At 66.8% G+C, this 48,104-nt stretch carries 36 protein-coding genes; 7 read left to right on the top strand and 29 right to left on the bottom strand.

The annotated features are described in order from the left end of the window. Nucleotides 1–250 precede the first annotated feature (250 nt). From AC5P5R_RS20280 to gap, 3 genes are all read right to left on the bottom strand, one after another. Complete coding sequence (locus tag AC5P5R_RS20280; protein WP_100438380.1) at nucleotides 251–1,627, bottom strand: DUF3999 domain-containing protein; 1,377 nt, start codon at nucleotides 1,625–1,627, stop codon at nucleotides 251–253. Then, nucleotides 1,624–4,287, bottom strand: coding sequence for a DUF2339 domain-containing protein (locus AC5P5R_RS20275; RefSeq protein ID WP_076739758.1), 2,664 nt, complete (start codon nucleotides 4,285–4,287; stop codon nucleotides 1,624–1,626). Before AC5P5R_RS20275 ends, AC5P5R_RS20280 begins: the two co-directional genes overlap by 4 nt. Before the next feature lie 125 nt (nucleotides 4,288–4,412). Beyond that, entirely contained in the window at nucleotides 4,413–5,417 is a 1,005-nt protein-coding gene (gap, locus tag AC5P5R_RS20270) for a type I glyceraldehyde-3-phosphate dehydrogenase (protein ID WP_005414333.1), read from the bottom strand. A 191-nt stretch (nucleotides 5,418–5,608) separates the two neighbouring features. On the opposite strand from gap, the gene AC5P5R_RS20265 reads away from it, so the two are divergent. From AC5P5R_RS20265 to AC5P5R_RS20255, 3 genes are all read left to right on the top strand, one after another. After that, on the top strand, nucleotides 5,609–6,238 hold the full coding sequence (locus tag AC5P5R_RS20265) for an OmpW/AlkL family protein (RefSeq protein WP_005410839.1): 630 nt from the start codon (nucleotides 5,609–5,611) through the stop codon (nucleotides 6,236–6,238). A gap of 231 nt (nucleotides 6,239–6,469) precedes the next feature. Then, a complete protein-coding gene (locus tag AC5P5R_RS20260; RefSeq protein WP_005410840.1) occupies nucleotides 6,470–7,288 on the top strand; it encodes a S1/P1 nuclease in 819 nt (272 codons plus the stop codon). A gap of 11 nt (nucleotides 7,289–7,299) precedes the next feature. Further along, nucleotides 7,300–8,100, top strand: coding sequence for an MBL fold metallo-hydrolase (locus tag AC5P5R_RS20255; protein WP_076739759.1), 801 nt, complete (start codon nucleotides 7,300–7,302; stop codon nucleotides 8,098–8,100). A 55-nt stretch (nucleotides 8,101–8,155) separates the two neighbouring features. Here AC5P5R_RS20255 and AC5P5R_RS20250 read toward each other — a convergent pair whose 3' ends face one another. Genes AC5P5R_RS20250 through AC5P5R_RS20240 form a run of 3 tightly spaced genes read right to left on the bottom strand, consistent with a single transcriptional unit; the run spans nucleotide 8,156 to nucleotide 10,270 of the window. Then, entirely contained in the window at nucleotides 8,156–8,719 is a 564-nt protein-coding gene (locus tag AC5P5R_RS20250; protein WP_076739760.1) for a hypothetical protein, read from the bottom strand. Continuing rightward, nucleotides 8,716–9,912: a M56 family metallopeptidase gene (locus tag AC5P5R_RS20245; RefSeq protein ID WP_060381110.1), complete on the bottom strand. Its 1,197-nt coding sequence runs from the start codon at nucleotides 9,910–9,912 to the stop codon at nucleotides 8,716–8,718. Before AC5P5R_RS20245 ends, AC5P5R_RS20250 begins: the two co-directional genes overlap by 4 nt. Next, the gene (locus AC5P5R_RS20240) at nucleotides 9,905–10,270 is read right to left on the bottom strand and encodes a BlaI/MecI/CopY family transcriptional regulator (protein WP_049450457.1); all 366 of its coding nucleotides are present in this window, start codon (nucleotides 10,268–10,270) and stop codon (nucleotides 9,905–9,907) included. Before AC5P5R_RS20240 ends, AC5P5R_RS20245 begins: the two co-directional genes overlap by 8 nt. A gap of 118 nt (nucleotides 10,271–10,388) precedes the next feature. Between AC5P5R_RS20240 and AC5P5R_RS20235 the strand changes: the two genes are divergently transcribed. Beyond that, nucleotides 10,389–10,946: a flavin reductase family protein gene (locus tag AC5P5R_RS20235; RefSeq protein ID WP_060381111.1), complete on the top strand. Its 558-nt coding sequence runs from the start codon at nucleotides 10,389–10,391 to the stop codon at nucleotides 10,944–10,946. A 34-nt stretch (nucleotides 10,947–10,980) separates the two neighbouring features. Next, nucleotides 10,981–12,933, top strand: a complete 1,953-nt coding sequence (locus AC5P5R_RS20230) for an acetyl-CoA hydrolase/transferase C-terminal domain-containing protein (protein WP_099524249.1) — start codon at nucleotides 10,981–10,983, stop codon at nucleotides 12,931–12,933. Nucleotides 12,934–13,058: 125 nt separating this feature from the next. Here AC5P5R_RS20230 and tkt read toward each other — a convergent pair whose 3' ends face one another. The 13 genes from tkt to AC5P5R_RS20165 all read right to left on the bottom strand — a co-directional run bounded on the left by tkt (nucleotide 13,059) and on the right by AC5P5R_RS20165 (nucleotide 28,913). Continuing rightward, a complete protein-coding gene (gene tkt, locus AC5P5R_RS20225) occupies nucleotides 13,059–15,056 on the bottom strand; it encodes a transketolase (protein WP_005414341.1) in 1,998 nt (665 codons plus the stop codon). A gap of 215 nt (nucleotides 15,057–15,271) precedes the next feature. After that, nucleotides 15,272–16,591 (bottom strand): dicarboxylate/amino acid:cation symporter, encoded by a 1,320-nt coding sequence (locus AC5P5R_RS20220; protein WP_099524247.1) that lies wholly within the window; start codon nucleotides 16,589–16,591, stop codon nucleotides 15,272–15,274. Between the two features lie 57 nt (nucleotides 16,592–16,648). Continuing rightward, nucleotides 16,649–18,364: a BatD family protein gene (locus AC5P5R_RS20215; protein ID WP_100438382.1), complete on the bottom strand. Its 1,716-nt coding sequence runs from the start codon at nucleotides 18,362–18,364 to the stop codon at nucleotides 16,649–16,651. Next, nucleotides 18,361–20,205 (bottom strand): VWA domain-containing protein, encoded by a 1,845-nt coding sequence (locus AC5P5R_RS20210; RefSeq protein ID WP_100438383.1) that lies wholly within the window; start codon nucleotides 20,203–20,205, stop codon nucleotides 18,361–18,363. The genes AC5P5R_RS20215 and AC5P5R_RS20210 overlap by 4 nt, the downstream gene beginning before the upstream one ends. Then, a complete protein-coding gene (locus AC5P5R_RS20205) occupies nucleotides 20,202–21,206 on the bottom strand; it encodes a vWA domain-containing protein (protein ID WP_005410851.1) in 1,005 nt (334 codons plus the stop codon). The genes AC5P5R_RS20210 and AC5P5R_RS20205 overlap by 4 nt, the downstream gene beginning before the upstream one ends. Further along, complete coding sequence (locus AC5P5R_RS20200) at nucleotides 21,203–21,652, bottom strand: DUF4381 family protein (protein WP_076739771.1); 450 nt, start codon at nucleotides 21,650–21,652, stop codon at nucleotides 21,203–21,205. Before AC5P5R_RS20200 ends, AC5P5R_RS20205 begins: the two co-directional genes overlap by 4 nt. Then, the gene (locus tag AC5P5R_RS20195; RefSeq protein WP_099524241.1) at nucleotides 21,649–22,578 is read right to left on the bottom strand and encodes a DUF58 domain-containing protein; all 930 of its coding nucleotides are present in this window, start codon (nucleotides 22,576–22,578) and stop codon (nucleotides 21,649–21,651) included. The genes AC5P5R_RS20200 and AC5P5R_RS20195 overlap by 4 nt, the downstream gene beginning before the upstream one ends. Before the next feature lie 8 nt (nucleotides 22,579–22,586). Further along, on the bottom strand, nucleotides 22,587–23,612 hold the full coding sequence (locus tag AC5P5R_RS20190) for an AAA family ATPase (RefSeq protein WP_164281702.1): 1,026 nt from the start codon (nucleotides 23,610–23,612) through the stop codon (nucleotides 22,587–22,589). A 198-nt stretch (nucleotides 23,613–23,810) separates the two neighbouring features. Further along, nucleotides 23,811–25,778, bottom strand: coding sequence for a type IV pilus secretin PilQ (locus AC5P5R_RS20185; RefSeq protein ID WP_005410855.1), 1,968 nt, complete (start codon nucleotides 25,776–25,778; stop codon nucleotides 23,811–23,813). 21 nt (nucleotides 25,779–25,799) lie between these two features. Further along, nucleotides 25,800–26,303, bottom strand: coding sequence for a pilus assembly protein PilP (locus AC5P5R_RS20180; RefSeq protein ID WP_044571441.1), 504 nt, complete (start codon nucleotides 26,301–26,303; stop codon nucleotides 25,800–25,802). A 26-nt stretch (nucleotides 26,304–26,329) separates the two neighbouring features. Further along, nucleotides 26,330–26,986 carry a type IV pilus inner membrane component PilO gene (locus AC5P5R_RS20175; RefSeq protein WP_005410857.1) on the bottom strand — a complete coding sequence of 219 codons (657 nt, stop codon included), beginning with the start codon at nucleotides 26,984–26,986 and terminating at the stop codon, nucleotides 26,330–26,332. Then, nucleotides 26,983–27,855 carry a PilN domain-containing protein gene (locus tag AC5P5R_RS20170; RefSeq protein WP_049396146.1) on the bottom strand — a complete coding sequence of 291 codons (873 nt, stop codon included), beginning with the start codon at nucleotides 27,853–27,855 and terminating at the stop codon, nucleotides 26,983–26,985. The genes AC5P5R_RS20175 and AC5P5R_RS20170 overlap by 4 nt, the downstream gene beginning before the upstream one ends. After that, nucleotides 27,855–28,913 (bottom strand): pilus assembly protein PilM, encoded by a 1,059-nt coding sequence (locus tag AC5P5R_RS20165; protein ID WP_005410860.1) that lies wholly within the window; start codon nucleotides 28,911–28,913, stop codon nucleotides 27,855–27,857. The genes AC5P5R_RS20170 and AC5P5R_RS20165 overlap by 1 nt, the downstream gene beginning before the upstream one ends. 219 nt (nucleotides 28,914–29,132) lie before the next feature. Between AC5P5R_RS20165 and AC5P5R_RS20160 the strand changes: the two genes are divergently transcribed. Both AC5P5R_RS20160 and AC5P5R_RS20155 read left to right on the top strand, forming a co-directional pair. Continuing rightward, complete coding sequence (locus tag AC5P5R_RS20160) at nucleotides 29,133–31,556, top strand: penicillin-binding protein 1A (protein ID WP_005410861.1); 2,424 nt, start codon at nucleotides 29,133–29,135, stop codon at nucleotides 31,554–31,556. A 210-nt stretch (nucleotides 31,557–31,766) separates the two neighbouring features. Further along, complete coding sequence (locus tag AC5P5R_RS20155) at nucleotides 31,767–32,411, top strand: hypothetical protein (RefSeq protein ID WP_060380571.1); 645 nt, start codon at nucleotides 31,767–31,769, stop codon at nucleotides 32,409–32,411. Nucleotides 32,412–32,587: 176 nt separating this feature from the next. Here AC5P5R_RS20155 and AC5P5R_RS20150 read toward each other — a convergent pair whose 3' ends face one another. The 10 genes from AC5P5R_RS20150 to AC5P5R_RS20105 all read right to left on the bottom strand — a co-directional run bounded on the left by AC5P5R_RS20150 (nucleotide 32,588) and on the right by AC5P5R_RS20105 (nucleotide 47,793). Continuing rightward, complete coding sequence (locus AC5P5R_RS20150) at nucleotides 32,588–33,331, bottom strand: hypothetical protein (protein ID WP_060380572.1); 744 nt, start codon at nucleotides 33,329–33,331, stop codon at nucleotides 32,588–32,590. Between the two features lie 69 nt (nucleotides 33,332–33,400). Then, the gene (locus AC5P5R_RS20145; protein ID WP_111723034.1) at nucleotides 33,401–37,768 is read right to left on the bottom strand and encodes an ESPR-type extended signal peptide-containing protein; all 4,368 of its coding nucleotides are present in this window, start codon (nucleotides 37,766–37,768) and stop codon (nucleotides 33,401–33,403) included. Between the two features lie 68 nt (nucleotides 37,769–37,836). Next, nucleotides 37,837–38,544, bottom strand: a complete 708-nt coding sequence (locus AC5P5R_RS20140) for a pilus assembly protein (protein WP_111723035.1) — start codon at nucleotides 38,542–38,544, stop codon at nucleotides 37,837–37,839. 16 nt (nucleotides 38,545–38,560) lie between these two features. Then, complete coding sequence (locus AC5P5R_RS20135) at nucleotides 38,561–39,640, bottom strand: CblD like pilus biogenesis initiator family protein (protein ID WP_487251121.1); 1,080 nt, start codon at nucleotides 39,638–39,640, stop codon at nucleotides 38,561–38,563. Nucleotides 39,641–39,690: 50 nt separating this feature from the next. Continuing rightward, the gene (locus tag AC5P5R_RS20130) at nucleotides 39,691–42,417 is read right to left on the bottom strand and encodes a TcfC E-set like domain-containing protein (protein WP_111723036.1); all 2,727 of its coding nucleotides are present in this window, start codon (nucleotides 42,415–42,417) and stop codon (nucleotides 39,691–39,693) included. 50 nt (nucleotides 42,418–42,467) lie between these two features. Then, nucleotides 42,468–42,977: a CS1 type fimbrial major subunit gene (locus tag AC5P5R_RS20125; RefSeq protein ID WP_164281703.1), complete on the bottom strand. Its 510-nt coding sequence runs from the start codon at nucleotides 42,975–42,977 to the stop codon at nucleotides 42,468–42,470. A 518-nt stretch (nucleotides 42,978–43,495) separates the two neighbouring features. Then, nucleotides 43,496–44,584: a hypothetical protein gene (locus tag AC5P5R_RS20120; protein ID WP_495226434.1), complete on the bottom strand. Its 1,089-nt coding sequence runs from the start codon at nucleotides 44,582–44,584 to the stop codon at nucleotides 43,496–43,498. Nucleotides 44,585–44,949: 365 nt separating this feature from the next. Continuing rightward, a complete protein-coding gene (locus tag AC5P5R_RS20115) occupies nucleotides 44,950–46,227 on the bottom strand; it encodes a citrate synthase (RefSeq protein WP_005410870.1) in 1,278 nt (425 codons plus the stop codon). 296 nt (nucleotides 46,228–46,523) lie between these two features. Beyond that, nucleotides 46,524–46,766 (bottom strand): type B 50S ribosomal protein L31, encoded by a 243-nt coding sequence (locus AC5P5R_RS20110; protein WP_005410871.1) that lies wholly within the window; start codon nucleotides 46,764–46,766, stop codon nucleotides 46,524–46,526. An 88-nt stretch (nucleotides 46,767–46,854) separates the two neighbouring features. Next, the gene (locus AC5P5R_RS20105; RefSeq protein ID WP_005410872.1) at nucleotides 46,855–47,793 is read right to left on the bottom strand and encodes a nucleoside hydrolase; all 939 of its coding nucleotides are present in this window, start codon (nucleotides 47,791–47,793) and stop codon (nucleotides 46,855–46,857) included. Nucleotides 47,794–48,104: the final 311 nt, after the last annotated feature.

The raw sequence follows: 48,104 nt of genomic DNA, 5'->3' as shown, positions 1-48,104 counted from the left end.
TTGGTGCTTGAACTCATCGGTGTAGCTACGGCGGGTGATACGGGACATAAGGGACCTCCAAGTGCGATCAAAGTATCGCTTCTTGGCGTCCGCTGACGGGGGGCCAGATCAGTCAGCCGCATGGATGCGGCTGCCAAGCCTACAAGGACGTACTTGCGGCGTCCCCCGCGAACCCGCCCCGCCCGGCCAAGCGCTGCTTTTGCTTTGCACGCCCCCCCCACCCACGAGGGGCTGCGCCGTTCGCCGCAACCTACGCCGAAGGCGCCGGCTTCTGCCGAAGCAGGCTGACCGCCAGGCCGCCAACAACCAACACACCCAGCCCCAGCAACGCCCACAGCAACCACGCCTTCCAATCGTGCTGCGGCTTCAGCGCCGCGTCACCGGCCAGCGGCTCCGGGCTGCCCTCCAGGCGCGCCAGCGTCGGCTGCCACGACGGATCATTGCGCTGCCGCAGTTCCTCGATCAACACACCAATCGGCGCTTCCATGCGGCGCGCGGTCGCGCTGCCCACTGCCAATGCATACGGCGCTGCCCCCTGGCTCAGGAATACCAGTACTTCCGGCTGGTAGCCCAAGCGCAAGGTCGGCGCGGTCGCAGTTTCCGCCGGATTCGCCACCAGCCTCCAGTAGCGATCACGATGCACGCCCCCCAGCGGCTGGGCCGCTGATTGCTGGCGCTGGCCCTGCGCGCCCTGCTGCAGTTGGTACGCAATCCATGGCGCACTGCGGCGCTGCCATTCCGCACTCTCGTCATCGCGGCTGAACAACGTCCACTGCACCAGGCTGTTGTCGGTGCTGGCCACATCCGCGCGCGCTACCGGGAAACGGCCGTCGAGTTCGAAGGTGTATTCACCCTTGCCCTTCGAGGTCGGTTCCAGCGACAGCCACTCCCACGGCAGCGTGGCCGGCGCCGGCGGCAGCTCGGCCAGCACGCTGCGCAGCGTCGGCAGGCGCGCATCGCCCTGCGCCAGCACGCGCAGATAGCGCGCCTCGCCGTCCACCTGCAGGCGGCGCTGCAGCAGGCGCTTGCCAGCACGCTGCAGGTCGACCAGCGGGATGTCACGCCCGATCGGACGCCAGTGCTGCAGGTCGTCGCTGGCATCCAGCTGCACCTGCGACTGCAACGGCTGTCCGCTGTCAGCCCAGTCCAGCACCAGTGCCGCCAACGGTTGCTGGCCGAGCACGCTGGCATCGATCAGCCAACCACCCTGCCCGTTCGCTGCCGCACCGCCGCTCACGCGTGCTTCGACGCGACGGACACGGCCATCGGTATCGCGCTCGGTCAGCAACTGCAGATCGTTGCGCTGTGCTTCGGCCAGCGGCGGCAGCGCGAACCACGGCAGCTCACGCTGCACCGGCGGCTGTGCCAGCGGCTGGTCGGGCGCCAGCAGCGCCGATGGCAACGATTGGCCGGCGGCGTTGAACACCTGCAGGTCACCCAGGTCTGCGGCACCTGCACGGCGATAGATCGTCGGTTCCAGAACCACCCTGTACGCACCGGACTGTGCGCTGGACAGCGTCAACGGCCACTGCTCGGCGTACTGCGTGCGGTAGTCGGCGGCCTGCACCGCGACGGCGGCCAGCATGCCGAACATCGCCGGCAGCAGCGCCCTGCTCCACTTCCTCATTGTTTTTCCTCCACGGACGGCGCCGCGCTGGGCGGTGCCGGTGCCAGATAACCCACGACCGTGCACAGCAGGCCGTAGGCGATGAACGATGCGATGCCCAGCAGGTTGCCCAGATGCTGGCGATCGACGATGACCAGCTTGGCCAGCACCACGCCCATCAGCACGGCACCGACCATCCACAACACGCGCTGGCCACGGCGCGATCCCCACACCCAGGCAATCACGCCGAGCACGCTCCACAGCACGGTCAGGCTGGTCTGCGCCAGGCTGGAACGCATCATCGACGCACTCCACGACAGGCCGCCCCACTGATGCACGCCATGCAGCACCACGCTGGTCAGCGCGACGAACGTTGCCAGTGACAGCAGCGGCATGCGGATTCCCGACAGGGTCTTCGGCGCCTGATCGCTGTACAGCCAGCGTGCAAGCAGCAACAGGCTCAGCCACTGTCCGAGCTCGGCCGGATTCAATACCGGCAGCCAGAGCAGCGGCGCAGCATCGCCCGGCAGCAGCTGTCCGAACAGCCAGCCGATCGACAACAGGCCGAACAGCACGCACTGCAGCGGCTGGCGCACGCGATCGAACGCTGCACCCAGCGGCCAGCGCAGCGCATTCCAGCGCCACAGCGACAGCGCCGCCATCAGCAGCCACGGCACCGTCACCAGCAACGTGGTCCAGCCCTGTGCCAGCCCGGCCTCGCCACCGCCCCACAGGGCCAGCAGCGAAAGCAGAGACGGCCACAACAGCCACCACAGGAACTGCGCGATGCGCGCCACGCTGTCGCCCCCCTGGCGCAGGCAGAGCAGCGTGCGCACGCCCATCACCGCGAACACCGCCCAGGCCAGCGCACCGTAGCCGGCGAACGGCTGATGGTGCGCGTCGCTCTGCATCAGCGCCAGCGGGAAGCCCAACGCCAGCATGGCCAGCGCGGTCACGCCCAGTGCGCGTGCCGGCTGACGGCGCTGCATTTCGGCGGCCAGCCAGGCAGTGACGGCGGCCAGCACCAGCAACGCGTCCACTTCGGTGCGGTACGGGAAGAAGCGGGTGATCTCATGCACCATGCCGCCCAGCCACCACAGCAGGCCCCACAGGTAGTAGACCAGGGCGATCTCGTGGCGCGACCTGCGCTGGTAGCTCCAGGCCGACGCGAAGCCGGCCAGGGCCAGCAGCAGCGCCCCGATGGCAGTCGGATTGATCAGGAAGCGCAGGTCCTCATGCCAGTGATCGCCACCGGCCACGAAGGCGAACGCAGCGCCCATCTGCAGCAGCGCGCCGGACACCTGCGGCAGCCAGCGCTTCTGGCGCAGGCCCAACCAGGCCAGTCCGGCGCCTTCCAGCGCGAAGACCGCGCCGGTGGCCCGCGCCGACAAGGCCAGCGGCACCGCCAGCGTGGCAAAGCCCACCGCCAGCACCGCGTGCGACTGCGCCAGCACGGTGTACGACGCGCGCCTGATCAACGCCCACGCCAGCGCCGCGTAGATCGCGGCCAGGCCCAGTGCGCACAGCGCCAGCGTCATCGGCTGCTGGTACAGCATCCCCGCCTGCAACGAGAACGCGACCAACGGCGTACCGAACACCAGGCTGCCATCGACCAGGTCACGCTGCCCGGCGGGCTGCCGGCGTGCGTAGAGCAATGGGATCAGCAGGTAGAAGGCGAAGAACAGCAGCAGGAACGGCTCGGTGCTGCTGAACTTGTCAGGCGCGTACTGCAGCACGCCCCAGAACGTGCCGATACCGAAGGTGAAGGCGAAGCCCAGCAGGTTCAGCGCGCGCCACGGTCGGAACCAGGCAATGGCGAAGATACCGGCGTTGAGCACGGCGTAGTAGCTGAACAACCCCACGTGGTTGCCGCTGCCGGTGGACAGCCACAGCGGTGCCATGAAGCCGGCGAGGATGCCCAGCACCGCCAGCGTGCGCGAGTTCTGCACGACCGCCAGCACGCACAGCGCGGCCACCAGTGCAATGGAGCTGACGAAGGCGAAGCCCGGCGGAATCAGCTCGAAACGCTTGAAGGCCGCGAAGATGGTCAGCAGCAGCACGCCGATGGCACCGCCCTGCAAGGCCAGCGCAAACAGGCGCCGGCGCTCGCGCTGGTGCCAGCCGAACGCCAGCAGGCCCAGTGCACCGACGGTGACACCGGCCAGGCGCAGCTCGATCGGCAGCACCAGCCAGCCCTGGTCGCTGACGTACTTCAGCAGCGCAGCGACACCGGCCAGCAGCACCAGCATGCCGATCTTCACCGGCACGTTGCCCTCGGTGAACCAGCGCTTGACCGCGCCAATGCCGCGCTCGATGAAGTTCGGCAGCGCCGGTCCGGAAGGCAACGATGGCTGCATCGGCGCGGGTGGCACCGGCGGTGGTGCGATCGGGCGCGGCGCCTCCGTTGCCGCAGGCACCGCTTCGCGCACCGGCGTTGGCTGAGGCGGAGGCGGAGGCGGTGCAGCAGCCGCCACCGGCCGCAGGAACGGTGGATCGGCACTGGCCACAGGGGGGGCCGCAGGCCGTTCAGGCGCGTGCATGGTGGCGACCGGCGCGGCAGCCATGGCGCTTTCCAGCGCGGCGACGCGGCGGCGCAGGCCGGCAATCATCACCAGCGCCACCACCAGCAGCAGCGGGATGGCCAGCAGGACCAGTACGACCAGGGCAATCAGTGCTTCCATTGCGTGCTTCCATAGCGTTCCCGCGCCCCAGCGGCAGCGGTCGACCGGCCCATGCTACGACAGGGCCGGCCCCATAAACGACGAACCCCGGCCAGGCCGGGGTCCGTGTGCGATCTTCGCCGGCCTTACTTGGCGGCGATGACCTTGGCCATTTCCAGGCACTTGTTCGAGTAGCCCCACTCGTTGTCGTACCAGGTGACCAGCTTGACGAAGGTGCCGTCCAGGGCGATGCCAGCGTCGGCGTCGAACACCGAAGTGCAGGTTTCGCCGCGGAAATCGGTGGCCACCACCTTGTCTTCGGTGTAGCCCAGGATGCCCTTCAGCGGGCCTTCGCTCTGTGCCTTCACTTCCGCGCAGATCTCGGCGTAGGTGGCTTCCTTTTCCAGTTCGACGGTCAGGTCGACCACCGACACGTCCGAGGTCGGGACGCGGAAGCTCATGCCGGTCAGCTTCTTGTTCAGTTCCGGGATGACCACGCCGACGGCCTTGGCCGCACCGGTGGACGACGGGATGATGTTCTCCAGGATGCCACGGCCACCGCGCCAGTCCTTGTTGGACGGGCCATCGACGGTCTTCTGGGTGGCGGTTGCCGCATGCACGGTGGTCATCAGGCCGCGCTTGATGCCCCACTTGTCATTGATGACCTTGGCCAGCGGGGCCAGGCAGTTGGTGGTGCACGAGGCGTTGGAAATGATCGCCTGGCCGGCGTAGGTCTTGTCGTTCACGCCGTAGACGAACATCGGCGTGTCGTCCTTCGACGGCGCCGACATGATGACCTTCTTGGCGCCGGCATCGATGTGCTTCTGCGCGGTTTCCTTGGTCAGGAACAGGCCGGTGGCTTCCAGCACCACGTCGGCACCGACTTCATCCCACTTCAGGTTGGCCGGGTCGCGTTCCTGGGTCAGGCGGATCTTCTTGCCGTTGACCAGCAGGTCGTTGCCCTGCACCGCCACGTCGGCCTTGAAGCGGCCGTGCACGGAGTCGTACTTGAGCATGTACGCCAGGTAGTCCGGCTCCAGCAGATCGTTGATGGCCACGATTTCGATGTCGTCGCCGAAGTTCAGCACCGCCGAGCGCAGGACGTTACGCCCGATGCGACCGAAACCGTTGATACCAACCTTGATTGCCATTTCTCAAGCTCCTGCGGCCGCTACGGGTGCGGCGGGATGGATAGGGCCCACAAGTCTAGCAAACCGGGGCTGGCCACCGTGGGCCAGCGCCCGGGCCAGAGGGCCGGCGGACAGGATTTGATCCGGATCAAAGCGTTAGCACGGCGTGAGGCCGAGACTGTCGCCATCCACCCAGCAACGAGATCACCCCCATGCGCAAGACCTCCCCCCTGATCCTGGCCGGCCTGGCTGCCGCCCTGTCCCTCGCCGCCGCCCCGGCCATGGCCCAGTCAAAGGGCGACTGGACCGTCTCGGCCGGCGTCCACCAGGTGGCGCCGAAGTCGAACAACGGCTGGCTGGCCGGCCACACGCTGAAGGTCGACGTCGACAACGACGTCAAGCCGACCATCACCGGCGAGTACTTCATTGCCGACAACCTGGGCATCGAAGTGCTGGCCGCGCTGCCGTTCAAGCACGACATCAACATCAATGGCCTCGGCCGCGTCGGCAGCACCAAGCAGTTGCCGCCGGTGGTGACCCTGCAGTACCACTTCAACAGCAAGGGCAAGGTCTCGCCGTTCGTCGGCGCGGGCGTGAACTACACGACCTTCTTCAGCGAAGACACCACCGGTGCGCTGGCCGGCAGCAAGCTGAAGCTGCAGGATTCGTGGGGCCTGGCCGCGCATGCGGGCATCGACTTCGCGATCGGCGAGAAGGGCGCCCTGCGTGTGGACATGCGCTGGATCGACATCGACAGCAAGGTGAAGTTGAACGGCGAGAAGATCGGCACGGTCAACATCGATCCGCTGGTCTACGGCGCTTCGTACGTCTTCAAGTTCTAAGCGGTGTATTGGGCGCGGGGGCTTCGCTCCCGCTCCCCCGCCATACGCAAGACCCTCGCAGCATGTTGCCCCGGTGATTGCCGGGGCTTTTTTGTGCCTGGGACTGAAGCGGTTCCGGAGCCGGGGCGAGGCGGGGAGCAGAGCCGGGACACGCCGCCCCTCCCGCTGCGCTCCCGCTTCGGAACAGGAACGCGCCGCTCTTCAATCCACCTACCCCGCTAGAATGTGCACATGAAAGCCCTGCATTCCCTGTTCCTCGCCGCCGCCCTGGCGCCGGCCCTGCTGTCCGCTTCCGCCCCCGCCCATGCCTGGGGCGCACAAGGCCACCGCCTTGTCGCCGAAGTCGCCGACGCCCGTCTCAACCCCACTGCCCGCGCCGAAGTGGACCGCCTGCTGGCCACCGAACCGGACGCCACGCTGGCCAGCATCGCCCCCTGGGCCGACCAGTTGCGCGCCAAGGATCCGGGCCTGGGCCGTCGCTCGGCCGGCTGGCACTACGTCAACATCGCCGAAGACAATTGCCATTACGAAGCACCGAAGCACTGCAGGAACGGCAACTGCATCGTCGAAGCCCTGAAGGCGCAGAGCACCATCCTCGGCGACCGCAGCCTGACCGATGGCGAGCGCCTGCAGGCGCTGAAGTTCGTCGTGCACCTGGTCGGCGACATCCATCAGCCGATGCACGCCGGTTACGCGCACGACAAGGGCGGCAACGATTTCCAGCTGCAGTTCGGCAACCGCGGTACCAACCTGCACTCGCTGTGGGACAGCGGCATGCTCAACACCCGCAAGCTGGACGACGCGGGCTACCTGCCGCTGCTGCAGAGCCAGCGCGCGCCGAAGCTGGCGCGCCAGTCCAACCCGCAGCGCGACCCGCAGACGTGGGCCGAGGCCAGCTGCCGCATTTCCATGCAAGCTGGCGTTTATCCGGCCACGCGTAAAATCGGTGACGAATACACCGAGCGCTACCGGCCGCTGGCCGAAGCGCAGCTGCGGCTGGCCGGTGAAAACCTGGCGCAGTTGCTGAACCGCGTGCTCGGCGCGCGCTGAGGAGGGTTCCAATGTCGGTCCAGGTGCAGTCGTTCTTCCACCGTGACAGCAATACCTTCAGCTACCTGGTCAGCGACCCGGCCAGTAGCGAGGCAGCGCTGATCGACCCGGTCCTGGACTACGACCCGGATACCGACGCCAGCAGTGAAGCGCCGCTGCATGCCGCGTTGCAGGCCATCGAGCAACACGGCCTGCAGCTGCGCTGGCTGCTGGAAACCCATGCCCACGCTGACCATGTGTCGGCCGGGCGCCGCCTGAAGCAGCGCTTCCCGCAGGCCACGCTGGCCATCGGCGAAGGCATCCGCGCGGTACAGGCAACGTTTGCACCACGCTATGGCCTGCAGCTTCCTGCCGCAGATGAAATCTTCGATCACCTGTTCAGCGACGGCGAAACCTTCGCTCTGGGCGAACTGCGCTGCCAGGTGATCGCCGTGCCCGGCCATACCAGCGACAGCATCGCCTACCTGATCGACGATGCGCTGTTCACCGGCGACTCGCTGTTCATGCCCGATGGCGGCACCGCCCGCTGTGACTTCCCCGGTGGTGATGCCGCGCAGCTGTACCGCTCGATCCAGCGCCTGCTGGCCCTGCCCGATGCAACGCGCGTGTTCGTCTGCCACGACTACGGCCCGGGTGGACGCAGTTTCGCCAACGAAACCACCATCGGCGAACAGCGCGCGCACAACATCCACGTGCATGACGGCGTGGCCGAGGCGGAGTTCGTCAGCGTGCGACAGGCCCGCGATGCCACGCTGGAAGAACCGAAACTGATGCAGCCCGCAGTGAAGGCCAACATCCAGGGCGGGGCCTGATCGACGCCGCTGTATTGGCCGGGCATGGCCCGGCGCCACCCGGCATCACGCGCGATCATTTTCCCTGCGTGCGGACCGTCTGCCGGCCCTTCACGACCTCGAAGGTGAAGGCGTACTGCAGGGTGACGGCCACCGGTTCGACCCGCTCGGCACTGCGGCAGTCGCCGCGATCAGCCGGCACTTTGCCTGCCGCGAAGTCGCAGACTGCGGCGGACGAGTACTTCCACATGGCAACCGCCTCCTGCGCTGCCTGCAGCAAGGGCGCATTCTCCGGTGCCTCACCCGCACTGCATTCGCTGCGGTCGGTCAGCGGGATGCTGCGCTCAACGCTACCCTGCGCATCCACCACCACCTGCAGGCAGACCGTAGTCGGCGGCAGCGAGGTGCGTGGATCACGCTCGCCCACTACCGGGTCCGGTGCCGTATGCAGTTGTGGCATGCGGTAGCCTTCGCTGGCGGCCAGCGCGTAGGGCTGGATCTGGCCGGTCCCTCCCCCCGCATCGGGTCGCAGGCGCTGGTGACCCACATTCTCGCTGCGGGTATCGGCGGTGGTCAGGCGATCCTGGGTTGCACATCCCGCCAGCAGCACCGCCATCATCAGCAGCGGCGCTCGCTTCACTTCGTGTCCTCGGTGTCATCCATGGCGTAGGTAATCGGGACGCGCACGGCACCGGCCACCGGCTTGCCGTTCTTCACTGCGGGCCGATAGGTCCAGCTGCGCGCCGCAGCAATCGAGACAGCATCGAACACCCCCGGATTGGTGGCGCTGAGCACCTGGACGTCGGTGGGATGGCCTTGGGCATCCACTTCCACGCGCAGGTTCACCACGCCCACCTGGCGCTGCTCGACCGCAGATTTCGGATAGGACGGCGGCGGCATCTTGTCGACCTGGATCTCCCGATCCATGACGGCCCCTGCCGCGCCTCCCGCGCCTCCGCCCTGGCTGGCCCACGCCACCGCTCCCATCCCCAGGCACACCCCGACCACCAGTACCTGTCCCGACACCCACGGCAATGCCTTCCGCTTGGACTGCTTCAACATGGCGATGCGCTCCTTCAACACGGGTTGGCTGCGCCAATGGCAGACCGCGGGCGCAACCGGGTGGACCAGCTGCGCCTTCAGCAGCGTGCTGGCGTAGAGGCCGCGCAGCGCAGGCTGCGGGCCGATGGTGCGGGCATCGCAGGCCAGTTCCTGGTCGCGCAGGAAGCGGCGTGCGGCCCAGGGCAGCAGCGGGTGGAACCAGAACACCGCGCGCACCAGCAACAGCGCGCCGTTGGCCCAGTGGTCGCCATTGCGACGGTGGCTGCGCTCGTGCTGCACGATCAGGTGCTGTTCCTGTGCACTGAAGTGCTGGTCGAAGTCAGGGCCGACCACGATGCGCGGCCGCCACAGGCCAACCAGCGCTGGCAGGCCCGGGTCGGCGCTGGCCTGCCAGCTGCCATCGGTGCGCGGCGTCAGTGGACCCATGCGCCGTTCGAAACGGCGCTGCGCACGCAGGTCGCGCAGCAGGCAGAGGCCCATGCCCAGCGCCCATGCCAGCAGCAGGGGTGCCCATGGCAGCGACTGCCCGCTCAGTCCATCCACGGCACCCGGCAGCACTTTCAGCGGCAGCGTGGGTACCTGCTGCAACAACGCAACCTGCGGCAACGGCAGCATCAGTGCCAGCAGCAGCATCGGCAGCAGCCACCAGCTGCGGTATGCCAGACCAGCGCCCCCCAATCGCACCAGCAGCGGCCGCATCACCGCCAGCAGGACCGCGCCCACCGCCAACCACAGGCTGGCCTGCCACACTCCGTTGAGCAGCTCAGTCATGGTCCAGCTCCTGGATCAGTTTCTTCAGTTCGGTGATGTCCTGCGCGCTCAACTGGCCGCGCTCGCTGAAGTGCGCGACCAGCGGCGCCACGCGCCCTTCAAAGACACGACCGATGAAATCCTGGCTCTGTGCCGCCACCCACGCCTGGCGCTGCAGCAGCGGCCGGTACAGGTAGCGCCGGCCATCACGCTCGGCAGCAATCGCGCCCTTGGTCAGCAGACGATTGAGCAGGGTCTTGATGGTCGGTTCGGCCCAGTCGCGGTGGGCCAGTGCGGCGACCACTTCATCGGCGCTACGCGGTGCCTGCTGCCACAGCACCTCCATCACAACGGCTTCGGCTTCGCTGATCGGAGTCATGGTTTACGTCCGTAATCGATAAACCGATTACGCGCGTAATCGAATCGCCTGTCAAGCCCCTCGACTCCAGGTTCATCCTGGCTGCGCCAGCATCGATGCCTCCCGCCCCAGGCCCCGGATGAAGCCGCTGCCCAAGAAGGATTTCCCGGTCGAGCAGGCCCGCCGCTTCCTCGAACCTGGCCCGATCGTGCTGGTCAGTACCGCCTGGCGTGGCCAGCGCAACCTGATGACGATGGGCTGGCACATGGTGATGGGCTTCTCGCCGTCATTGGTCGCCACCTACCTGTGGGACGCGAACCACAGCCACGCGCTGGCCCGTGGCAGCGGCGAATGCGTGATCAACGTGCCCGGCGTGGAGCTGCTCGACACCGTGGTGGACATCGGCAACTGCAGCGGCCGCGAGGTCGACAAGTTCGCCCGTTTCGAGCTCGATGCGCTGCCCGCGCGCGAGGTCGGCGCGCCGCTGGTCGGCCAATGTCATTCGAGCTTCGAATGCCGACTCTACGACGACAGCCAGGTGCAATCGAGCAACCTGTTCATCTGGGAAATCGTTCGCGCCCACGTCGCGCCCCGGCCGAAACTGCCGCGCACGGTGCATTACCGCGGCGATGGCCAGTTCATGGTGTCCGGCGCCGAAGTCTCGCGTCGACGGCGGTTCAAGCCCGACATGCTGTAATGCCAGCACTCCCCCACACGCAGGACCGCCGCGCATGACCGAACACCTCACCGACCTGGACGCCGCCGTCGACTGGTTGTTTGCGCGCGTGGACGGGCCGCTGCGGATCGGGGCACCGCTGGCACTGGGCAAGCCGCATCGGCTGCTCAATGCCCTTTATGCACGCGTCGAGCACGATCCGTCGCGACCGCTGCAGCTGTATACCGCGCTGTCGCTGAACCCGCCGAAGGCGCGCGGCAACGGCCTGGAAGCGCGCTTCATGGCGCCGTTCGCGCAGCGCCATTTCGGCGACGATTTCCCGCGCCTGGCCTATGCCGATGCGATCGCGCGCGATGCGCTGCCGGCACATGTGCAGGTGGAAGAGTTCTACATGCAGTCCGGCGCCCTGCTCGGTTCGCGCCAGGCGCAATCCAGCTATACCAGCCTGAACTACACCCACGCCGCCGATGCGGTCGCGCAGCGCGCGCCGCAGGTGATCGTGCAGAAGGTGGCGATGCGACCGAACGATCGCCGGCTTTCGCTGTCGTGCAACAACGACATCACCCAGGACACGCTGGATGCGATGACCGCGCGCGGGCTGCCGCGCCCGTTGCTGATCGCCGAGATCGATCCGCAGCTGCCTTACATGGGCGGCTCGGCCACGGTCGATGTGTCGTTCTTCGATCTGGTGATCACCCCGCCGCCGCCGCACCCGGCGCTGTTCGGGCTGCCGCGGCAGCCGGTGGGCGATGCCGACTACGCCATCGGCCTGTACGCCAGCACGCTGGTGCGCGACGGCGGCACCCTGCAGATCGGCATCGGCACGCTGGCCGACGCGCTCAGCCATGCGCTGGTGCTGCGCCACACCGACAACGCGCGCTACCGCCGCGTGCTGCATGCGCTGGATCCACAGCTGGCCAGCCACCCGCTGGTGCAGGAGATCGGCGGACTGGATCCGTTCGAGGTGGGCCTGTACGGCTGCAGCGAGATGCTCAACGAAGGCTTCCGCCGGCTGGTGCAGACCGGGGTGATCAAGCGCAAGGTGCACGACGACCTGGCGCTGATGCAGCGCATCGAGAACGGCAGCACGCTGTCCATCGACCACGCCACCCTGGCCGCCGAGGGCGAGTACCTGCACGGCGCGTTCTACCTGGGCTCGCCGGAGTTCTACGAGTGGCTGCGCACGCTGCCGGAAGACGAATGCCGTGCGATCGGCATGCGCCGCATCAGCGAAATCAACCAGCTGTATGGCGGCAACGAGACGCTGGAGCGCCTGCAACGCCGCCATGCGCGCTTCTTCAACTCCTGCATGATGGCCACTGCACTGGGCGCGGCCGTGTCGGATGCGCTGGACGACGGACGTGTGGTGTCCGGCGTGGGTGGCCAGTACAACTTCGTGGCGATGGCACATGCCCTGCCGGAAGCGCGCAGCGTCTTGATGTTCCGCGCGGCGCGCGATGACAAGGGCCAGCGCGAATCCAACGTGCGCTGGAACTACGGGCACACCACCATCCCGCGCCACCTGCGCGACATCTACCTCAACGAATACGGCATCGCCGATCTGCGCGGCCTGACCGACGAGGACTGCGTGCATGCGATGACCGCGATCACCGAGGCCCCGTTCCAGGGTGGCCTGCTGCAGCAGGCACAGGCCTCGCGCAAGCTGTTGGCGGCGTCCCAGCCCGACCCGGAGCGCCAGCAGCGCAACACGCCACAGGCGCTGGCGGCGGCACTGGCCCCATTCCGCACCGACGGCAGCCTGCCGGACTATCCGCTGGGCAGCGACTTCAACGAGATCGAGCAGGTACTGGTGAAGGCGCTGGGTTGGCTGAAGGCCAACACGCAGACCCGCGGCGACAAGCTGCGCACGGTCTGGGCAGCTCTGCGGCAACCGGCCGGCGACGGCGATGCGGTGTACCTGCAGCGCATGGGTCTACAGGCCCCGAAGGATTTCGCCGAACGTCTGGACGCGCGCCTCCTGCGGCTGGCACTGGCGCGCACCGCCTGAGAAAAGGGGACGGAGGGGATTAAGTCGCATGTGCACAAACGACTTAATCCCCTCCGTCCCCTTTTTCCTGCGGCAAAGAAAAGGCCGGCGTGCGCCGGCCTTTTCTCATTACGTCGCGAAGCTGCTTACAGCGACTTGGCCGCTTCCACCACGTGGGCGGTGGTGATGCCGAAGTGCTTGTACAGCTGGTCGGCCGGGGCCGAGGCACCGAAGGTGTCGATACCGATCACGGCACCGTCCAGGCCGACGAACTGGCGCCAGAAACCGGTGACGCCGGCTTCCACCGCCACGCGCTTGCGCACGGCGTTCGGCAGCACCGATTCACGGTAGGCCGCATCCTGGCGCAGGAACACGTCGGTGGACGGCATCGAGACCACGCGGGTCTTGAGGCCGGCCGCGTCCAGCTGGGCCTTGGCTTCGGTGGCCAGCGAGACTTCCGAACCGGTGGCGATCAGGATCACGTCCGGGGTACCGTCGGCATCGGCCAGCACGTAGCCACCGCGCTCGATCTGGGCGATCTGCTCGGCGTTGCGCGGCTGGTGCGGCAGGTTCTGGCGGCTGAACACCAGGCAGCTCGGGCCGTCCTGGCGGGTGATCGCGGCCTTCCAGCTCACCGCCGACTCGACCGCATCGCACGGACGCCACACGTCGTTGTTCGGGATGTAGCGAAGCGAGGCCAGGTGCTCCACCGGCTGGTGGGTCGGACCGTCTTCGCCCAGGCCGATCGAGTCGTGGGTGTAGACGTGGATGGCGTGGGCCGGGATCAGCGCGCTCATGCGCACGCCGTTGCGGGCGTAGTCGCTGAACACCAGGAAGGTGGCGTCGAACGGAATGAAGCCACCGTGCAGGGCCAGGCCGTTGGCAATGGCGGTCATGCCGAACTCGCGCACGCCGTAGTACACGTAGTTGGCGTTGGCGTCGTCGCTGGCAACCGATTTGCTGCCCTTCCACAGGGTCAGGTTGGAGTGCGCCAGGTCAGCCGAGCCGCCGACGATTTCCGGCAGCAGCGGTGCATAGGCTTCGATGGCCAGCTGCGACGCCTTGCGCGAGGCAATCGTCGGGCCTTCGGCGGCCACCTGGGCGATGTAGGCATCGGCCTTGGCAACGAAGTCGGCCGGCAGTTCGCCATGCGAGCGGCGGGTCAGTTCGGCTGCTTCAGCCGGGTACTGGCTGGCGTACTTGTCGAACAGCTGTTCCCATTCGGCCTGGCGCAGCGTGCCGGCGCCGTTGGCGCGCCAGCCGTCGTAGATCGCCTGCGGGATCTCGAACGGGCCGTATTCCCAGCCCAGCTGCTTGCGGGTGGCTTCCAGTTCGTCCTTGCCCAGCGGTGCGCCGTGGCTGGATTCCTTGCCCGCCTTGTTCGGCGAACCAAAGCCAATGGTGGTGCGGCAGCAGATCAGGGTCGGCTTGTCGCTCTGCGACAGCGCGGCCTCGATGCCGGCCTTGATGCTCTCCGGGTCATGGCCATCGACATCGCGCACCACGTTCCAGCCATAGGCCTCGAAACGCTCCGGGGTGTTGTCGGTGAACCAGCCCTCGACGTTGCCGTCGATGGAGATGTGGTTGTTGTCCCAGAAGCAGACCAGCTTGTGCAGGCCCCAGGTACCGGCCAGCGAAGCGGCTTCATGCGACACGCCTTCCATCAGGCAGCCATCGCCCATGAACACCCAGGTGCGGTGGTCGACCACTTCCAGCTCCGGGCGGTTGAAGCGCTGTGCCAGCAGCTTCTCGGCCAGGGCGAAGCCCACGGCATTGGCGAAACCCTGGCCCAGCGGGCCGGTTGTGGTTTCCACGCCCGGGGTCTCGTGGCGCTCCGGGTGACCGGCGGTGTGGCTGCCCAGTTGGCGGAACAGCTTCAGCTGCTCGATCGGCAGGTCGTAACCGCTCAGGTGCAGCAGCGCGTACTGCAGCATCGAACCGTGGCCGTTGGACAGCACGAAACGGTCGCGGTTGAACCAGTGCGGGTTGCTCGGGTTATGGCGGAGATAGTCGTTCCAGAGGACTTCGGCGATGTCGGCCATGCCCATGGGCATGCCGGGGTGGCCGGACTTTGCGGTTTCAACCGCATCGGCGGCAAGGAAGCGGATGGCGTTGGCCAACTGGCGACGGGTAGGCTGCGTCATGGTTCTGTCGGAATCGGGAGGCGGCCGCGGACGTGCGGGCGGCCTATTGTCCCATAGTCGCCGGGCGGGGGGTCGGTTCACCTTGCCCGGTCGTGCCGGCCGCTGGCCGGCAACGTCGTCATCTCCCCCGGATTCCGCATGTGAAGCGGGGTCGGAGCCCATTCCTTGCGGAAAGGAATCCGACCCCGATCAGGTCGCCAGCAGTGGCGTTGGACTCAGTCCTGCTGCGGGCCCAGCGCCGGGCCGTCGTGCGATTCGCCCTTGGCCACCAGGGTGGTCAGGGCCAGGTCGCCGGTCACGTTCAGCGCGGTACGGCACATGTCCAGGAAGTGGTTCACGCCCAGGATCAGGCCAATGCCCAGCGGGTTCACGCCCACCATCGCACAGATCATCGCCACCACCGGCAGCGAGCCCGACGGCACGCCGGCGGTGCCGATGCCACCGAGGATGCAGACCGCCATCACCATGACCTGCTGGCCGATGCTCAGGTCCACGCCGAAGAACTGGGCCAGGAAGATCACCGTCACGCCCTCGAACAGCGCGGTGCCGTTCTGGTTGGCGGTGGCGCCCACGGTCAGCACGAAGCGCGACACGCGCTGCGGCAGGCCCATCTGGTCGGCCACGCGCAGCGCGGTCGGCAGGGTGGCGTTGCTGGAGGCGGTGGAGAACGCCATCACCGTCGCTTCCTGGGTATCGCGGAAGAACGACAGCGGCGAACGGCCGGACAGCCACACGGCGGTACCGTAGGTCACGATCATGTGCAGGCCGAGTGCCAGCACCACCACGCCCACGTAGGCACCGAGGCGGATGATCAGCTCGAAGCCGAACAGCGCGGCCAGGTTGAACATGAAGCAGGCCACCGCATATGGGGCCAGGCGGATGACCAGGTTGATCAGGGTCATCGAGATTTCGAACACGCCTTCAATGGCGCGGCGCAGCGGCGCGACCTTCTCATCGTCGGTCAGCACCATGCCGATGCCGAACATCAGCGCGAAGAACATCAGCGACAGGATCGCGCCGTTGTCGGACGCGGCCTGCAGCACGTTGCTCGGCACGATCGACAGCAGCATGTCCATGCCCTTCGGCGTGCCATGGATGCCGGCAACGATTTCCTTGCTGCGCTCGGCGTTCTCCGAGAGCATCATCGCGGCGACCTGCGGATCGACGCCGGCACCCGGCTTGAGCAGGTTGACCAGCACCAGGCCGATGCCCACGGCAATGCCGGACAGCAGCACGGTATACGCCAGGGTCTTCCAGCCGATGCGGCCAAGGGCGCGGATGTCGCCCATCTCCGACACGCCCATGATCAGCGCCGAGAAGATCAGCGGCACGATCAGCATGAAGATCAGGTTGAGGAACAGGCCCGACGCCGGGGTGGTGATGTAGTCCATTACCCACTTGGCACCGGCCTGCAGACCATCGACGCTGCCGCCCAGGGCGTGCACGATCAGTCCCAGGATCAGGCCGATCGCAAAGCCGATGCCCATCTTCCAATGCAGGGGCAACTTCTTCTTGTCGGCAGCAGCTGCTGTCATGCGCGGGTTTCCTCGAAAAATGAATGCACTCTAACAAAGCGCGCAAGCGGCGCCGGTTCAGGTTCGCCGCGTTGGATACAGCGGCGCCAGGCCAGTGTCAGCGGCGCCGGTAGCCGCCGACCAGTGCGGTCCGTCACGGAAGACCTCGCGCAGACGCGCGCGCAGCGATGCCAGGTCGCCCTGCCCGCCCCAGCGTGCCTGCTGCAGGTCCTGCAGCACCTGGCGCTGGCCAGGGTCATCCAACCGCGCGATGACCTGCTCGATGCGCTCAACCCCGGCCATCGCGCACAGCTGCGCTTCCACCTGATCGAAGCCTTCGCCATCCAGCGTGCGGCGCAGTTCGGTCAGGCCGGCACGTCCGCGCGCCACAGTCGGCACAGAGGGCTTGCCGGCTGCAGGCGTCGCCGCACGCGGTCGGCGGCCTCGCTGCCAGCCCCACAACAGGGTCAGCAGCCACAGCAGCGCCAGTCCGATGGCCGCGCCCATCCACGGCCACGGGCGTTCGGCCAGGCCGCTGGCGCGCGGATCGGTCGCGGCGATGCGGCTGTCCTGGCCATCGCCACCCGGCAGCGCAGCATCGGTGTCGATCGGCGGCAGCGGCGCAGGTGAAGCACTGCCACCGCCACTGCCGGCTGCGACAGCCAGTGTCAGGTCCGGCAGCTTCGCTTCCTGCGCCTTGCCTGCGCGCACATCCCACCACGGCAGGCGCGGCCCCGGCACCACCAGCGAGCCTGGCTGGCGCGGCACGATCGAGTAGCGGCGGGTGATCTTCAGCCGCGGCGTGCTGCCATTGAACGATTCTTCGTACTGCGCAGGTTCGGCGAATACCTGCGCATGGGTGCCCAGATCCGGCACCGGCAGGTCGGTGAACTGTGCGCGGGTTGCCCCTTCGGCAATCGCCTCGACCACCACAGTGGCGGCCTCACCGGTACGGGCGCTGGTCGGCGCACTGGTGTAGCGCAGCTGGAGGCTCTGCAGCGGAAGCCATGGCTGCGGCGCCTGTGCCGGTTGCGCCTGCACCTGCAGCGTGCGATCGGCGCCGGTGGCATTCATGCGGCCGTCGCCGCCGCCGAAGAAGTCGTCGAAGAAGCCACCGGCACTGCGCCCACTGAAGCGCGCACCGGCCAGCCGAAGTGCACCGCTGCGCTCGGGGATCAGCAGGAAGCGGCGCTCGACCACGTTGTAGCGGCGGCCGTTGACCTGCCGCACATCGGTGCGGTCATCGCCCACCCGCTGCAACGACGCACCTGCCGGGGTATCCAGCACCAGTTCGCCAGAGGCCAGCTGAGAAGCGAAGAACAGCCTCACCACCACGCCTACGCTCTGCTGCACGTACGGCGTTTCGTCATCGACAACGGTTTCGATGAATGCCACCGCATTGCTGTCGGGGCCGGCCACGGCAGCGGCATCCACCTGCAGGGTCAGCGGCGCGGTACGGACGCTGCCCACCTGCAGGCCCGGCACCACCAGTGCACCACTACGCCGTGGCGTCAGCGCCACGCCATACAGGTTGCGCTGCTGCATGCTGCCGTTGCTCCACTCCACCTGGCGGCTGCTGGTCTGCCCGCTGAGGTCGAAGTCGGTACGCAACGGTGTGAAGTCAGGGGCGCCCTGGTCGCTCTCGACATTGAGCGTGACCGTGTCGCCCATCGCGATGCGGTCGCGGTCCAGCCACGCGCGCGGCTGCGCCCAGGCCAGCAGCGGCAGCCACAGCAGCAGCGCCGCCAGTACCTGTCGGGGCCAATGCCCGTGCATGTTGATCGCCCGCGTCATCGCCCTTCCCTCTTCCTGCGTTCATTTTCCAGCTGGAACTTGGCCCGCAGCAATGCGCCCGGATCATCCGGCACGCGCCGCATCCACGCCTCCACCGCCTGTTGCTCCTCGCGTTGGCGCGGAGTAGCGCCGTCACTGCCTGGCACGGGTTTGCCATCCTGTTCGCCCTTGCCCTCACGTGCCTGCTGCATCGCCTGCTGCATGCGCTGGCGCTGCTGCTCATCAGCCTGGGCCTGCGCCTTGGCATCCTCCACCTGTGGTGGCGCCTGCTGTCCATCGCGGCCACGCTCACCGGGCTGAGGCGCCGACTGCGCGTCGTCGTCACCCGCCTGGGGCTGCCCCTGCTGGCCCTGCTGAGATGGTGGCTGACCCTGTCCTGGATCCTTCTGGCCCTGCTGCGGCTGCTGGCCCTGCGGGTTCCGCTGGCCCTGTGAATTGTTCTGCTGCTTCTGCTGCCCGTTCTGCTGCGGTTTCTGCTGGTCCTGGCCCCGCCCCCCCGACTGCTTGCGCCTGCGTGCGGCATCAACCACGGCACGGTTGGCGACCGCATCGGCCATGCCGGGATGCAGCGCCAGCGCGCGGTCGTAGGCGGCGATGGCTTCGTCGTAGCTGCCCTGGCGCGCCAGCGTGTTGGCCAGGTTGTACCAGCCCGCATCACTGTCGATGCCCTCGAACTGCTTGCGCGCAGTGGCGAAGTCGCCCGCACGATAGGCCTGCACGCCGTCAGCCAGGCGCTGGTGCTGCAACTGGTCGGCCCGCTTCCACAGCGTGCCCTGCGATGGCGGCGAAGCGGGCGCTGGAGCTGCCTGCGCCTGCACATCCCCCATCCAAGGCAGCAGGCCCACCGCCAGCACTGCGGCCAGCAGCGCGCGGCGGAGGAAGGCGAGCAGCGCCAGCAGCATCACCGGTGGCAGCAGCCAGAATCCTTCATCGCGCCATTGCCTGCCCTCGCCGGGCCGCTGCGCCGCAGTACCTTCGCGTGCATCAAGCACACCCAGTGCGCGCAGGTCACTGCCATCGGCGGTGATGCGCGCATAGCGACCGCCACCTGCCGTGGCCACCGCACGCAGGCGACCTTCGTCCAGCGCAGCCTGGCGGATCTGTCCGCTGTCGTCACGATACGCCGCACCCGCCGGTGTACCGAGCCCCAGCACCGACACCTGCAGGCCGAGCCCACGTGCCTGCGCGGCCGCCAATGCAGCTTCATCATCGGCTTGATCGGTGACCAGCAGGATCTGTCCCTGCGCTGCAGCGATCTGCCGCATCAGCCGCGTGGCCCAGTCGATGCCACGGTCGGCACGCTGGCCATCACGCGGCATCACATCCGGCGACAAGGCATCCAGATACAGCGCGACGTTGCTGCCGTCATCGGTCAGCGGCGCGACGGTGTAGGCATCTTCGGCGTACACCACCAGCCCCACCTGCCCACCCTTGCGTGCGCGCAGGAGCTCGCCGACCTTGGCCCTTGCCTGCAGCAGGCGCGACGGTGGCAGGTCGGTGGCAGTGATGCGGCTGGACAGATCCAGCACGATCAGCAGCGGTGCGCTGGGCTGGAACATCGGCTGTGCCTGCTGCCGCCAGCTCGGCCCCGCCATCGCCAGTGCTGCCAGCGTCCAACCCAGCAGCACTGCCAATGGCAGCCGCACGCGACGGCGAGCACCGGCCGCCAGCAGATGCGGCAACAGGTGCGCATCCACCGCCTGCCGCCACGCATCGCTGCGCCGCTGCCGGTACAGCGCCACGGCGAGAATCACCGGCAAGGCCAGCAAGGCCCACAGCCATTCCGGGCGCAGGAAGTGCAGTGCATTCCAGTCGGGAAGATGGGATGCCAACGCGATCATCGACGGCGCTCCGGCCACACCCATGCCAATGCCCCCAGCAGCAAGGCCAGGCCCAATGGCCACGCATAGCGCTCCTCGCGCGGGCGCAGGCTCGGCCCCTTCGCAGCGATCGGCTCCAGACGATCCAGTTCGGCGTAGATGCCGGCCAGCTGCGCGGTATCGCGTGCGCGGAAGAACTGGCCACCGGTCAGGCTGGCAATCTTCTTCAACGTGGCCTCGTCGACCGGGTCCTGGTCAGCGGAAATCGGAATACCGAGGAAGCGCATGCTGCCATCACCACCGAACGCGACGGTGTGGATGCGCACCCCTTCAGCCTGCGCGACTTCGGCCGCACGCAGCGGTTCCAGCACGCCGGCATTGCTGACGCCGTCGGTCAGCAGGATCAGTACACGTTGCCCTTCCGGCTGGCTGCGCAGGCGCTTCACCGCCAGGCCGATGGCATCACCGATGGCCGTCTCGCGCCCGGCCAGGCCGACCACGCTGTCGCGCAGCTGGTCGCGCACGCTGGCCAGGTCCGCAGTGAGTGGCGTGAGCGTATAAGCACGGTCCCCGAAGATCAGCAGGCCGATGCGATCGCCGGCACGACGATCCAGGAAATCGGCCAGCACGGCCTTGGCTGCGGTGAGGCGATCCACCGCCTGCCCCCCCAGCACCATGTCGCCCTCGCCCATGCTGCCGGACACGTCCATCGCCAGCATCATCTGCCGGCCCTGCTGCGGTGGCGTGATCGCTTCGCCCAGCTGTTGCGGGCGAGCCAGTGCGACGCACAGCGCGCACCAGCCCAGCCACAACAGCAGCGTACGCAGCCACGAAACATCAACGCGGCCGCCACCGGCCAGCGCTTCCAGTTCCGTCGCCGCATAGGGCACGCGCAGCGCAGCGCCGGGATCGGCACGACGCTTCCACCAGCGCATCAGCAGTGGCAGCGGCAACGCCAGCAGGGCCAGCGGCCACGCCAGCTGCAGGTCCGGCCATGGCCAGTAACTTGCCAGCAGGTTCATCGGCGGCGCTCCAGCAGCATCGCCAGGTAGCGCTCGCGCGCCCAGCTACGCACGGCCGCCACTTCGCTGGCGTCCACGCGGGGACGATAGGCACCTTCGGCCAGGAGGTTGCGGCGCGCATCCGGCAACGTGCCCTTCGGATCCACGCGCTGCCACCAGGCATCGTCACGCAGGGATTCACTGCCGGGCTGTGCCTGTCGCGCGGCGCGACGCAGCAGGCCGGCGATCGCCGCCAGTTCCGCGGTGGCATCGGCGGTGGTGGCCAGCTCCTGGTCGAACGCCTGCAACCAGCGTTGGCGACGACGGCGGCGCTGCCACCACAGCAGGGCCAGCGCCAGGATCACCAGCAACACCGCGCCACCGACCATCAGATAGCCGGGGGCCGGCGGCCACCACGACGGTGCCGGCGGCAACTGCACATCGCGCAGCGGAAGGTTGGCGCTCATGCCGGCACCTCGGTTACCGGTGGTGCCAACCAGGCGTCGCTGGGCGCATCGGTGGACAACACCTGCACGTCAACGCGGCGTGCGCCGAGCTGGCGGCGCAGCGCCTGCAGTGGTTCGACGAAGTGCGCCTGCCAGTGCGCCTGCACCTCGCTGCGACGCAGGTCGAGGCCAATGCGCTGCTGCGCGGTCTGGAACTGCAGGGCCGCCGAGGGCGGTTGCAGCTCGAGGGGATCGACCAGCAGCACCAGGCTGAGGTCATGGTGCTGGGCCAGCGCGCTCCAGCGCACGACGGGAATCCGCGCGGCCTGCTGCGGATCGGCCAGCACCAGCATGCGCGCCCCGGGGCGCAGCACGCGGGCGGCATGGTCCAGCGCGCGTTCCAGGCCGAGATCGTCGGCGGGCGGCTGTGCGTACCAGCGGGTGAGTGCGTCGAGCACGCGCAGTACACCACGCGGCCCACCCGCAGGTGTAATCGGCGCTTCGCGGTCACTGCCGCGCAGGGCACCCACGCGGTCACCGCGACGCTGCGCCGACCACGCGGCGACGGCGCCCGCGCGGGCCGCCTGCACCGACTTGAATCGCACGCGGGTGCCGAAATACAGCGCCGGCGACGTATCGGCCACGATCAGGCTGACCCGCTCGCGCTCGGCCTGGAACAGCTTGGTATGGGCACGGCCGGTCCGCGCGGTCACGCGCCAGTCGATATGCCGTGCATCATCACCGGCCACGTACTCGCGTGACTCGGCGTACTCCATGCCACGCCCACGCAGCGGCGACGGCGCCTGCCCGGCGTTGCCGGCACGGCCACGGCGTGGCGGCGGCGGCCGCTGTGCCAGCCGGCGCAGGGCCACCAGTTCGGGCAGGTGCGGGCGCAGTCCGTCGCCATCACTGACGGTGGATGCGGCTTCCAGGGATGGATCGGTCATGCGCGGGCTCAGGGTGCCGGCACCCGGGCCAGCAGCTCCTGCACCAGGCGTTCGCCATCCCAGCCTTCGGCGGTGGCTTCGTAGCTGGGCAGCACGCGATGGCGCAGCACGTCGGCGGCAACCGCACGCACATCGTCGGGGGTGACGAAGTCACGGCCGGCCAACCAGGCGCGTGCCCGGGCGCAGCGTTCCAACGCAATGGAACCACGCGGGCTTGCGCCCCAGGCGATGCGGCGCCCGAGGCCGGCGTCATAGCGCGACGGATCACGCGAGGCCAGCACAAGTTCGACCAGGTAGCGCTCCAGCGCCGGCGCCATGTGCAGGTCCAGCACTTCGCGGCGGGCGTCGAACACATCCTGCATCGGCAACTTCGCCGGTGCGGGTGCCGCTTCGCCCAGTGCGCCACGGGCACGCTCGCGGGCGAGCCGCAGGATCTCCGATTCGGCGGCCTGGTCCGGATAGCCGATGCGTACGTGCATCAGGAAACGGTCCAGCTGCGCTTCCGGCAGCGGGAAGGTACCTTCCTGCTCGATCGGGTTCTGCGTGGCCATCACCAGGAACAGCGGCGGCAACGCATAGGTGTGGCGGCCAACGGTGACCTGGCGCTCGCCCATCGCTTCCAGCAGTGCCGACTGCACCTTGGCTGGCGCGCGATTGATTTCATCGGCCAGCAGGATCGGGTGGAAGATCGGGCCGGGTACGAATTCGAGGCGCCCTTCCTGCGGGCGCCAGATCTCGGTGCCGGTCAGGTCGGCCGGCAGCAGGTCGGGGGTGAACTGCACGCGGGCGAAATCCGCCTCCAGGCGCGAGGCCAGTGCGCGGATGGCCGTGGTCTTGGCCAGTCCCGGGGCGCCCTCCACCAGCAGGTGCCCGTCGGCCAGCAATGCGATCAACAGGCGTTCGACCAAAGCCGCCTGGCCGACGATTTCGGCCGACAGCGCGTCGCGCAACTGGTTGAAGGCGCCATGCAGGCGGGAGGCGGCCGGCGCGGGCGGCGGCGAGACGGTTTCGGGCATCGGCGGTGGCAGGTTCATGGGGGCCTTTGACCGGCGCGGGACGGCACGGGTTCCCCACATCATCGCAGGGTGCCCTGCGATTGGCATCAAGAACGGCTGAACGGGCCTCTCCTCCACGCATGGCGTGGATCTACCGGATCATCCGCGGACTACGTCCGGCATGAACGAAGAAGGGCCGCACATGGCGGCCCTTGTTCGTGTCGCGGGTTCGCTGGCTCAGTTCTGCCTGGCCACGCGCAGCACCTTCGGGGTGACGAACACCAGCAGCTCGGCCTTGTCCTTGCTGCGGCCACGCTTCTTGAACAGGTTGCCCAGGAACGGTACATCGCCCAGGAACGGAACCTTGCTGATGCTGTTGCGGTCGGTGAACTCGTACACACCACCGATGACCACGGTCTGCCCGTCCTCGACCAGCACTGCGGTGTTCACTTCGCGGCGGTTGATCGACGGCACGGTGCCATAGCCTTCCAGCTGGATCAGCCGGTCCACTTCGTCCTTCTTCACCTGCATGTTGAGGAACACGCGGTTGTCGTTGGTGATGGTCGGGGTGACCTTCAGTTCCAGCACCACTTCCTTGAACTGCACGTTCGGCGTAGCGACACCGCCCGCACCGGCGCTGATGGTCACATAGCCGATTTCCTTACCCTGCTTGATCAGGGCCTCGCGCTGGTTGGTGGTGACCACGCGCGGGTTGGAGATCACTTCACCACGCGACTCCTCCTGCATGGCCGACAGCTCGACGTCCAGCAGGTAGCCGGCATTGAGGATCGACAGCGCAAGCGAGCCTGCCGGGTTGGTGGACGCCGCCGGCATGGCCCAGTTCAGGCCACGGGTGATTGCCGAGCCGACCGGCACCGGCGCCGGGCCCGTACTGCCACCGGCCAGCCAGTCGCGGTAGGCCTTGGCGTTGGTCGCATTGGCTTCGACCTGCGACTTGCGGGTTGCCTCGTTGGCTTCCAGATTGCCGCTGAAGTAGGCGTTGTCGCGGCTGCCACTGATGCCGAACCGCGCGCCCAGCTCACGCGCGAACGTATCGGTGGCGATCACGATGCGGCTTTCGATCAGCACCTGGTCGACCGGGCGGTCGATCACGTTGATCAGCTCACGCATGCGCGCGATCTTCTTCGGAATGTCGCTGATCATCAGCGTGTTGGTGCGCTCGTCGGCAACGATGCGGCCACGGCCGGACAGGAAGCCACTCTCCTCCTGCGACGACCCACCACCACCGCCACCTGCGCCACCACCGCCACCACCGCCGATGCCCTTGGCTTCGGTCAGGGCTTTGAAGATCTGGGTGGCGCTGTGGTAGTTGATCTGGACGTAATCGGTCACCAGGTCTTCGCGGTTCTCGATGGCGATGCGCGCGTCTTCCTTCTCCTGCTCGAACTTGGCCAGCTCGGCCTGCGGGCCGACCCAGATCACGCTGCCATCGCGTCGCTTGTCCAGGCCCTTGGCACGCAGCACGATGTCCAGTGCCTGGTCCCACGGCACGTTGACCAGGCGCAGGGTCACATTGCCCTGCACCGAGTCGGAGGCCACCACGTTGAGGTTGGACTCTTCGGCGATCAACTGCAGCACGGTGCGCACTGGCACGTCCTGGAAATTGAAGGTCACCGGCTTGCCGGTGAAGCCACGCTGGCCGACGGCCTTTGCGGCCTGGGTGACGCTGCCGGCGGTCACTGCACCGACGGCGGCCGGAGCCTGCCGCGCGCTGATCTCCACCACGTATTCGTTGCCGCTCTGGTAGGCCAGTGACTCCACCGCACCGCCGGTGCTCAGCACCAGCTGGGTGCCGGCGCCGGACGGCTTGGCGTCGATGCGCTGCACCGGCGTGGCGAAGTCGACGACGTTCAACGGCTTCTGCAGGTTGGCCGGCAGGCGGGCATTGCCCACGTCGACCACCACGCTGTTGCCCTGCGTGCGCAGGTCCGGGATCGCGCCCTGGCCGTCAAACTGCACGATCAGGCGGCCCGCGCCATCATCGCCGCGCTTGAAATCGATCTTGGCCACCGACAGGCCGGCCGGTGCCGCGGCCGGTGCGACGGTGGTGCCCACCGGCTTCTCCGCCGGTGCGGCGGCCAGCGCCGGAGCGCAGGCCAGCATCAGCGCGACTCCCAACGCGCTGACACGGTTCAAGGTAGAGCGCCGGTTGGGACGCAGCCCCTTGGCTTGGTGAAAGGTCATCGTGCTATCCCCAGTAAACGATCATTGATCTTCAAGCGAGAGCGTTGCCGGCCGTTCCAGCCAGCCACCCGCGCCATCCGGCACCAGTTCGATCAGCTCCACACGGTCTTCGAAGACCGCAGTGACCCGCCCGTCGCTCTGCCCCAGGTAACCGCCCGGGCGCACCCGGTAGGTCACCTTGTCCGGTCCCATCACCAGTGCGACGGTGCCGCCGCCGGTGCCGATGGTACCGACCATGTCCAGTGCGTCCAGCGGGAAGCCCTCCAGGGGCTCCTTGCGCCGGTTCGGATCCGGCCGCAATCCGCCATTCCCCTGCGGATTGGTCCAGGCATCGGTGAACGGATCACGCAGGCCCTGCGCGGAGTATTCGAAGGTCTCGAACTGCTGCATCACAGGCAACGGTTCCAGCGGCTGCGCCGGCCGGGCACGTTCGCCTTCCACCCACTTCTCGAGATTCGGCGCATCGCCCGGCGTGCTGGTCACGCCACGGCCGCAGGCGGCCAGCAGCAACACGGCAGCGGCCATCCCGCAGCGTGCAAAGAAGGAACGGATCACTTGCTGCCCTCCTTGCCGGCTTCAGCCTTCTGCTGTTCCTGCACCTCGGTTTCGTCGAGATACCGGTAGGTCTTGACCGTGCCGGACAATTCCAGCGCACCGGCACGCGAACCACCGCCAGCCTTGTCCGCCGGCTTCAGGTTGATGTCGTGCATGGTCAGGATCACCACGCGCGGCAGCGAGGCCACGCCACTGACGAACGCACCGAACTGGTGGTAGCTGCCCACCATCTTCAGCTTGATCGGCTTCTCGGCGTAGAACTCCTTGACCTGCTCCTGTTCCGGTTCGAACAGCTGGCTGGTCAGGCCGCTGGACAGCGCGGTCTGCGAAATGTCGATGATCAGGTCCGGCATTTCGGTCTTGCTGGGCAGCTGCCGCAGCATCTGCTGCAGCACCTGCTCCATCTGCGCCAGCTGCTGCTTCAGCGGCCCCAGGTTCACCGCGCGTTCCTGCTGCTTGGAGAACTCGGTGCGCAGATCGCTTTCCTTCGATTCCAGGCTGGCCAGTTCATCGCGCTTGCCGCTGATCAGCAGCATCCATGCAACGAACATGATTACCAGGGCCAGCAACGAACAGAAGACGATCTTGGCCTTCTGCGGCCAGTTGCCGATGTCGTTGAAATCCAGGTTCTTCAGATCGATTTTCTGGCTCATGCGCGGTCCCCCTGCAGCGGGGCGTAAGAGGCCTGCGGCGGCTGCGCCAGGCGGCTGCCCTCAGGCCTGGCGGCCGGGGCCGGTGCGGCGGGCTGGTTCGGCTTGGCCGGTGCAGGCGCCGGTGCGCTGGCGGGTGCTGCGGCCGGGGCCGCCGCCGGTTGGGCCGGGGCCGGTGCTGGTGCAGCAGCCGGGGCCGCCGCATCGGGGCCGGCGGCAAGCGGCGCCACGGCGGGCGTCGCAGCCGGGGCGGCCGCCACGCTGCCATCCGCGTTCAAACCGGCAGTGCCTGTCTCTTCACTCTGCGCCGGCAGCTTCACCGTGACCTTGAACATGTACGGCAGTGCCTTGATGTCCGATACCGGGCCGGCTGCAGTCTTGTCGCCGGCACTGGCCTGGATGATCGACAGCTCCGGGTTGGTCATCCAGCCGGAGGTTTCCAGGTTGCGCATGTAAGCCGACACGCGTGCATTGGACTGGGTGCGTCCCTCGAGGGTGAGCATGTCCCCCTCCTGCTGCAGGGCGGTCAGCACCACGCCGTCAGGAATCGTGCGCACCAACGCGTCGAACAGGTGGACCATCTGCGAGCGCTTGGCCTGCAGTTCCTCGATCACCTTCTTGCGGGCCAGCAGGCGGTCCTTCTGCGCATCGAGGCGGTCGATCTCCTTGTTCTGTTCCTTGACCTTCTCGATCTCGGCTTCCAGATAGGCATTGCGGTCCATCTGGCCGCTCACCTGGCGGTCGTAATAGAACCAGATCAGCAGCGACAGCAGCAGGCCACCGATCGCGGCCATGCCCAGCATTGCGTAGAACTCGCGCTGGCGTTGCTTGCGCCGCTCGGCGCGCCAGGGCAATAGATTGATGCGTGCCATCAGTCGAAGCTCCTCAGCGCCAGACCGGTGGCGATCATCAGCGCGGGGGCATCCTGGGCCAGCGCATGCGCGTTCACCTTCGGGCCCAACGTCATCTGTGCCAGCGGGTTGGCGACCACGGTCGGCACGCCCAGCTGCTCCTCGACCATTTCCGGCAGCCCGCCCAGCACGGCGCAGCCGCCGGCCAGCACGATGTGATCAACGCGGTTGAACTCACTGCCTGCATAGAAGAACTGCAGCAGGCGGCTGATCTGCTGGACCGTGGCTTCCTTGAACGGCTCCAGCACTTCCATCTCGTAGCTTTCCGGCAGCCCGCCCTGGCGCTTGGCCAGGCCGGCCTCCTCGTAGCTCAGGCCGTAACGGCGCATGATCTCGTCGGTCAGCTGCTTGCCACCGAACACCTGTTCGCGGCTGTACAGGCTGCGGCCGCCGCGCAGGACGTTGAGGGTGGTCATGGTGGCGCCGATATCGACCAGCGCGACCACGCCGTCGATGGACACCGGCAGCTCGCTGGCGACCAGGGCGTAGGCGTTCTCGACCGCGAAGGCCTCCACGTCCATCACCTTGGCCTGCAGACCACCCAGTTCCAGGGCCGACTGGCGCAGTTCCACGTTCTCCGAACGCGACGCGGCCAGCAGCACCTGGACCATCTCCGGGTTGTTCGGGATCGCCCCGATCACCTCGAAGTCCAGGTTCACTTCCTCGATCGGGTACGGAATGTAGTTGACCGCTTCCAGCTCGATCTGGGCTTCCATGTCGTTCTCGTCGAGCTCGGCCGGCATCGGGATCACCTTGGTGATCACCGCCGACCCGGCGACGGCGGCAGCGGCCAGCTTGGCCTTGCTGCCTGAACGGTTCATGGCACGGCGGATGGCCTCACCCACGGCCTCCACTTCCACGATGTTCTTCTCTACCACCGCATTCGGCGGAAGAGGTTCCACAGCGTAATGTTCCACACGGAAACGATTGCCGCTGCGGGACAGCTGCAAAAGCTTTACCGCAGTCGAACTGATGTCGACGCCTACAAGCGGCGACTGACTTTTTGGGATGAGCCCCACGGTTTCTCCCCTGCCGACGGGCACTTGGACGCAAGACCTGCGCCCGAGCATTAATAACGTATTCTTAGCAAATGGCAACGGCCCTGCTGTGAAGTTCCTCACGGATTCACGATGCAGCCCCTGACTGTTCCCCTTGCGCTCCCCGGTGCCGACCCCAGCCGCCACCTTGCGTAATCTATACTCTGCGACCACGAAATTCGCAATCGGAATCTGAACCCGATGACTCGACTCCGCCGCTGGCTGCGCTGGATCTTCCTGATTGTCCTGGTCCTGGCGCTGATCGGCGCGGCCGCCGTGGGCGGTCTGTACTACGCTGTGTCCTCCAAGCTTCCCGACGTGCAGACCCTGCGCGACGTGGAAATGCAGGAGCCGATGTACGTCTATGCTGCCGACGGCAAGCTGATGGCGGTGTTCGGCGAGACCCGGCGCACCCCGATCACCATGAAGGACGTGCCCGAGCGCCTGAAGCAGGCCTTCCTGGCCACCGAGGACGCCCGCTTCTACGAGCATGGCGGCGTGGACTACATGGGCATCGGCCGTGCGGTGTGGCTGCTGGCCACCACCAACGACAAGCGCGTGCCGGGTGGTTCCACCATCACCCAGCAGGTGGCCCGCCAGTTCTTCCTCAGCTCCGAGTACAGCTACACCCGCAAGCTGGCCGAGATCCTGCTGGCACGGAAGATCGAGTCCGAGCTGAGCAAGGACGAGATCTTCGAGCTGTACCTGAACAAGAGTTTCTTCGGCAACCGCGCCTACGGCGTGGCCGCCGCCGCCGAGTTCTACTACGGCAAGAAGCTGAACGAGCTGGACCTGGACGAGATGGCCTCGCTGGCCGGCATCCCCAAGTTCCCGTCCTCGGGCAATCCGATCTCCAATCCGGAGCGCGCCCGCCAGCGCCGCGACAACTACGTGCTGCAGCGCATGGCCGACCTGAAGTTCGTCAGCCAGGCCGAGGCCGACGCGGCCAAGGCCGTGCCGATGCACGCCACCGCCCATGAGCCGCCGGTGCAGGTCGACGCGCCGTACGTGGCCGAGCTGGTGCGCCAGGAAATGATCGCCCGCTTCGGCGGGGATGTGGTCAACAAGGGTTACCACGTCACCACCACCATCGACTCCACCCTGCAGACCGCCGCCAACCAGTCGGTGCGCGACGGCCTGCTGCTGTACGACCACCGCCACGGCTGGCACGGCGTGGAGAAGCAGGTGCAGGTGGGTGCCGGCGAAGACGCCGCCGCCCTGGCCGAGCACCTGCGCGGCATGTACGGCCAGGCCGGCCTGCTGCCGGCGATCGTCGCCAGCACCGGCGCCGATGGCAGCGCCACCGTGGTGCTGGCCAACCGCAGCGAGATCGTGCTGCCGGCCGGTGCCGCCAAGTGGACCAACAAGACCCCGGGCAAGCTGGTGCAGCGCGGTGACATCGTGCGCGTGCGTGCCGGTGCCAAGGAAGGTGAGTGGCTGCTGGACCAGATCCCGCGCGGCCAGTCCGCGCTGGTCTCGCTCGATGCCCACAACGGCGCCCTGAAGGCGCTGGTCGGTGGTTTCAGCTTCTCCGGCAACAAGTTCAACCGCGCCACCCAGGCCCGTCGCCAGCCGGGTTCGAGCTTCAAGCCCTTCATCTACGCCGCGGCCTTCGACAAGGGCTACAACCCGGCCTCGATCGTGCTCGACGCGCCCGTCGTGTTCCGCGACCGCCGCGGCAAGACCTGGGCCCCGCAGAACGACGGTGGCGGCTTCCGCGGCCCGATGCGCCTGCGTGAGGCGCTGGTGCAGTCGCGCAACCTGGTCTCGGTGCGCCTGCTCGATGGCATGGGCGTGGACTACGCGCGCAAGTACATCAGCGAGTTTGGTTTCGCCGAATCCGAACTGCCGCCGAACCTGTCGATGTCGCTGGGTACCGCCTCGCTGACCCCGCTGTCGGTGGCCCGTGGCTACGCGGTGTTCGCCAACGGCGGCTCGCGCGTGGACACCTGGCTGATCGACCAGGTCAATGACCGCGACGGCAACCTGGTGTTCAAGGAAAACCCGGCGCTGGCCTGCCGCGACTGCGCCGGCAGCAGCGACCAGCCGGTGAACCAGGTGGTGGACGGCTTCAACTTCGGCGCCCCGGCCCCGAAGGTGGACCCGGCCGCTGCGGCCAAGGCCGAAGCCAAGACCGAAACCCCGGCCGCGCCGGCCAACCCCGATGCCCGCACCGCTCCGCGTGCGATCGACGCCCGCACCGCCTACCAGCTGGTATCGATGATGCGCGACGTCGTCCAGCGCGGTACCGGCGTGCAGGCCAAGGTGCTCGGCCGCGAGGACGTGGGCGGCAAGACCGGCTCCACCAACGACCACCGCGACGCCTGGTTCTCCGGCTTCGGCGGCCCGTACGTGACCACCGTGTGGGTGGGCCGCGACGACTTCCGCTCGCTGGGCTACCGCGAGTACGGTGGCAAGGCGGCCCTGCCGATCTGGATCGACTACATGCGCACCGCGCTGAAGGACACCCCGATCGCGCAGAACGAGCCGCCCAGCGGCATGGTCCAGGCCACGCTCAACGGCGCGACCGAGTGGGTGAAGGTGGAAGACATGGATCGCCTGACCGACTACGACCTGAACCTCAATACGCCGCAGGCCGACGCCGCCGCGTTCGATATCTTCTAAGAGGCAGGTATGGGTGGGTGCCAACCGTTGGTTGGCACCGATGCGACCCTGGTAGAGGCCAACCTTGGTTGGCGCCCCGTGCCGACCAAGGTCGGCACCTGCCAAAGCATCGGTGGGTGCCAACCGTTGGTTGGCATCTCCGCGCCATACCCACGCAGATGTCACATCCGTGCGCTAATCTGTAGCCAGGTCGCAACAGGGAGTCATCGCATGCATCGCGCCCGTCAGCATGCTGCCAGCCAGACCCGCGAGCGGCGTCACCGCCTCGCCCACGAAGCCGCCCGCCTGATGGCCGAAGGCGGCATCCGCGACTATCACCAGGCCAAGTTGAAGGCCGCCAGCCGGCTCGGCATCCACGACGATGCCTCCCTGCCCCGCAACACCGAGATCGAAGACGCCCTGCGCGAATACCAGCGGCTGTTCGCTGGCCCCCAGCACGGCAGCGAACTGCAGCGCCGCCGCGAGGCTGCCATGCGTGCGCTGGAGTTCCTGCACGGCTTCTCCCCGCGCCTGGCTGGCCCAGTGTTGGAGGGCACCGCCGACGCCAACAGTCCCGTGCAGCTGCACCTGCACAGCGACGACCCGGAAGCCGTGCACCGCTTCCTGGACGAGCACGGCATTCCCGCCGAATCGCGGACGCGCCGCCTGCGCATGGACCGCGAACGCTGCCTGGACGTGCCGGTGTGGGTGTTCAGTGCCGAGGAGCTGACCTTCGACCTAGCGGTGCTGCCGTACGACGCCCTGCGCCAGGCCCCACTGTCACCAGTGGATGAGAAGCCGATGCGACGTGCGTCTGTCGCGCAGTTGCGGCAGGTGCTGGCCGAAGCGGAGATCAGCGCGTACATCGGCGGATGACGGTAGCGCCGGCCCATGGCCGGCGAGCGCAGCGGTACCTGCCTTTGGTGGGTGCGGACCGTTGGTCCGCACCGTGCTTCAGGCAATCGATTGCTGGCCGAAGAGCAGTCGAGCGCGGCTCGACTCTACAAAAGCTGCGCTACCTGCTCTGGCAGATGGCGCCCATCATGCTCCCGCTACCAGACGAAACGGGTATCGCGCAGCGGGTCGCTGAGCAGCCGCGGCAGCCACGGTACTGGGGCTCGCTGCGGATACTCCCGCATCATCTGTGCATGCATGACCTGCAGGCCCCGCAGCAACCAGATCTGGTCATAGATGTCGTTGAACCCATCCGACCACCCACTCTTCACCCGCTCATGCTCGACCGCCTCCAACGACGGCATCTGGTCCAGCGACACCTCCAGGATCGTCAACAGTGCTGTGTTGATCTGCGCATTCTCAACACCCGCCCTGCGCACATCCTCCAATCGAGCGCGAATCCGTCGGCAGTCGTACGGGACGCACCCACCCGTGGCGGTGATGTAGTCGGCGATGTCCGCCAGCATGTCGGCTTTCAGCCGCCACACCACTTCGCTGTCCATCACCTGCCGCACCCGCATCGTGCGCAACGTGCTCGCCCTTACCTCCTCCGGCGTGGTGAACGGTGCACCCGGCGTGCGGCCCGCGTGGCGCACCAGCACGATGCGATGGATCGCCTCGCTGGTGACGCCCTCGATCCGCAGCGCCGCTGCCTGAGGATGCACGCGCGGCGGCGGCACGCCCAGCATCTGCCACAGGTACCACAGCACCAGCAGCAGACCGGCGATGCATAGCCCGCTCATCAGCGTCCACAGGTCCAGGTTCCGGGTGTAGTAGCGAAAGCGCGCCCGCCAGATATAGAACGTGCGATAGCTGACGATTCCACTTACCCATCTGTACATTGCCTTCTCCTCGGCAAGGACCCCGGCGCGGCGGGGTTCATTACGCGCACCACGCCGGGGCCGCATGGCTTACCAGCCGATGCCCACGCCGACGCCCATGCTGCGTTCACCGCTGTTGGTGAACGCGCCATTGAGGCTGAAGGTGGCCGAGCCCTTCTCGTTGAGCACACGCTGGTAGCCCACCGCCATCGCCGACTCACCCTCGCTGTAGCCCACGCCCGCACCCAGGCGGTTGTAGGTGGCCAGGCCGGCGGTGTTCATCGCCATCGCGGTCTGTGCGCTGCTCATCGCCGCCATGCGGTTGAAACGCTTGTCCATCTTGTCCAGGCGACGTTCGAAATTGCTGATCGCCCCATCGGTGTACTCGTTGGCGCGTGCCAGCATCTTCTCCAGTTCAGCGGTATCGACCTGGGGCTTCGGGGTGTCCTCCTTCGTCTTCGGCTGCGGTGCAGGTTTCTCACCCTCGCCGACCGACGCCACCTGCTGGCCGCCTTCGGCCTGCGGCACCGGCGCTTCCGGTTCGGGCACTGAAGCCACCGCCATTGCCTGCGGCTGCGGCTGCGGCGCATCGATGCGCTGCTCCAGCCCGTCCATGCGGCCGTTGAGCTGCTGCTGCATCGAGTGCAGCTGGCCGCCATTGACCGCGTCGCGGCTGCCGGCCGCGATCAGGCCATTGGCAACGTTGGAAATGACCATGCCGTGGGTTCCGGCCAGAGTGAGCTGGTTGAGACCGTCCGCGCGGACCGAGGGCGTGTCCTGGAACACGCTGCGCAGCTGCGACTCGACCTGGTTCACCCGCGAGCGGTTGCTGACCACTGCGCCGTCGAGCGCTTCCAATGCACCATTGAGCGTGGACTGGGACTGGCCCTGCACGGCGAAGCTGGGGCCGACGATGTTGCCGTTGGCATCGACTTCACCGCCGAGCGCGGACAGCGCGCCGCGCAACTGGCCGACGGTGGCGGCGTTGTGGTTGGCGGTGCCGTTGGCGATGTTTATCAAGCGACGTTGCGCCGCGGGGTTGCCGAATGAAGCAACTCCAACTTCCGTAGCAGCGGAGCCGGCGCCAAGGGCCAAAGAACCCGTCGCCTCTGAATCAACCATTGCCCCAAGCCCGATCGCAATGCCTCGTGCGGAGTGCACTTGAGATCCCGCACCGACGGCGAAACCGTTAGGCGCGTCGATTGAAACTGCCGAGCCACGACCGAGGGCAACAGAGTTAACGCCAAGCGCCGTCGCATAGGCACCAAGCGCCGTGCCTCCATCAGAGCCTGTGTATGCGGAATCACCTATTGCCACGCCCAAGAAGCCAGCAAATGCATCTTTGCTTAGCTCATCTGTACTGATCTTCAGAAAACGCCCTTGACTCTCAATATTGGATACTCGCTCACTGACGCCAAACAACTGGCGACCGGTGACCACGTCGTGACTATCCGCAGAGACTGAACCATCGGCCACGCCAGTCAAACGCGCACCGCCGTAGTCGATAACGCTGGCGTCCAATCCACGCATCGCCTCCTGCCCCATCTCCTTCTCCTTACGCATCGCCTCCAGATCATTCCGATTCTGCGAGATCTTCTGCTCTGCCGCGTACAACTGGCTACCGGTCACGGCATCACGGCTTCCTGGCGCCACTCGTCCGTCAGCCAAGTTGCTCAGCACCATGCCGTTCGCGCCACTGAGCGCGATCTGGTTCATGCCATCGGCACGGGCCGACGGCGAATCCTGGAAGATCGAGCTGAGCTGATCTTCCACCTTGCCTGCGCGGCGACCTGCGGTGATGACTGCACCATCGAGTGCCATCAGCGCATCCTCGACGGTGTGTTGGGCTCCGCCCTGCACCGCGTAGGTCGGGGCGACGACGTCGCCGCTGGCGTCCATGCCCGCACCCGCGCCTAGTGCATACAGAGATTCACGGAGCTGAGAGACGACAACCGCATTGTGGCCTTCTGTTCCGCGATCGACGTTCACCAATCGCCGCCCTTTGCCTGCGCTGCCAAAGGATGCGGTTCCAAATTCGGTAGCTACCGAGCCGGTCCCAAGTGCCAGGGATCCATCAGCACCGTTCAAGACCATCGCACTCTCGCCGATAGATATCCCATTCCTTGCCCTCACCTGCGCGCCAGCGCCCATTGCAAACCCGCCTGCGGCGTCTTTTTCGACCCAAGATCCACGTCCAACTGCCACAGAGTTCACGCCCAGAGCAGTCGAGAATGCCCCAACGGCCACGCCACCGTCAGCACCGGTTTTTGCTGAATCCCCAATAGCAACGCCGAGCATTCCCGCCTCCGCGCGAGCGCTGAACTCGTCTATGCCAATACTCATGTACTGATTCAGGTCCTCCAATGCTGACACCCGCCCATTAGTCATATACAACTGCCTTCCGGAAACCGCATCGTCGCTTCGCTCACTCAGACGGGCGTCTTCAAGACCACTGACTCTCCGGTTCATATTTGCACTGTTACGCACATCCAACACCGTTCCGCTGTTCTTCTCACCCAAGCGAACATTGCCGGTTGCCGACACCTGTCCCACCAGGCCACCCAGCGTCACCGCCTGAGCCAGTGCCTTGCCTGCTTCCACCTTGGCGGTGTCCGCAGCGGCCTGTGCTTTGGCGACATTCTCGTTGGTCGTGTTCAACTGCCTGCCGGTCACCGCTTCAGCACTGGACGTGCTCAGCGTGCCGTCGGCCACACCAGTCAGCTTTCGATTCGCATTCGCGCTATTGCGCACATCCAACACCGTTCCGCTGTTCTTCTCGCCCAGGCGGACATTGCCGGTTGCCGACACCTGCCCCACCAGGCCGCCCAGCGTCACCACCTGAGTCAGCGCGTTGCTCGCATCAGATTTGGCCTCTCCCGCAGCGGTCTGTGCCTTGGCAACATTCTCATTGGTCGTGTTCAACTGCCTGCCGGTCACCGCTTCCGTGCTGGAGGTGCTCAGCGTGGCATCGGCCACACCGGTCACCTTGCGGTTGGCATTGGCACTGTTGCGGACATCCAGCGAGATGCCGCTGTTCTTCTCGCCCAAGCGGACACTGCTGGTGGACGAAGTCTGGCCGATCAGGCCGGTCACCGTGGTGACCTGGGCCAGCGCCTTGCTGGCATCAGCCTTGGCCACATCCGCAGCGGTCTGCGCCTTGGTGACATTGCCATTGGTCGTGTTGAGCTGGCGTCCGTTCACAGCGTCGGTGCTGGTCGTCGTCAGCGCGCCATCGGACACGCCGCTCACCTTGCGCGTGGCCAGCACCGCGTTGCGCATGCTGACTTCCGAGCCGGTGTTGCTGTTGGCGATGCGTACGATGCCGCCTGCGGAATCCTGCTTGATCATGCCGTCAACCCGCTCGTTCATGGCATGCAGCTGCTTGCCGGTGACCGCATCGGTGCTGGACGCGGTGACACGACCATCGGCCACGTTCACGATGCGACGGCGCACCGAGGCGCTGCCTACCGACACCGTATTGGCTTCCGTGGCCACCGAGCGGACGCCCAGGGCTACGGCGCCCTGTGCGGACGCAGACGCCGCATAGCCCAGGGCAACGCCGTCCGTAAGGGCACGGCTCTCACCGCCGATGGCGATGGCACCGGTGTAGCCCAGGCTTCCCGCACGGGCACCGCCCCCGATGGCAACACCACCTGTGCCTGCACCGGTGTCTACCCTCGCTCTGCTTCCAAGCGCCACTCCGTCAACACCATTTGAGAACGTACTTGCACCCAAGGCCACCGCATTCTCCTGCTGCGCCACCGAGCTCAATCCCAGGGCGATTGCATTTGTGCGGGTGGCAGACGAATTTGCACCAACCGCCATCGAACCCGCAGCCGAAGTGCTGGAGTTGGCACCGAGCGCAAGGGCATCCACGCCACGCGACGACGAGCCGCTGCCGAGTGCGATGGCATTTTGTGCCCTGGCCTCTGCTTTGTTCCCCAAGGCAGTGGCACCAATGTAGGCGGCATAGGCATTGGCACCAACGGCCACGTTGTGGCCGCCATCAGCGGAGGTCCTGGCGTTGTAGCCTACCGCCACGCTATCCACGGCATAGGTGCTTGCCTTGAATCCGAAGGCAGCGCTGTTCTGGCCGTTGATCCGGGCACCAATACCAAAAGCGGTGGTGTTGTCGCCCTTCATGTTCACGCCTGCACCGTAGCCAAGCGAATTCCGGCCACTGCTCAACGCATAGCCGATAAATGTGGAGTCCTCATAGGAACCAGTAATGGGCGAACAGGAGACAAACTCGCCATTTCCCAGATTGAAGGGATCGCACCCAATGTAGTAACGGGTCTTGGCGTGCACCTCTCCGCCCGCCAACATCAGCGCGACCATCAGCAGTCCACCGGCGCCAGCTGCGCGGCTCGATTTCCTGCCACAGGGCCTGGTCAACTCGCTGGCCACCTCCCAGCAGCCTTTGGCGTGATTCCAGATACGACGATAGATTCGATTCATGTGTTTCTCCTTAACAGGACAAGGAAAGTGAGGCCCCGTGCCGGGCACGGGGCGGGCAAAGTGCGGGCTCAAGTCGTTGTCGGCGCGATCGTCCGCACGTGTTCGCGATAGCCATCGCGGGTGAGCCGGTAACGCAGTTGCAGCGAGTTGCCCGGCTGAAGCTGGAACGGCAGCGTCAGTGCGGCATCGGGATAGAGGCTGTGCGACACGGGGTGTGGCGTGCAGGTGCCCGCGGCCGTGCACTCCTCGGCACCGATGATTCCAACGCGCAGCGTGCCGGTGTTGTGCAGCGTGTTGTCCTGGAGGCGCAGGTCCACCACACCGTCGTCGGGGGTGACGTTGACCAGCGCCCCCCAGACCAGGCTGACGCCGATGTTTGCCTGTGCGCCTTCGCCGTCTTCGAGGGGAGCGTCATCCGGCCCGCGCACGCCTTCGAAATAGAGACGGTAGGCCGTTTCCTTCTGGACCTGCTGCAGCGGAATCACCCGGATCAGCCGGTTGCCGCCGCCGGAAAGTGCGAACTTGCCGGGGGTGATGGCAATCGCCGCATCCGAGGCTTCCATCTCCTGTTCCTCTTCGGCAGGCGTGGCGGGATTGACGATGCGCCGCAGGCGGGTCTGCACGTACTGCGGAATGGTCGACTGCGAGTACACGCGGATCTGGGTGCCGCGCTTGGCATCCACCGCTGCGCGCATCGGGTGAATGGAAAGGTTGGCGTGTGCCGGCAGTGCAAGCAGGGCGCTCACCGGCAGCAGGCAGAACAGCAGCTTCTTCATGGCAGGCTCCTCGGGATCAGGGTTTGGCAGTGGGGACATCGAGCACCACGGTCAGCTCGCCCTCGTACAGGCCGGGGCGCTGGCTGGCGATCGGGGTGGGCGGTGTTTCCAGGGTCAGCGGCGTCGGCACGCAGTACACCGGCTGGCTGATGCCCGGCAGCATCACCAGCCGCAGCTGTGCGCTGTCGATGCCGCGCAGCTGCTGCTTGACGTTGTGCTTCATCGCCAGGCGGTGGCCGCCGTAGTCCAGGTGGACCCGGTAGTCCAGGCGCTGGCTGGCATCGCTGCCGCCATCGCGGTGCCAGAGCGAGAAGTCCGACCCTGCAGGTGGGCGTGGACCGCTGTCGCGAACCGTGACGTCGAGGTATTCGCTCTGCGAACCCAGGCCGTCGTACAGGCACATATCCAGCTGTTTCCTGCCACCCACCACCTTCTGGATGGGGTCGTAGCGCAGATCGAGATTGACCAGCGGCGCGACGGTGTCGAAGGTCGGGAAGTAGATCGAGATCGCGTCGTAGTCGGTGACGGTGAAATCGAAGTTGAAGGTGGCTGTGGCGACAGGTGCTGCGGCGGGATCGGCCTTGATGTTCAGGCGCATCGTGGCCTTCCAGTGGCCTGCGACGAGCCGTGCAATTTCAGTCTCAGGGAGTGTCAGCTGAACTCCGGTTCCAAGCGGATCATTTGGTGGGCACTGAAACCAAAGTGCCTCATAGAGATTTCGCTCCGAACTGTTCCAAAAATCGCTGGTGCAAACTCGGCCCGACATAATTCTCTGCATGAAGCCCACTGCACCTATCTCTGCCCGAAGGCCGGTTCGCTGCTCCACTGCTCGCAGGACGATCTGTGTTCTCCCAAGATCTTGGTCTATCACCCCATCAGTAGGACAACGGCCGAGTTCGGAGTCGGAGCTCGACCCACAAACCACATGGATCTGCCCATACTTCAGCGCCAGGTCGTGACTGAATCCCAGCACCGTCCGCGGCGCCCACAACTCCACATCACCGGGTACCGCCGAGCGATCCCAGCTCATCACGATGTCCCGGCTCTGGTCGGCCGGATGCGTTTCTGGCGGCCACTGCGCCCACGCCCGCGGCATCACCAGCACCGGCGCACACACCAGCATCAACACGAACATCCAACGCCGGTTCATGGCGTACCTCCTGCAGCAGCGGTCCGGGGCGTGGCGGCAATCAACGCGCGTTCCTGCAGCAGGCGGGTCACGCGGGCCTGCTGGCGGATTTCGGCCGGCAGCTGGGCCACGGCCAGCGGCTCGCAGTGCACGGCACCGACCAGCAGCACCACCTGGCGGCGCTCGCGCACCTGCAGCGGGCAGTGCAGCAGGCGGTCGTCCTGCAACAGGTACAGCGTCGTTTCGCGACGCGGGAAATCGGCAACGAAGCCGCCGTTGGCGCTGGTGCCGGGCACCGGCGCGTTGAGAATGCGGGCGCCGCCCAGCGGCACACCGGCCAGGTCGCGGGCATGGCCGATGAAGGTGTAGGTCACTTCGATCGGCACCGGCATGCGCATCAGCTTGCCGGGCGTGAGGAACATCGGCCGTGCACCGCCCACGCCGGTCACGCGGATGGCGGCGATGCTGTCCAGCGTGCTGGCGTCCTGCACTTCGGCACGTTGCGATTGATAGGCCGGTAGTGGCAGCAACCGGCGTTCGCCGATCTGCAGGCGTTGCCTGCGCAGTCCGCCCACCTGCAGTTCGGCGGCCACGCCGCGCAGGTCGGCGTCATCGGTATCGGCCACCTGCACGGCAAGGCCGGCGTCGGCGCCGTTGGCACCGCTCCAGTAGAAGCCGCGACGACCAAGCGCGAAGCCGGAATTGTGTGCGCCGCTGTAGCCGGTCTCGCTGCGGCCACGCTGCTGGTAGCGCGCCACGCTGGCGCTGGTGTGGCCGATGCCATTCTGCAGCTGGCCGCCCAGTGAAGCGCTGTAGCGCTCGTTGTTGTTGGCGCGCAGCTCGCCGGACAGCTCGCGATACTGCGTATCCAGTTCCTGGCGCAGGCTCTGGCCAATGCTGTAGTCGATCGCCGGGCGCTGATGCTGCGGCTGGCGCACATCCACGGCATAGCGGCGCTGCCCATCACCGGCAGCGCTGCGGTGCCGACGGCTCAGGCTGAGGTTGACGTAGATGCCACGGTCGCGCTCGGTGCTGCCACGCACGCTGTCGGTGCTGTTCTGCCGCCACACGCCCACGCGCGTGGAGACGCTGAAATCCTGCCAGCGATGGCTGCGGCTGAAGCTGGCCTGCCAGGTGCGGCTGAGCAGCGGCTCGCGGCGCGGTTCCAACGGCCCCGGCGGCAACAGCGGCTCGAGCCCGAACGACGGATCCTGCTCGAACTCCGGCCGATACCAGCCGGTGCGCCAGGTCTGGCGCCGGGTGTAGCCCACGTAAACATTGCCGCCCGCCAGCGGCAGCGACATCGAACCACTGAGCGCGTTGGTGCACCCCAACTGGTCGCGCGCCTCGGCCTCGAACTGGCAGGCCTTGCCACGCATGCGCTGCTGGTAGAGATTCCACGACGCCGTGCGCCGGTACGACAGCTGGTGCTGCTGCCCGTTGCTGCCGTCGCTGCCACGCATGCCGCTGAAGGTGGCGCGTACTTCCTGCGTGGCCATCACCCGGCGCAGGTCCAGGCGGAGCTCGCCGTAGCGGTGCCCGCCGAACGTGGCGGCACCGGCGGTCATCGCCGCGTCGCGGCCCAACGGCACGCGCACGCCCGCCATCGCGATACGCTCGCCATCGAAAGCATCGCTGCGGCGTTCGCTGCGGTGGCCACCCTGCACGAACCATTGCCACTGGCTGTTGGTCCAGTCGCCGCCCTTGTCGAAGGGCGCCTCCTCGGTGCGCACCAGCACACCGTCCTCGTAGATGCGCATGCGGACCAGGTAGTTGCCGAACGGGAAATTGCGGGTGTCGATCTGGTTGATGCCGGCCTGCAGGTAGAAGGTCTGCAGCAGGCGCTCGCCATCGAACACGTCCACCCGCGCATCGCGCGCCAGCAGCACGGTCAGCGGGCTGGCCTGCACCGCCGCGTCGGTGTCCACATAGGCCTGGGTGGTACCCAGGCGTGCGCCCTGGAAGCGGTCCAGCGGCAGCATGCTGAAGCTGAAGGTGCCGCCCTGCGGGCTGGACAGGTTGCGGCGGTCCATGCGCCCGGCCTGCAGGTAGTGCGCCGGCCCCAGGTCGTGGCGGTAATAGACGTTGTCGAACTGGAAATCGTCGTCGCTGTGGCTGCGATAGCGCTGCTGGTTGTAGTACCACTCGGCCGACAGGTGGCCGCGATCGAACAGGCCCAGCGTGCCGACGCCGCGTGCCGACAGCGACTGGTAGTCACGGCCACCACTGAGGTTGAGCGTCTGCTGATGCAGGAACGCGTTCTCGGCATTGGCGGTGACCGTGTGGAAACGCTCGGCGGCAGGCTTGCCGGGAATCCACTGGCGCGCCACGAACAAGCGCACCGCGCCCTCGCCTTCGTCATACAGCGCGCGCACCTCGTCGGGAGCTTCCGGCGGATCGATGTAGCCGCAGCCGGCGCTGGCACCACCGAAGCGGCAGGCCAGATGGCTGTTGCGCGGCAGCGGCTGCGACAGCGCAGGCAGCAGGGCGGCCTGCGCCTCGGCAGGCAGGTCCAGTGACTGCAGCACGCGCGCGGGATCTTCCAGCTGCACGTGCTCCAGGGTCACGCGCACCGGCGACAGCCCGGCCGAGCGGCCGAACAGCTGGATGTCGAGTTGTTCGGTCTGGCCTTCGACCAGATCTTCAAAACCGGGCGGGACGCCGCGCGCGGCCGCCAGCGGAGTGGACAACGCCAGGGCGAGCGCGACCGCCAGCCGGGTGACGGCGGGGGCGTGTAGGGTCATGGGGGCACCGCTGCAAGCGGCCGGCCCGGGATGCGGGCCGGCGCGGGGGATTACGGCGTAGCCGCCTTCTGGTTCAGCACGACGTTGACCAGGCCGCTGTACGCGCCCTTGGTGAGGATCGGCGCCGGCGTGGTCTGTGCGATGGTCAGCGGCATCGAGATCGAGGCGCCCGGGGTCGAGCCCGCACCGTTGAACAGGTCAGCGGCCTTGTACTCGCTGGCGGCTGCACCCAGCGCGCGGTTGTTCAGGCTGATGGTCATCGGCACGGTCACGGTGCCGGTCTCGTTGGCCAGGAAGAAGCTGCCATCGATACGCGCTTCGATATCCGCCTTGTCATCGTTGGAATGGATACGCACGCGCTGCGTGTTCGGAATCAGGCCACGCAGCGGATCGTGGGTCAGGGTGACCATGTCCGGCAGCGGGGTGCCGTCATCGCGCAGCAGCGCCAGGGTCGGGTCGACGTCGGCGTAGACGGAGATCTTGGTTTCCACGGCGTGCGCGGACAGCGAAGCAGTGGCCAGCGCTGCAGCGAGCGCGGCCTTCTTGATAATGGCGTGCATGGGTGTCTCTCTCGGACAGGGGGAATATGAAAGCCCCCCTCCCCTAAGGAGAAAGGGAGGGAGGCGCCGCCCGCAGAGGTGGTTGCGGGCGACGGAGAGAATGTTAGGAATCCATTGCCATGCAGGCCATTCAAGCATTCCTAAAACGTTGGAGGTTAAGGAGGATTCTTGAAGGCGCTCAATGTTTGAGGGTTATGCAAACTCCCTCACTGCTTGAATGCAATAAACCTCATTGCCTTGGGTTTGTAGAGTCGGCTGTTAGTCGACTGCTCTTCCGATACTGCGCGAAGCACACACGCTGCGCGCGTGAGTCGAGTACGGCTCGACTCTACAGCGGGTCATCCACGCATGGCGTGGATCTGCTGGATGGCATCAGGCCGCCCTTCGGCGGCCTGATGAGACATCGCGTTGGCGCACGATCAGAAGAAGATCGCGTACAGGATCAGCAGCGGAATCGGTACACCCAACAACCAGAGCAGAATCATTTTCATTGCAGGTCTCCTTGCGTGGAAGGCGGTTTACAGATCGCGGCGGCGGCCGCCCCAGGTGGCGCTGAGGCTGGCGAAGAACGCACCGATCAGCAGGGTGATGAACAGCCACAACGCGGCATAGGCGGTCGCCTTTCGGGCATCGTCGGCGGCCTGCTTGGCGGTGTTCCTGGCCTTCTCCAGCGCCGCACGCATGCGCGTCTGCACATCGGTCACGCGCGCCTGCGCTTCGGCCGGGCTCATGCCGGTTTCGCGCGCGATCAGCTGCGCCAGGTACTGGGTGTCGGCCGGATCCAGGCCATCGCCCTGCAGGCTGTTGACGATGATGCGGTTCACTTCGGCACGCACTTCGCGGCGGTCACCCATCGGGCCATTACCCGGCATCGGGCGCGGCGGCAGGCCTACGCGCACATCGCGCGGCCCGACGCTTGCAGCCGGCGGCGGTGGGGCCGGATCTGTCGCCGCTACGCCGGACGCTGCATCAGGCGCGCCCGGGGCCGGCGGCGCGCCTGCAGCTGCCGGACCCGCATCGGCAGCGTTGCGGAACAGTGAATCCACCCAGTAGTTGAGGTCGCCTTCCGGGGCCGCCGCGGCAGTGCTGCCCGCGCCCGCGGCAGCAACGCCGGCCGTGGATGCGGCAACGCCCGCGGCGGCACCGGCCACCTTTGCGCCGGCGCCCAGCACGCCACCGATTGCCGATGTGAGCAAGCCCGCGGTCAGCAGCGTGGCGACGGCCCACGACACGAAGCCATGCGCGGTATCGCGGAAATAGGTTTCATCGCCATGGATCTGCGTCCACTTGGTACGCAGGCGGCCCGCCAGATAGCCACCCAGGCCGGACGCGGCCAATGCGGTGAAGGTGAGCCAGATGATGCTGGACCAACCGAAGGTCTCTTTGCTGACGCCTTCGAACGACCATGGCGACACCGACGACAGGCCGAGGCCAACACCGAGGATCAGCAGGATGAGGGAGAGTGCAGCGGCAGCGGTGGCGCCAGCGAAGATCGCGCCCCAGGAAACGGCGCTTTCGCTGGGAGGGGCGACGATCGGGGCGGTGACGACGGCGGCGACGTCAGGGCCGAGCGGTCCGCGCTCGGGTGGGTCGAATCGGGTACTCATCGGGATGGACGCTCCATTTCAGGTGCTGCGGATGCAGCTGGCGTCCTGAGGCTGCGCGAGCGCTTGTGAAGCTGGCGAGACCCTTGAATCACGCGGTCTTGGCGCGGTAAAGCGCGTGCCAACCAAGGTTGGCACCTACCGAAGGCGGGTGCGGCGGTAGATCCGCGCCGTGCGTGGATGGGAAAGCGTGCCAACCAAGGTTGGCACCTACCGAAGGCGGTTGCGGTGGTAGATCCGCGCCGTGCGTGGATGATTTTTCGCGGGCGCCGAAATCGTGCGGACCAACGGTCCGCACCCACCAGGTCCGCTCCAAAAAAAACGCCCCGCGGATGCGGGGCGTTCTTCTCACGACTCACGCGGGGCGATCAGCCCTGGTAGTCGCGCACGTCGCTGCCGGTGTAGACCTGGCGCGGACGGCCGATCTTCATTTCCGGATCAACCTGCTGTTCCAGCCAATGCGAGACCCAGCCGGAGGTACGGCCCAGGGCGAACATGACGGTGAACATTTCGGTCGGGATCTGCAGCGCCTTGTAGATGATGCCGCTGTAGAAATCGACGTTCGGGTACAGCTTGCGGGCGACGAAGTACTCGTCCTGCAGGGCGGCCTGTTCCAGCTTCACGGCCACGTCCAGCAGCGGATCCTGCACGCCCAGCTGCTTGAGCACCTTGCTGGTCATCTCACCGATGACCTTGGCGCGCGGGTCGAAGTTCTTGTAGACGCGGTGGCCGAAGCCCATCAGGCGGAAGCCGGAGGTCTTGTCCTTGGCCTTGACCACGGCGGACTCGACGTTGTCGGCGCTGCCGATTTCTTCCAGCATCTTCAGCACGGCTTCGTTGGCACCACCGTGGGCCGGACCCCACAGCGCGGTGACACCCGCAGCGACCGACGCGTACGGGTTGGCACCGGTCGAACCGACTAAACGTACCGTCGAGGTCGAGGCGTTCTGCTCGTGGTCGGCGTGCAGGATGAACAGCAGGTCCAGCGCCTTCACCACGTCCGGGTTCAGGTCGTACTGGCCGTCAGCCGACTCGAAGGTCTGCTTCAGGAAGCGGCTGACGTAGTCCAGCGAGGTGTCCGGCTTGTTGGCCGGCAGGCCCTTGCCGTGGCGGTAGATCAGCGCCGACAGGGTCGGCACCTTGGCGATCAGGCGCACGGCGGCCTGGCGGCGCTGTTCGGCGTCGGACAGGTCCAGCGAGTCGTGGTAGATGGCCGACAGCTGCGCGATCGCAGCGGCCAGGATGGCCATCGGATGGGCATCCTTGGCGAAGCTGCCGATCAGGGTGTTGATCGACTCATCGACGTTGGCTTCGGCGGTCAGCTCATCGGTGAAGGCCTTCAGCTGCTCGGCGCTCGGGCGCTCGCCGTTGATCAGCAGGTAGGCCACTTCGACGTAGCTCGACTTTTCCGACAGCTGTTCGATCGGGTAGCCACGGTACAGCAGCACGCCCTTGTCGCCGTCGATGTAGGTGATGGCGGACTTGCAGCTGGCCGTCGCGGTGAAGCCGGAATCGTAGGTGAAGAACCCCGTTTCCTTGGTCAGCTTCGCGATGTCGACGCAGTCGTTGCCAAGGGTGGGTTTGATGACGGGCAGAACGACCGACTTGTCGCCGGCGTTGAGCGTGACCTGATCAAGATCGGACACTGTGTGCGCTCCTTCATGGGAAGGCGCCTGCCCAAGCGCATTGGTCAGGCACGTGAATGACGTCCTCGGCCTGTGCCGGGGATCAGGTCATTATCGCACAGCAGCATTTGCCCGGCGCTAGACAGAAGTCGTATACGACAGGCAGCCAGACACCGGCCGTTGAGCGGCCCGGATCGGCAAAAGCGTTGTCACACGAACGCAGTGTTCCGCCCATCCAAACGCCCGTTGGGTTGGCGTTGGGGAAAAACAAACGGCCGCGCAGAGCGCGGCCGTTGGTTCGAAGCTGGATCGACAGATCAGCGCGCGTAGCGCTTCTGGAACTTGTCGATACGGCCCGAGGTGTCGATGACCTTGTGCTTGCCCGTGTAGAACGGGTGCGAAGCCGAGGAAATTTCAACCTTGACCAGCGGGTATTCGTTGCCGTCTTCCCACTGGATGGTTTCCTTCGTCGCCATGGTCGAGCGGGTCAGGATCTTGAAATCGGAGGTGACGTCATGGAAGACGACGTCGCGGTAGTTCGGATGGATATCGGCCTTCATGGGCTCACACCGTAAATGGGCTGGTGGTCAAGAGCGGCATTATAAGCACCGGTTGCCGCCCGGGGCAACCGGTGCCGGTCAATCGACGTCAGTCCGCACCCAGGGCCTGGCGCACCAGGGCCTCGAAACGCTGCTGGTCGTAGGCCATCAGCAGATCGCAGTTGTCCGGCTGGCCGGTCTGGCGGTTCCAATCGACGATGGTGGCGCCGCGGCTGAACGTGCCGTTCAGCTCCACGTTCAGCGGGCGCGACTCGACCCGCAGCTGCCCTTCGGGGTTCAGCGCCCAGGCCATGGCCACCGCATCGGCGGTGTACCAGCGCCCGCCCTTGCTGTCTTCGGACAGGCCACGGGTCTTGCGCGAGATCAGTTCGTAGAAGCGGGCGCGATCGGAATCGGCCTGCAGCCACTTCTCGGCGTCCTGCAGCGGCAAGCCATGGGCGACGGTGGCCTCCCAGTCCGACACCAGCAGGTGCTTGAACGAGGTGAACACCACGTGCGCCGCTTCCGGGTCGAACGCAATGTTGAATTCGGCCGCCGGGGTAATGTTGCCGTGGCAGGTGACCGCGCCGCCCATCACCACGATGCGCTTGATGCGCTCGGGCAGGGTCGGGTCCAGCTTCAGTGCCAGGGCAAGGTTGGTCAGCGGGCCCAGCATCACCAGCATCAGTTCGCCGGCGTGCTCATGCGACAGGCGCAGGATGGCCAGTGCAGCGTGCTCGGCTTCAGCCTGGCGGCTCGGCGGCGGCAGGTCCACGTCGCCGTAGCCGTCACGGCCATGCACGTGGGCAGCGTCAACGGAGGGATGCAGCAGCGGATCCGGGCTACCGGCAAACACCGGTACGTCGGTGCGGCCGACGATGTCGCAGAGCTTGAGGGCGTTGCGGACGGTGTACTGCAGGCCGACGTTGCCGGCGGCGATGGTCAGGGCGACCACGTCATGCCGTTCGTCGGCAAAGGCCATCAGCAGGGCCAGGGCGTCGTCCACACCGGGGTCGGTGTCGATCAACAGGGGGATCTTGTGGGTCATCGTTGCCGTCTTCAGATCGGCAACGAAGTGTGGACCGGGATGATGACCGTTGCAAGTACGGGGGTTGGGGTTCGGCAGGGCTGCGCCCTGCACCCGCCGAATCAACGGCAAACGCCAGAGCAACGGCAAAAGCGGGTTTCCTGGGGGATGGCGGGGTGGGTCCGGTTGCGGGGGACGCCGTAAACCCATCCTTGAAGTGACCCCCGGGAGTTGGACGTCAGATCCAACCCCGAGGGATACATGAACAGATATGACGCACGTTTCAAACTGCAGGTCGCCAAAGAGGCCTGCAAGACCTCCACATCGGTCAA

It is taken from the genome of Stenotrophomonas sp. YJH_SMC_19 (genome assembly GCF_059367915.1).
The sequence above is the reverse complement of the archived record's forward strand: the minus strand, read 5'-3'. Positions and strand labels throughout refer to the sequence as shown.

What these genes read in the sequence shown, in the direction of transcription:
- AC5P5R_RS20195 (WP_099524241.1), bottom strand. Translation starts at nt 22,578, where the DNA reads ATGACCGATCCATCCCTGGAAGCCGCATCCACCGTCAGTGATGGCGAC.
- AC5P5R_RS20135 (WP_487251121.1), bottom strand. Translation starts at nt 39,640, where the DNA reads ATGCCGCGGGCGTGGGCGCAGTGGCCGCCAGAAACGCATCCGGCCGAC.
- AC5P5R_RS20255 (WP_076739759.1), top strand. Translation starts at nt 7,300, where the DNA reads ATGTCGGTCCAGGTGCAGTCGTTCTTCCACCGTGACAGCAATACCTTC.
- AC5P5R_RS20125 (WP_164281703.1), bottom strand. Translation starts at nt 42,977, where the DNA reads ATGCACGCCATTATCAAGAAGGCCGCGCTCGCTGCAGCGCTGGCCACT.
- AC5P5R_RS20240 (WP_049450457.1), bottom strand. Translation starts at nt 10,270, where the DNA reads ATGACTCCGATCAGCGAAGCCGAAGCCGTTGTGATGGAGGTGCTGTGG.
- AC5P5R_RS20110 (WP_005410871.1), bottom strand. Translation starts at nt 46,766, where the DNA reads ATGAAGGCCGATATCCATCCGAACTACCGCGACGTCGTCTTCCATGAC.
- gap (WP_005414333.1), bottom strand. Translation starts at nt 5,417, where the DNA reads ATGGCAATCAAGGTTGGTATCAACGGTTTCGGTCGCATCGGGCGTAAC.
- AC5P5R_RS20145 (WP_111723034.1), bottom strand. Translation starts at nt 37,768, where the DNA reads ATGAATCGAATCTATCGTCGTATCTGGAATCACGCCAAAGGCTGCTGG.
- AC5P5R_RS20185 (WP_005410855.1), bottom strand. Translation starts at nt 25,778, where the DNA reads ATGACCTTTCACCAAGCCAAGGGGCTGCGTCCCAACCGGCGCTCTACC.
- AC5P5R_RS20180 (WP_044571441.1), bottom strand. Translation starts at nt 26,303, where the DNA reads ATGGCCGCTGCCGTGTTGCTGCTGGCCGCCTGCGGCCGTGGCGTGACC.
- AC5P5R_RS20150 (WP_060380572.1), bottom strand. Translation starts at nt 33,331, where the DNA reads ATGTACAGATGGGTAAGTGGAATCGTCAGCTATCGCACGTTCTATATC.
- AC5P5R_RS20215 (WP_100438382.1), bottom strand. Translation starts at nt 18,364, where the DNA reads ATGACGCGGGCGATCAACATGCACGGGCATTGGCCCCGACAGGTACTG.
- AC5P5R_RS20235 (WP_060381111.1), top strand. Translation starts at nt 10,389, where the DNA reads ATGAAGCCGCTGCCCAAGAAGGATTTCCCGGTCGAGCAGGCCCGCCGC.
- AC5P5R_RS20245 (WP_060381110.1), bottom strand. Translation starts at nt 9,912, where the DNA reads ATGACTGAGCTGCTCAACGGAGTGTGGCAGGCCAGCCTGTGGTTGGCG.
- AC5P5R_RS20155 (WP_060380571.1), top strand. Translation starts at nt 31,767, where the DNA reads ATGCATCGCGCCCGTCAGCATGCTGCCAGCCAGACCCGCGAGCGGCGT.
- AC5P5R_RS20220 (WP_099524247.1), bottom strand. Translation starts at nt 16,591, where the DNA reads ATGACAGCAGCTGCTGCCGACAAGAAGAAGTTGCCCCTGCATTGGAAG.
- AC5P5R_RS20105 (WP_005410872.1), bottom strand. Translation starts at nt 47,793, where the DNA reads ATGACCCACAAGATCCCCCTGTTGATCGACACCGACCCCGGTGTGGAC.
- AC5P5R_RS20210 (WP_100438383.1), bottom strand. Translation starts at nt 20,205, where the DNA reads ATGATCGCGTTGGCATCCCATCTTCCCGACTGGAATGCACTGCACTTC.
- AC5P5R_RS20205 (WP_005410851.1), bottom strand. Translation starts at nt 21,206, where the DNA reads ATGAACCTGCTGGCAAGTTACTGGCCATGGCCGGACCTGCAGCTGGCG.
- AC5P5R_RS20230 (WP_099524249.1), top strand. Translation starts at nt 10,981, where the DNA reads ATGACCGAACACCTCACCGACCTGGACGCCGCCGTCGACTGGTTGTTT.
- AC5P5R_RS20265 (WP_005410839.1), top strand. Translation starts at nt 5,609, where the DNA reads ATGCGCAAGACCTCCCCCCTGATCCTGGCCGGCCTGGCTGCCGCCCTG.
- AC5P5R_RS20190 (WP_164281702.1), bottom strand. Translation starts at nt 23,612, where the DNA reads ATGAACCTGCCACCGCCGATGCCCGAAACCGTCTCGCCGCCGCCCGCG.
- tkt (WP_005414341.1), bottom strand. Translation starts at nt 15,056, where the DNA reads ATGACGCAGCCTACCCGTCGCCAGTTGGCCAACGCCATCCGCTTCCTT.
- AC5P5R_RS20260 (WP_005410840.1), top strand. Translation starts at nt 6,470, where the DNA reads ATGAAAGCCCTGCATTCCCTGTTCCTCGCCGCCGCCCTGGCGCCGGCC.
- AC5P5R_RS20200 (WP_076739771.1), bottom strand. Translation starts at nt 21,652, where the DNA reads ATGAGCGCCAACCTTCCGCTGCGCGATGTGCAGTTGCCGCCGGCACCG.
- AC5P5R_RS20170 (WP_049396146.1), bottom strand. Translation starts at nt 27,855, where the DNA reads ATGGCACGCATCAATCTATTGCCCTGGCGCGCCGAGCGGCGCAAGCAA.
- AC5P5R_RS20130 (WP_111723036.1), bottom strand. Translation starts at nt 42,417, where the DNA reads ATGACCCTACACGCCCCCGCCGTCACCCGGCTGGCGGTCGCGCTCGCC.
- AC5P5R_RS20275 (WP_076739758.1), bottom strand. Translation starts at nt 4,287, where the DNA reads ATGGAAGCACTGATTGCCCTGGTCGTACTGGTCCTGCTGGCCATCCCG.
- AC5P5R_RS20160 (WP_005410861.1), top strand. Translation starts at nt 29,133, where the DNA reads ATGACTCGACTCCGCCGCTGGCTGCGCTGGATCTTCCTGATTGTCCTG.
- AC5P5R_RS20120 (WP_495226434.1), bottom strand. Translation starts at nt 44,584, where the DNA reads ATGAGTACCCGATTCGACCCACCCGAGCGCGGACCGCTCGGCCCTGAC.
- AC5P5R_RS20140 (WP_111723035.1), bottom strand. Translation starts at nt 38,544, where the DNA reads ATGAAGAAGCTGCTGTTCTGCCTGCTGCCGGTGAGCGCCCTGCTTGCA.
- AC5P5R_RS20175 (WP_005410857.1), bottom strand. Translation starts at nt 26,986, where the DNA reads ATGAGCCAGAAAATCGATCTGAAGAACCTGGATTTCAACGACATCGGC.
- AC5P5R_RS20280 (WP_100438380.1), bottom strand. Translation starts at nt 1,627, where the DNA reads ATGAGGAAGTGGAGCAGGGCGCTGCTGCCGGCGATGTTCGGCATGCTG.